This is a genomic window from Leclercia sp. LTM14, assembly GCF_023736175.1.
GTDB classification, from domain to species: domain Bacteria; phylum Pseudomonadota; class Gammaproteobacteria; order Enterobacterales; family Enterobacteriaceae; genus Enterobacter; species Enterobacter barmai.
In genome coordinates, this window is record NZ_JAIKTT010000001.1 from 687,271 (window position 1) to 743,661 (window position 56,391).

The window sequence follows — 56,391 nt, forward strand, 5'->3', positions numbered from 1 at the left end:
AGCACAGGCCAATGGCAACGATAAGAAAGATTGCGAATGCCCAGTGATGAGCGATGACTTCTGTGGATGTTGACATACTCATTGCTTACTCATCAAAAGTGATACCTGAGACACTGCTCTTACTGGCAGATGGGCATCACATCGATTCATGGGGAGGAACAAATAACCGTACACTAACTGTCGAAAATGAGACATAGACAGCAAAATGATGTGGTTTTTTACTCCTTTCTATAACCTTTTGTCAACTTTAACAAAAGTTTCTTCACATTAAATTACATCGATCGAACTTCATTAACATTTAATGCCCTTTACCCTCAAAAACTGCGAGGTGCGTTCCTGCGTCAGGGTGTTGAATCGTGTCCGTAATGAACTAATACAAAGATTACCCGCCTATTTTGACAGGATTTGCCGTCGATTCCTCCCCCCAAAGAGGAGTATTTTCTTGATCTGTGACACGCTTTTGTTAATTCAATCAAAAAAACGGCAACATCTTTGCTGCTTTTTTAACATGCCCATTGACATTAGAAAGAAGAAGTATAGCGGGTTTTCGGAGGAAGGCTTAATTACTATCAGATTGATAAAAAAGAAGAATAGTAAAAACTTAAGGCAAACTAACGCAGTCGCATGCAAAAAAAGAACCACTGTGCGATGGGGTCGCGCCAGTGGCTCTTTTAAGTATCAACGAATTGTTACCAGAATATGAGGGTTTCGTTTACTCGAAATCGCGCTCGATCACCAGGGAGTCATCCCCTCCTTCTGGTGTAACATTATTGTACTGCCAGGGGTTGTGGTAATTATCCATGGCGTTGAAGATGGTCTGCGCGAGTTCATTGTTGCTGGCCGGGTTGTGGCACAGCATGTACTCGGTATCCGGCAGCGCAGGCAATCCGTCTGCCTTACCTAGCACCCGTAAATCAGGGCTCATCATCTCAACAGGACGTGCCGTCACGCCAAGACCTGCTTTGACCGCGGCGCGGATGGCAGGCAGCGTTGAGGCGACGTAAGCCAGTCGCCATGGAACATTGGCGGCATTGAGCGTGGACAGCACAACGTCGCGGAACGGGCTAGGATCGTCCAGCAGCACCAGCGGCACCGGTTCGCCGCGCTGCAGCGTAAACTCGGCGGCACAGTACCAGTGGGTCGGAGAGGTGCGCAGCGTCAGACACTCAAACTGGCTGGTACGATGGGTCGTCACCACCAGATCGACCTCCTGTTCCTGCAGCATATCAACCATAAAAGCGTTGCGTTTAACCCTGACATCAAGAGCAAGTTTCGGATAAACCGAACTGATGCGGTTGAGCAGAAACGGCAGAATGGTATCGGCTGACTCATCGGAGGCGCCTAATGTTAAGACACCCTGCAGGTTGCTAAACATTAATGATGAACATGCTTCATCATTAAAACGCAGAATTTTTCTGGCGTAACCCAGCAGCTGAATACCATGCTCAGTCAACAGCTTGTTGCGCCCATGGCGGGCAAAGAGCTCTTTGCCGACCAGTTGTTCCAGTCTTTGCATTTGTTGACTGACTGCAGACTGGGTACGGCAAACTGCCGCCGCCGCCGCAGCAAAGGTGTTCAGATCGGCGACCGCCACAAAGGTTCTCAGCAGATCGAGGTCGAGGTTCATTATCGGACGATTTGCATTAATCATATCTTTTCACTTACAGGTTGCTCGTGCGGAGCTGCCCCGGGTTTAAGCTGTGTGCGTAAAAGTAATACAGTTCCCTCTGAACAAAATCCTCTGACGTCCCGGTCCGGCAGTGTGCCTGCAAAATGTAATTGAGCTGGGTATATCAGTGGTCAGAAACAACTTATCTGACGTTATTTTTATTCTCAAAAGCGTTCGAGATATATTGATGTTTGCCGGATGATGTAAATTCCATTAAAGAAGATGCATTTCCAACGTCAACTTTATCGCAGTACAGGTTAAGCAGCAATGGTGTCGCTTAACTTCTCAAGGCAGAGATAATTCTAACAATTACAATAAACTATTAAAGGTCCAGGCATCAAGGCCTGCGGTGGCCTGTTATCTGGCATCACTCAACCCGGGTTACATCTTACCCTAAAACCTTTTTATTTATAAGCCTTATTGCAGTTCTTGTGATTTAACCTTAATGATAACTAACTAAACTAATTTTATTAATATTAACGAAAGTTGCGATTTCGTCTTTATTCAGAAATAAATAATAATTGAAACAGGACTTAATGATTAATAATACTTAACATTAATTTCACATGAGCAACGTTAATATAAAAAGGCAGGAAAGCGAATACCAGGATGTTTCATTCAGCTTTTTCGAAACATCACCAGAGGAAACTGTAGCACTGCCAGCGTAAGTCGCTCAACACGCGGCTTTTTCACAGCGAAAAATCCACTTTAGGCCGCCTCAGGCAATACAAAAAACCATACAAAAGCTGAAATTCACCCGATAAAATGAATTGCGCTTAAAAAAATAGATAAAAATTTCATAGTCGACAGCCACCAATGTTCAAAATCTTCTTCTGCCAATGCTTCAAAATCGGGCAATCGAGGAGTACATTGTTTCGTGCTGACTTCCACGGCAGGACGTCGCAATAACAGTAAAAGGTCAAAGATTCATGTCACCCATCGAAAAATCCAGCAAGTTAGATAACGTTTGTTATGACATTCGTGGCCCGGTTCTTAAAGAGGCAAAGCGTCTCGAAGAAGAAGGTAATAAAGTACTTAAGCTCAATATCGGTAACCCGGCGCCATTTGGTTTTGATGCACCGGATGAAATTCTGGTTGATGTGATCCGCAACCTGCCGACGGCGCAAGGTTATTGCGACTCAAAAGGTCTCTATTCAGCGCGTAAAGCCATCATGCAGCATTATCAGGCGCGTGGCATGCGTGATGTGACCGTCGAAGATATCTATATCGGTAACGGTGTTTCCGAGCTGATCGTCCAGGCGATGCAGGCCCTGCTGAACAGCGGCGACGAAATGCTGGTGCCCGCCCCTGACTACCCGCTGTGGACCGCGGCTGTGTCGCTCTCAAGCGGTAAAGCGGTACACTACCTGTGCGATGAATCCTCCGACTGGTTCCCCGATCTGGATGATATTCGCGCCAAAATCACGCCGCGTACCCGCGGGATCGTCATTATCAACCCGAACAACCCGACCGGCGCCGTCTACTCTAAAGAGCTGCTGCTGGAGATCGTCGAGCTGGCCCGCCAGCATAACCTGATCATCTTCGCGGACGAGATCTACGACAAAATTCTGTACGACGCTTCGCAGCACCACTCCATCGCCGCGCTGGCGCCGGATCTGCTGACGGTCACCTTTAACGGTCTGTCTAAAACCTATCGTGTTGCCGGTTTCCGTCAGGGCTGGATGGTGCTGAACGGGCCGAAGAAACATGCTAAAGGCTATATCGAAGGTCTGGAGATGCTGGCCTCCATGCGTCTTTGCGCCAACGTCCCGGCGCAGCACGCGATCCAGACGGCGCTGGGCGGTTATCAGAGCATCAGCGAATTTATCGTGCCGGGCGGGCGTCTGTATGAGCAGCGCCAGCGCGCGTGGGAGCTGATTAACGATATTCCGGGCGTCTCCTGCGTCAAGCCAAACGGCGCGCTCTATATGTTCCCGAAAATCGACATCAAACGCTTTAACATCTTTGACGATCAGAAGATGGTGCTCGATTTCCTGCTGCAGGAAAAAGTGTTGCTGGTTCAGGGAACGGCGTTTAACTGGCCGTGGCCGGACCATGTGCGTATCGTGACGCTTCCGCGCGAGGATGAGCTGGAAATGGCCATCAGCCGGTTCGGGCGCTTCCTCTCCGGATACCATCAGTAAAACCATCATCGGGCTGCCACAGGCAGCCCGATTTGCATCTCTCCTCCCCTCCCCTCACAATGAAACCTGTCGCTGTGCAGAATTAAGGTAACTTATGAGTCAGAGTCATTTCTTCGCCCATCTTTCCCGCCTGAAACTGATCAACCGCTGGCCGCTGATGCGCAACGTGCGCACCGAGAATGTTTCCGAACACAGCCTGCAGGTTGCCATGGTCGCCCACGCGCTGGCCGCCATCAAAAATCGCAAGTTCAACGGTCAGGTGAATGCCGAACGGATCGCACTGCTGGCGATGTACCACGATGCTTCTGAAGTGCTCACAGGGGATCTGCCCACCCCGGTGAAATACTTCAATTCGCAGATCGCCCAGGAGTACAAGGCGATTGAAAAAATTGCCCAGCAAAAACTGGTCGACATGGTGCCGGAAGAGCTTCGGGATATCTTTGAGCCCTTGATAGACGAGCAGAGCTACAGCGAAGAAGAACATCGGATCGTTAAGCAGGCCGATGCGCTGTGCGCCTACCTGAAATGTCTTGAGGAGCTTTCAGCCGGCAACCACGAATTTTTGCTGGCGAAAACCCGGCTTGAAAAGACGCTCGAGGCGCGACGCAGTGAAGAGATGGACTACTTCATGGAGGTGTTTGTCCCGAGCTTCCAGCTGTCGCTGGATGAGATCAGCCAGGATTCCCCGCTGTAGATTACGCCCGGCGGCGCTTCGCTTGCGCGGGCCTACGATTGTGCAGGCCGGGTAAGGCGGAGCCGCCACCCGGCTTCAGTCTCAAAACGGGAACAGCACCGGGATCATCACCACGCACACCAGCATAACCAGAATGGTAAACGGCACGCCGAGCTTCACGAAGTCGCTGAAGGTATATTTGCCAGGTCCCAGCACCAGGGTGTTAACCGGTGACGAGACCGGGGTCATAAACGCAGCGGAAGCGGCCATCGCCACCATCATGGCGAAAGGATATGGCGATACTCCCATCGATTTCGCCATCGCCAGGGCGATAGGCGCCATCAGCACCGCCGTCGCGGTATTGGAGATAAACAGCCCGATAGTGGCGCACATGATGAACAGGCACATCAGCATCATATAAGGGCCGTAGCCGCCGCCCACCTCCATCAGCCCTTTCACCACCAGATCGACACCGCCGGTTTTTTGTAGAGCCAGCGCGAAGGGCATCATCCCGACAATCAAAATGATGCTCGGCCAGTGAATGGCTTTGTAAGCGCTTTCAGCGTCAATGCAGCGGAATTTGCCCATCAGCAAACAGGCGATAATCGCCGCCACCGGATTAGGGATTTCGTCGGTCAGCATCAGGGCCACCATCAGCACCAGACAAAAAATGGCGTGCGGTGCCTGACTGTGGGCGGGAGACGCATCGCTGACTTCCACAGGCAGGTTGAGCACCACAAAGTCCCGGCCTCTCTGACCCAACTGGGTGATCAGCTTCCAGTTACCTACCACCAGGAAAATATCTCCCAGCTGCAGAGGCTCATCCACCACCGAGCCGTTCATCGCTTCGCCGTCGCGCTTTAACCCCACGACGTTCAAACCGTAGCGGGTACGGAATCCTATTTCGCGAATGGTTTTGCCGAGCAGCTCCGACTCGGGGATCAACGACACTTCGGCCATGCCCACATCCAGCGCCTGATCGGAGAAGTACTCCCCGCGCAGGATCATCGGCTCCAGCAGCTGTTCGCTACAGAAATCGCGCAGATCGACCTCGGCGGATGACATATCAATCAGCAGCACGTCCCGGGCGCGAAATTCCGATACGCCGTTCACGTTGACGATAACCCGGCGAAAACGGCGCCAGCGCTCCACACCGATAACGTTGGCGCCGTAGCGTTCGCGGAGTTTCAAATCATCCAGACGTTGCCCAATCAGCGGTGAACCGGGGCGGATCGCCAGACGGCGCGCTCGCCCGGTGAGGCGGTACTCTTTAATCAGATCGCGAAACGTGCGGCGCTTCCAGCCGTCGCGGGCTTTGTCCTGCTTGTCGCTTTTCAGGGCAAAGCGGGTCAGCAGCATGTAGATAATGCCCATCACCAGAATCACCAGCCCCAGCGGCGTCACGCTGAAGAAGCTGAAACCTTCCAGACCTTCACGCAGCAGTTCACTGTTGACCACCAGGTTCGGCGGCGTCGCCACCAGCGTCATCATGCCGCTGATAAGCCCGGCAAAGCTGAGCGGCATCATCAGGCGCGAGGGGGAGATCTGCATGCGCATGGAGACGCTCAGTACCACCGGAATAAAGATAGCTACCACCCCGGTGGAGCTCATAAAGGCTCCGAGTCCGGCGACCGTGAGCATCAGGAACACCAGCATTTTGGTCTCGCTGTTGCCCGCCACGCTGACAAGCCAGGTCCCCATGCTGGTCGCCACGCCGGTACGCACCAGGCCGTCACCAATAATAAAGAGGGCCGCAATCAAAATAACGTTGGGATCGCTAAAGCCTGAAAAGGCTTCCGGAAGCGTTAAGGTGCCGCTCAGCACAAAGGCGACAATCACCAGCAGAGCCACGGCATCCATGCGCACTTTGCCGGTCGCAAAAAGAATAATCGCGATAAGGAGCAGGCTTAACACCCAGATAAGTTCACCGTTCACAACAGATCCTTGTCAGAAAAGAGTGATGCAGATAGTGCCATAAAAAAGCCCCAACAATGTGGGGCTAAATCATGTGATTACATTTTCCGCGAGACTGTTACATTCCCGTCGGGGGTGCGGCTGACGGCGAGAGCCTCCAGCGTGGTGAGCACAAAGTCAGCCTCCTCCAGACGCGGCGAACCGGCAGGGACGTTGACGGCAATGACGTGGCTGCCGGCATTGAGGCCCGCCAGCACGCCGGCAGCGGCATCCTCTACCACTACGCACTCTTCAGGCGGCAGTCCCAGCAGCTCTGCGCCCAGTAAAAAGGCATCGGGCTCCGGCTTGCCGCGCTTGACCCGCTCTGCGGTAATAAACACTTCCGGCAGCGGCAGACCTGCTGCTTTATGGCGCGCATGGGCCACAGGAACCGAACCGGAGGTGACGATAGCCCAGGGGATCGCCGCTTCATTCAGGTGTCTGAGCAGTTCCAGCGCCCCCGGCAGCGCCGTGATGCCGTCGGTATCAGTGGCTTCGACCTGCTCAAGCCAGGTGAACTCCGCCTGAATTTCCGCTTCACTTTTTCCCTGGAGGAAGTGCCGTAAAGAGGTTATGGCCTGTTTGCCATGGATAAAATTCAGTACGTCCTGATGGTCGATGCCATATCTGTCGGCCCAACGGCACCAGGAGCGTTCTACAACCGGTAGCGAATCAACCAACGTACCGTCCAGATCAAACAGAAAACCTTTACACTGCACATCTACCTCCGTCAGGCATTAATAATTTGTTGGATCTCATTGCTGCTCAGATGGTACTGACGCGGGCAGGCGTGCCACACGCTGAGCATGCGTTGATATTTCTCCCACATTGGGGTCTGGGCATTAAAGCCATGCGTACCGGCATCGAAATGGGTATAACGCCCTTCGACGTTGACCATAAAGCGGACATAGCTCAGGTAGCGAGATTCGGTGGCCGCATCAAACCCCAGGAAGGTGACACGACGTTCGTCGATGGTCTGGGCATCTTTCAGGTTCGTCCAGGAGACATGCAGGGCGTGGTACATCTCCATGATGTCGATGACGGTGCGGCAGGTCTCTTCTTTCAGTTCGCCAAACTCGCGATCCAGCTCGCGCATCTGTAAACCAAATCCACGTTCGACGATAGTCTGCAAGCGGCGATAGCGCTCTGCGTTGTCGGGATCAAGCATAGTCATCATTTTGTACTGATTAGACAAAATCAGACGTTGAGCGTGGGTCATTTCCATCTTTCGACTCCTGTTGCGCATGGCAGCTTTAAAAAAGACACGGTAACGGGGTGTTACTGTGCCTTCTTTTGATCATCGTTTCGATGATCAATCACAAGTCATCAAGGAATGTTTTATCAAGTTGCTTAAATGCACGCTTCAGGGTATCCGCCAGCGCCTGATAATCGGGTTTCCCCTCAACCGGCGCCAGCGCCTGGCCAGCATCCTGCAATTTGCTGCGTACTTCATAGAACCAGGAGAGCACCGACGGCGGCAAAGGTGTCACCGAGCGTTTGCCCAGCCACCACAGTCCCTGCATCGGCAGGCTCAGGGCAAACAGAGCGGTGGCGACGGCCGGGCCGAGTTGGCCACCCAGTGCAATCTGCCAGCATAAGGTGAAGACAGCGATGGGTGGCATAAAACGGATTGCGTAACGCGTCATGCGGATCACGCGGTTCTCAACAAACACGGGCGCCAGGCGCTTTTCCATAGGCCACGTCTTTGAATAGTGCTGTCCCCGGCGAAACAGGCTGAAAAAGCTCACGGAAGGATTCTCGGGTGTCGACATGGCTTACCTCAACTTCACATATAAAGATTAAAAAATTCGTGCAAAACCACAACTGGTCATGACAACGTTCAAAAACTTTTGTCAGCGCTACCCAGTATCGGGTATCCTGTGCCGGCCTGCAAAGGCCTTAGACGATGAACGTATACTCGTCAAATTATCGCACATTATGCCATTGCCGGAAAAATGCGCAAAATGGCATAAAATCATATGTATTCTTTTCGTCATGCCAGAATGTCCTTCCGGCATGATGTTAATCATAAATGTCAGCGATATCTTGCGCTACGATCCTTGACTCACTGACGTTTTTTTAGCCACGTATCAATAATAGGTACTTCCATGTCGAGTAAGTTAGTACTGGTTCTGAACTGCGGTAGTTCTTCCCTGAAATTCGCCATCATCGATGCGCTCAACGGTGAAGAGTACCTTTCTGGTCTGGCCGAATGTTTCCATCTTCCTGAAGCACGTCTGAAGTGGAAAATGGACGGCAGCAAACAGGAAGCGGCTTTAGGTGCAGGCGCCGCTCACAGCGAAGCGCTGAACTTTATCGTTAACACTATCCTGGCACAAAAACCGGAACTGTCCGCTCAGCTGACCGCAATCGGTCACCGTATCGTTCATGGTGGCGAGAAATACACCAAATCTGTGATCATCGATGACAGCGTTATCCAGGGCATTAAAGACTCTGCCTCTTTTGCACCGCTACATAACCCTGCTCACCTGATCGGTATCGCTGAAGCCCTGAAATCCTTCCCGCACCTGAAAGACAAGAACGTGGCCGTATTTGATACCGCGTTCCATCAGACCATGCCGGAAGAGTCTTACCTCTACGCTCTGCCGTACAAACTGTACAAAGAGCACGGCGTTCGCCGCTACGGCGCGCACGGCACCAGCCACTTCTATGTAACCCAGGAAGCGGCAAAAATGCTGAACAAGCCGGTAGAAGAAGTGAACATCATCACCTGCCACCTGGGTAACGGCGGTTCCGTTTCTGCTATCCGTAACGGCAAATGTGTAGATACTTCTATGGGTCTGACCCCGCTGGAAGGCCTGGTAATGGGTACTCGCTCCGGTGATATCGACCCGGCGATCATCTTCCACCTGCACGATACCCTGGGTATGAGCGTGGAAGATATCAACAAGATGCTGACCAAAGAGTCCGGCCTGCTGGGCCTGACCGAAGTTACCAGCGACTGCCGTTACGTTGAAGACAACTACGCAGAGAAAGAAGACGCTAAACGTGCAATGGACGTTTACTGCCACCGTCTGGCGAAGTACATCGGCTCTTACACTGCGCTGATGGACGGTCGTCTGGATGGCGTGGTCTTCACCGGCGGTATCGGTGAGAACGCTGCTATGGTGCGCGAGCTGTCCCTGGGCAAACTGGGCGTGCTGGGCTTTGACGTTGACCATGAACGTAACCTGGCCGCGCGCTTCGGTAAGTCTGGCTTCATCAACAAAGAAGGCACCCGTCTTGCAATGGTTATCCCAACCAATGAAGAACTGGTCATCGCGCAAGACGCGAGCCGTCTGACCGCCTGATTCCCCACCGCCAGCAATGCTGGCGGTGCTGTTTTGAAGCCCGCCTGTTTTCGGCGGTAACGAAAGAGGATAAATCGTGTCCCGTACTATTATGCTGATCCCGACCGGAACCAGCGTAGGCCTGACCAGCGTCAGCCTCGGTGTGATCCGTGCGATGGAACGCAAAGGCGTTCGTCTGAGCGTGTTTAAGCCAATCGCTCAACCCCGTGCTGGTGGCGATGCGCCAGACCAGACCACCACTATCGTGCGTGCAAACTCTAACCTGCCAGCCGCTGAACCGCTGAAGATGAGCCACGTTGAGTCTCTGCTCTCCAGCAACCAGAAAGACGTGCTGATGGAAGAGATCATCGCTAACTACCACGCTAACGCCCAGGATGCGGAAGTGGTGCTGGTAGAAGGCCTGGTTCCGACGCGCAAGCATCAGTTTGCCCAGTCCCTGAACTTTGAAATCGCCAAAACGCTGAACGCGGAAATCGTGTTTGTAATGTCCCAGGGTACCGATACCCCGGAACAGCTGAAAGAGCGTATTGAGCTGACCCGCAGCAGCTTCGGCGGCGCGAAAAACAGCAACATCACCGGCGTTATCGTTAACAAACTGAACGCCCCGGTTGATGAGCAAGGCCGTACCCGCCCTGACCTGTCCGAAATCTTCGACGACTCGTCTAAAGCGAAAATCGTGAAAATCGATCCGGCTAAACTGCAGGAATTCAGCCCGCTGCCGGTGCTGGGCGCGGTGCAGTGGAGCTTTGATCTGATCGCCACCCGTGCAATCGATATGGCGCGTCACCTGAACGCCACCATCGTGAACGAAGGCGATATCAACACCCGTCGCGTGAAGTCCGTGACCTTCTGTGCGCGTAGCATTCCGCACATGCTGGAGCACTTCCGTGCAGGTTCCCTGCTGGTGACCTCCGCTGACCGCCCTGACGTGCTGGTTGCAGCCTGTCTGGCCGCGATGAACGGCGTGGAGATCGGTGCGATCCTGCTGACCGGTGCCTATGAAATGGACCCACGCGTCAGCAAGCTGTGCGAACGCGCGTTCGCCACCGGCCTGCCGGTCTTCATGGTGAACACCAACACCTGGCAGACCTCCCTGAGCCTGCAGAGCTTCAACCTGGAAGTTCCGGCTGATGACCATCAGCGTATCGAGAAAGTGCAGGAATACGTGGCCGGTTGCATCAATCCTGAGTGGATTGAGTCCCTGACCGCCACCTCCGAGCGCAGCCGTCGTCTCTCTCCACCAGCCTTCCGTTACCAGCTGACCGAGCTGGCGCGTAAAGCGGGCAAACGCGTTGTTCTGCCAGAAGGCGACGAACCGCGTACCGTTAAAGCCGCAGCCATCTGTGCCGAGCGCGGTATCGCGACCTGCGTGCTGCTGGGTAACCCGGATGAGATCACCCGCGTAGCGGCCTCTCAGGGCGTTGAGCTGGGTTCTGGTATCGAAATCGTGGATCCTGAAGTGGTGCGCGAAAGCTATGTTGCCCGTCTGGTCGAGCTGCGTAAGAGCAAGGGCATGACCGAAGCCGTTGCCCGCGAACAGCTGGAAGACAACGTGGTTCTCGGTACCCTGATGCTGGAGCAGGACGAAGTTGACGGTCTGGTTTCCGGTGCCGTTCACACCACCGCGAACACCATCCGTCCGCCGCTGCAGCTGATCAAAACCGCGCCAGGCAGTTCTCTGGTCTCTTCCGTGTTCTTCATGCTGCTGCCGGAACAGGTTTACGTTTACGGTGACTGTGCGATCAACCCGGATCCAACCGCTGAACAGCTGGCAGAGATCGCGATCCAGTCCGCTGACTCCGCGATTGCGTTCGGTATCGAACCGCGCGTTGCGATGCTCTCTTACTCTACCGGTAACTCCGGTGCAGGTAGCGACGTTGAGAAAGTGCGTGAAGCAACCCGTCTGGCACAGGAAAAACGTCCGGATCTGGTTATCGATGGCCCGCTGCAGTACGACGCCGCAGTGATGGCTGACGTTGCCAAATCTAAAGCGCCGAACTCGCCGGTTGCGGGCCGTGCTACCGTGTTCATCTTCCCGGATCTGAACACCGGTAACACCACTTACAAAGCGGTACAGCGTTCAGCCGACCTGATCTCCATCGGGCCGATGCTGCAGGGTATGCGCAAGCCGGTGAACGACCTGTCCCGTGGTGCGCTGGTAGACGATATCGTCTACACCATCGCTCTGACCGCGATCCAGTCTTCACAGCAGTAAGTTGCCCCAAACGTAAAAAGGCGACCTCGCGGTCGCCTTTTTTATTATCACGCTATTACGCTTCTTCGTGCTTAGCCGGTTCGTTGCTGGCATTGCGGCTCATCCACAGCGCCAGGGCTTTTAACGAATCTGGCGTGAAGTCATCGCAGCGAGCGGTGATCTCCGCCGGGGTCATCCAGCAGACTTCACTCACCTCTTCTTCCTGCAGCGCAAACGGACCGTGGGAAACGCAGCTGAACAGGCCTCCCCAGACGCGGCAGTGGCTGTCTTCAAAGTAGAACTGACCATGCTCGGCAAAGGGCACGCCGGCAATCCCCAGCTCCTCTTCCGCTTCACGGCGGGCGGAATCAAGTAACACCTCATCGGCCTGGACCACGCCGCCGGCCGTTGCGTCGAGCATACCGGGCATGAAGTCTTTCGTTTCAGTACGGCGCTGCACCAGAATTTTGCCCATACCATCATGCACCACGATATAGGTCGCGCGGTGACGCAGGCGCTGCGCCCGCATCTGCTCGCGGCTCGCCTGAGCGATGACTTCATTGTCTTCGCTGACTATATCTACCCACTCAGTACTTGCCAAATGACTCTGCTCCACCATCGGGAAACCTTCTCTTTAAAGCGCTCTCACGGCGCGTTTACTGTTGAGGAGTAAGTTACGGATTAATCCTGGACTCTGCAATAACCTGGCTGTCATTCAGCGTCATAACGCACAAATGGTCCTCTTCCAGCATCCCATAGCTGGGAGAAAAACCGCCTTTCGGCAGGCTGACGGAGCCAGGGTTGAAATGAATAATGTCGCCCTTGTTTGCGGCTACCGGAATATGAGTATGGCCGTAAACCAGGACATCGCCAGCATTCAGCGCGGGCAGATTATCCGGGCCAAAAAGATGGCCGTGGGTAACAAACAGGCGGCAGCGTGGCAGCAGGATCTGCTGCCACGGGGCGGTAATGGGGAAGTGCAACAGCATCTGGTCAACTTCGCTGTCGCAGTTGCCCCGCACGGCGATAATCCGCGATGCATACGCATTAAGCCGCTCTGCCACCTCCGCAGGGGCATAGCCTTCGGGCAGCGGGTTGCGTGGGCCGTGATTCAGCACATCGCCGAGGATCACCAGCCATTGCGCCCCGCTCTGGTTAAACAGCGAAAGCACCTTTTCGGTCGCCGGTAGCGAACCGTGGATGTCCGATGCAAACATCAGCTTCATCAGTGACTCCTTATCGTGAAAAGCCACCCCATCATACCCGAATCAGCCGCCCTTATCAGCCAGCCCGCTTCGCCGAAAGCGCCACATAACGCTGCACGGAGGCGCGCTGCCACTGGAAGCTCGCGTAGTCCGCCAGCCGTTGCGGCACGTCGTCGCCGTTGAGCACCAGGCGGTTGAGCATCAGCGCCAGATCGGCGTCCGCGATGCACCATTCCCCGAATAAATTCTGATTACCGTGTGCCAGCAGCGAGGTGGCGGTATCGAACAGCTGACTGGCTGTCCGCCGGGCGGTATCGCTCAGGGCCGGTTTTTTCACCCCGGCAAAGACTACGTCGGTGGAGCGCTCTTCCCGGATGGGCATCAGATCGCTGCGCAGCCACGCCTGGATCTGCCGCGCGCGGGCGCGTTTTTGCAGATCGAGCGGATAGATCCGTTCCCACTCCGGCGGCGCAAAACGCTCTTCCAGATATTCGGTAATGGCTGAAGATTCGCTCAGTTCAAACCCGTCCACCTCCAGCACCGGCACGCGACGGGTCAGCGCATAGCCCCGCCACTGCGGCTGTCGGTTCTCACCCCGGCTGAGATCCACGGTCTTGAGGGCAAAGGGCAATCCCTTTTCGGCCAGCGCGACGTACACGCTCATGACATAAGGAGAGAAATAATCGGCATCTGACCACAGGGTAATCGCAGGTTGGCTCATAACGTCCTCATAAGGCTTTGGATGATGGGTTTATATCCAAAATATAACCTCCTGCCCCGGCTGTCACCTGACGAAAACTCACGATTTATCATCACCACCTATACTCAATCCTGTACAGAAAAAAGCGTTATGACAGGAGTTGCGATGATTGACCTTTATTACGCCCCTACTCCCAACGGGCATAAGATCACCCTTTTTCTGGAAGAGGCCCAGCTGGACTACCGCATCGTGCCGGTGGATATCAGCAAAGGCGAACAGTTTCGCCCCGAATTTCTCGCCATTTCGCCCAACAATAAAATTCCGGCCGTCATCGACCATGATCCGGAGGATGGCGGTGCGCCGCTGAGCCTGTTTGAGTCCGGTGAAATTTTGCTTTATCTGGCGGAAAAAACCGGCAAGCTGCTGAGCGGAGAATTACGCGAACGTCACGTGACGCTACAGTGGCTCTTCTGGCAGGTTGCTGGCCTGGGGCCGATGATCGGACAGAACTACCACTTTAACCACTATGCGCCGCAGCCCATTCCCTATGCCATCGAACGATTCCAGGTGGAAACGCAGCGGCTTTATAACGTGCTGAATAAGCGCCTGGAAAAATCGCCGTGGCTGGGAGGCGATCACTACAGCATTGCGGATATCGCCTGCTGGCCGTGGATCAACACCCATGAAAACCATCGCGTCGACCTGGCCTCATGGCCGGCGGTAAACAACTGGTTTGAGCGCATTCGTACCCGTCCGGCAACCGAGCGCGCGATGCAAAAAGTGCAGCAGATATAAACGGTTTCCTCATGTATTATGGTGGCGATAATGACACGGAGGAAGCCTGCAATGTCCCAGCAAGACGCGATTATTCGTATTAAAAATTTACGCCTGCGCACCTATATCGGTATCAAAGAAGAGGAGCGCGCTAACCGTCAGGATATCGTCGTTAATGTGGTGATCCACTACCCGGCCGACAAGGCCCGGGACAGTGAGGATATCAATGACGCTCTGAACTACCGCACCGTCACCAAAAGCATCATTCAACATGTCGAGAATAACCGCTTCTCTTTACTGGAAAAATTAACTCAGGATGTGCTGGATATCGCACGCGAACATCACTGGGTCACCTATGCTGAAGTCGAGATCGATAAACTTCACGCGCTGCGTTACGCCGACTCCGTCTCGATGACGTTAAGCTGGCAACGCTAAGCGCAACCCTGGAGGTTGTATGAAGATCCTGGTAACCGGCGGCACCGGCCTGATTGGCCGGCATCTTATCCCACGATTGCAGGTGTTGGGCCATGAGTTAACGGTTGTGACGCGCAGTCCTGAGAAGGCGCGTCAGCTACTTGGCTCCGGCATCGATATCTGGAAAGGGCTGACGGAACACCAGGATCTTAACGGCTTTGATGCCGTCATCAATCTGGCGGGCGAACCCATCGCCGACAAACGCTGGACGGAAGAGCAAAAACAGCGTCTGTGCAACAGTCGCTGGAACATCACCCAGCGACTGGTGGATATGGTTAAAGCCAGCGACACGCCGCCGTCGGTGTTTATCTCCGGTTCGGCAGCGGGGTATTACGGTGATTTAGGCGAGGTGGTGGTAACCGAAGAGGAGCCACCGCACAATGAATTTACCCATAAACTGTGCGCCCGCTGGGAGCAGATTGCCTGCGGCGCGCAGAGCGATCGGACCCGCGTTTGCCTGCTGCGCACCGGCGTGGTGCTGGCCCCGAAAGGCGGTATTCTGGCGAAGATGCTGCCGGTGTTTAAGCTCGGCCTTGGCGGCCCTGTCGGCACGGGTCGTCAGTACCTGGCGTGGATCCACATCGACGATATGGTCAACGGCATTCTCTGGCTGCTGGATAACGATCTGCGCGGCCCGTTCAATATGGTCTCCCCCTACCCGGTGCGTAACGAGCAGTTTTCCCACGCGCTGGGCCATGCGGTTCATCGCCCGGCGGTGGTGCGTGCCCCGGCAACGGCTATCCGCCTGCTGATGGGCGAATCGTCAGTGCTGGTTCTCGGCGGCCAACGCGCGCTGCCGAAGCGGCTGGAAGCCTCCGGATTCGCCTTCAGGTGGTACGATTTAGAAGAGGCCCTGGGAGATGTGGTAGGTTAAAAATAAAGCATAGATACCCTTGTTATGTGATGATAACAAGGGTGGTCGATTTTATTTAATTAAATCTAATTCAGTCCAAAGCATTTTATATAGTTCTTTAAATCTATCTTCTGGAACCATTAAACAATTTCTTTCTTTATAAAAATTCCAAATATTATTGATATCTTCAGCCCAACTAACTGTCTCTTTTGGCCCAATTAAAACATAATCAAACCAAGTCGAAAAGACTGATGCAGAACCCATAAGATCATTAATAAATTTCCTATGAATGCTAATATCATCATATTTTGCATCATAACAACAAAAATACATTCTCTTTAAACGGGTGTTTCTGGTATATTTTATCTCTTCTTGAATCAGGTCTGTAGTTGCTGTAAAGCGATGCTGTCCATCATTTTTAAATGTGAGCGAATAGGTAACATCAACAACCTGACTATCCCTTAAAAAGTGTTTACTCTCTGCTAATTGTGCATGAAGTGAAAACTTCATTTTTTTCACTATTCTTTTAAGCAAAATTATTGACACTTCATGTATATATGGAACAGTAGAATTATACATTGCAAAAGAGTTATTATTATATACCGTCAGGTGACGATTTTTGAATAAATATTCATCAACGGAGTTATCATTTATAATATATGAATGCCATAAATTATCTTTAGTAGAATCAAAACGGGAAAAATAGAAAAAATCGGCAGCTGCTTTGTTCTCTGAATTCTTACGAATCATGCTTTCATTTTTAATTGCCACCTTCTCAACTAAATCAATTAATTCTTGCATTCGATCCGTTCTACCCTTTTTTCGGTCAATGGTAAGCCAATAACCAGCATCATTATTGAATATATTAATTACACCAGCAATTGCACCAAAACCGCTATAAGTATCAAAACCTACACCTTTAAATTTATATTTTAGTGAATTGGTGCCTCTCATATCTATTTTAAGATTATAATCTATTCCTAGTTCATAATCAGATTCTAAGATTAATTCTTCTGGTTGATAATCGTTACAGTCGAAATCCTTGGAGATCTCATTACCCAGTAAGGTAATAGGGATATTAGAATATGTAAAATCTTTACTTACAATATTGTTTACATAATGATGAAAATATATATCTTCATTATACTCCAGAGCATCATACCGACTTAATAGCTCATTTAATTCATGATAGCGAAGACTATCTGCAGATACGGCTCCAATAATACCTTCATCAAATATGGCAGTTACTTCTGTGCCAATAAATTTCTTTTTTTTAGCATCTTTTATTTCTTTTATAGAAATATTAAAAAACTCATTTCCTTCATTAAAAATGATGATTTCATAAAAGGAGATTCAATTTTTTTTGTATAAATTGAAACCTGCGAACACATTTTAAAGACTGCTTGTAAACCTATGCCAAAAAATCCAGATGGGCTTGCCCATCCAGGCATTGTTCTCAACAATTCCTTTCGACTCGTAATACTCTCAGAACCGACCTTAAGAAATTTTTTTATGTCCTCCAGACACATTCCTGTGCCGGTGTCTTTAACGGAAAAAACAACACTATCTTGATTTCGATGTTGCGTCTTATAATATTTAATATCAATTTTATTCTTTTCTAATTCTTTTATAAAAAGAGATCTTTTCTCGCTTTCATCAATATTTAGAAATGATTCACTTTCATACAGTTCCTCCCAAGCACTGTAGTAAATAGCATCTACAGAATTTTGTATTAGTTCTCTAATAAAAGGAAGTCGTTCGCTATAAATCTGAGATCCAGTTATATAGCTATAGACTCTTTTTTGATCTAACGATAAAGTAGGTACTTTCCCATCAATTGTAATATAATCCTTAATAGTGCAAGATAATACACCTAACGTCGGAAGTGCTCTATAATCACTTGCTGGAACAATATCATTCCATACTCTCTTTTGGTAATCAAATTCACTCTCAATATAATCAAACCAAGCTTGCTGAGCGTGATAACCACCATACATCTCACACTCTGCTTTTATTTCTATAACATTTGAGTCAATATATAAATGTTTTATTGAAGCATGTTTATGCTGATGTTCTGTAGACGTTTTAGGAACATCACCTATATTAGCGAGAAGAGTTGCGCAAAATCTACCATCATCAATATCTAAGAGATCACCAATTCTTAAAAGTGCTGCAATATATCTAGGATGAGCATAATCTTTTGCATCCATCCCATCATTATACTTTGCAATTTCAAGTATTGATTCTTTTTTCTTCCCATGGCATTGTACTATTTCAGCCACAAAGTTAAATAATCGCTGTGGTATTAATGAAGTTCTGGGCGAATTTACTCTTATTCTATCAGGATCGATAACATGTTCTCCTGAACGCTTCGCATGAATTTTTCTAAAGTAGTCGGCAATTATGAAAGTTAATGCATTAGATATTAATAATGCTTGAGTTATATCATTTTTATTTTTCTTATCTAATACAATCTTGGCATAAATAGCCAAATCAGAATCAGATTGACAGAGGTCTTGTAAGTAGATATTAAAATTGTTGTCTTTAAGAAGATCTTTTTTTTCATCATTTGTTATTATCATACCTGCATCATGCCAGTAACAGGACTCTAATAACAACCAACAATCTGTAGCTGAAAGCTTATCTATATTTGGGGCAATTACCTTCTCGATTTGTGTAATTATTGTGGATGAGTGTGATGAGTCATGTAAGCTGTAATGAGGAAAATCGCGCGAAACAGAATTTAACGCTCTAGATAGTAACTTTTTATCAAACTCCCACTGAGCCCATAGTAAAGCATAATTAGGATTATCATCTGACAATTTTTTTAATCTTTGTTCAATATTCATTCTATATTCCTAATGATTTTAAATAGTATTATTATTTTTTGGAACATGTATATAAACTCAGCCAAACCATCTTCAACCGTATAAAAATAACAAGCAGGGATATTTAAGACCTCAGCCAACTTACACGCCAGCGCAAAATCAGGGGTGTGTATCCCTCTTTCATACTGATTCATACGAGTACTGGCCGTCGCTTCATCAATGCCCGCGAGAATCCCAAGTTTTTGCTGTGATAGACCGGCTTTCAATCGCGCCGCTTTAAGTCGATGGGGAAGCATGATGACTCTTAAGATCTGGAAGTAGAGTCATGATTCTGGTATTCCGCTATTGAAATTGCACTAAGTATTACTTAGTATTTATGCCTGTAATTTGAACAAAATCATATATAAAGGAAAATGTATGAGTAGAGATCAGGACATGCATCCAGCCGATATAATTGCCATGCTACACAAGCGTAAGCTGTCACTTTCAGCACTTTCACGCCAGGCAGGTTTAAGCTCCTCAACTCTAGCGAATGCTCTATCGAAACCATGGCCAAAGGGAGAAAAGATCATTGCCGAGGCGCTAGAAAGGGATGCGGCAACAATCTGGCCTAGCCGGTATTATGATGAGCTAGGTAACTATATAGACCGAACCAGACTGATGAGAGCTAAACGTTAGTCCTCACCTACCTGAATCCAGTCTGTTCGCCAGTTCCATTCCGGTGTTATGGTTATAAGCCAAATTCATCGGAATGGCGTAACAATGGCAACAATCACCACTCCCAGGCTGACGCTCTCCCCTTTTGAGCCCTCTGACTGGCCCTTTTTCCGCGCGCTGCGAGAAGCGCCCGAGATCATGCGTTATATGGCCGCTATCGCCCCGGAAACCGAGACCCGACGCCAGTTTGCCGCCCGACTTACCACCCCGCACACCTTTGTGATCCGCGCGCACGATGACGCTACCCCGCTGGGGGATATTGGGCTGCAAATCAGCTCCCGCTACCGCGAAGAGGCGGATATTGGTTATACCGTGATTCCGGCCGCACAGGGCCGGGGGATTGCCAGCGAAGCGCTGCGCGCCGTGTGTGAATACGCGTTTATCCAGGTGGGCGTAAAGGCGGTGAACGCTTATGTGCTGGGGGAGAATGGCGGTTCGGTGCGGGTATTAGAGAAAGCGGGATTTGTACGTACCCAGGTGCTGGAGCAGGCGTATGAGATCAATGGCGTACGGTATGACGACTGGGTGTACCGGCTGGAGAGTGGTGCGGCCTGAGTGCCGGGCGGCACTGCGTTTGCCCGGCCTACCAAAACCGTAGGCCCGGTAAGCGTAGCGCCACCGGGCAACAAACTACTTCAACGACCCTTTCAGGAACTGCTGCAAGCGTGGGCTCTTCGGATTACCTAACACCTCATCCGGATGCCCCTGCTCTTCGATCTTGCCCTGATGCAGGAAAATAACATGATTGGAGACGTTACGGGCGAAGCCCATCTCGTGCGTCACCACCACCATGGTTTTCCCCTCTTCGGCGAGCTGCTGCATAATGCGCAGCACTTCACCCACAAGCTCGGGATCGAGCGCAGAGGTCGGTTCGTCAAACAGCAGCACTTCCGGCTCCATCGCCAGCGCACGGGCGATAGAGACACGCTGCTGCTGACCGCCGGAGAGATGCACCGGGTATTTCATCTGCTGGCGCTCGTCGATACCCACTTTCGCCAGGTATTTCTCCGCGCGGGCACGGGCTTCCTGCTTGCTTAACCCCAGCACCTGCACCGGGGCTTCCATCACGTTCTCCAGCACCGTCATGTGGCTCCAGAGGTTGAAGTGCTGGAATACCATCGTCAGACGGGTACGCAGCAGACGCAGCTGGTGCTTGTCCGCCACCTTCAGCTGGCCGTCTTTGTCCTGCACCAGATTGATGTTCTCACCGCTCACCACAATAGAGCCGGCACTCGGTTTTTCGAGGAAGTTAATGCAGCGCAGGAAGGTACTTTTACCCGAGCCTGAGGAGCCGATAATACTGATCACATCGCCCGCATTTGCCTGCAGCGACACCCCTTTCAGCACTTCATGTTCGCCGTAGCGTTTGTGCAAATCGATAACGTTTAATTTGTTCTCAGCCATCTTAATTCTCAGTGCGTCGAAGAAGGTTTTATGTGCTGCAACCAGCGTTTTTCCGCTTTGCGGAACAGGCTAATCAGAACGTAAGAAATAATTAAATAGAGCACTGCCGCGATCCCGAAGGCGGTAAACGGCTGATAGGTCGCCGAGTTAATGTCGCGGGCAATCTTCAGCAGATCCGGCACGGTGGCGGTAAAGGCCAGCGCGGTGGAGTGCAGCATCAGAATCACTTCGTTGCTGTAGGCAGGCAGCGCAATACGCAGCGCCGACGGCAGAATAATGCAGCGGTAGAGCTTCACGGAAGAGAAGCCATACGCCCTTGCGGCTTCAATTTCACCGTAGGGCACAGAGCGGATCGCACCGGCGAAAATCTCGGTGGTGTAGGCGCAGGTATTGAGCGTTAACGCCAGCACGGTACAGTTCAGCCCGCTGCGGAAGAACGCGTTCAGCATCTCAGTGCCTTTCACGATCTCCAGCGTGTACATCCCGGAGTAGAACACCAGCAGCTGCACGTACAGCGGCGTACCGCGGAACACATAGGTAAACAGCCAGATGGGGAAGCGAATGTATTTATTGTTCGACACGCGGCCAATGGCGAGGAAGATCGCCAGAATCCCGCCCATCACCACAGAAGAAATCAGCAGCCAGAGGGTGATCGCCACGCCGGTAAAGCGGTATCCGTCGGTCCACAGCAGGGATTTCCAGTATTCCTGAATAATTTCGATCACAGGTCAGCCCTCTTCACACCCACGGAATAGCGACGTTCGAGCAGCAGCAGCACGCCGTTGGAGACGGTGGTAAACACCAGGTAAATCACCCCGCAGACAATCGCGAAGTAGAACGGCTCCCAGGTGCTTTTGCCTGCCAGCTGCGTGGCTTTCACCACGTCTTCCAGTCCCAGTAATGAGACCAGCGCCGTCGCTTTGAGGATAACCTGCCAGTTGTTGCCGATGCCCGGCAGCGCAAAGCGCATCATGGCCGGAAACATAATGCGGCGAAACGTCTGTGAGGAGGTAAAACCAAAGGCCGTGGCCGCTTCGATATGCCCTTTCGGCACGGAGAGATAGGCCCCGCGGAAGGTTTCGGTGAAATAGGCCCCGTAGATAAAGCCCAGGGTGATGATACCGGCCACCATCGGATCGATATCAATCTGCGCCATACCAATGGCATCGGTGATGCCATTGAGGGCGATCTGCAGTCCATAGAAAATGAGCAGCATCAGCACCAGGTCAGGAACACCGCGGATAAGGGTGGTATAACCCTCAAACAGCAGCGCCAACGCCCGATTCGCTGAAAGCTTCGCGCCCGCGCCGGCAAGGCCTATTAACACTGCCAGCACCACCGAACTGAGAGCCAGTTCAAGGGTGACCAATGCGCCTTGTAAAATTACGCCAGAAAATCCGTACAGCATACCGCCTGCCCTGTCGTGAGTGGTGTAGCCGTGTCTTTTCCCCTCCCGGAGCGGGAGGGGCCGCACGTTATTGAGTGGAGTAATTAACCACCGTAGACATCAAAGTCGAAGTATTTCTTCGCCAGTTTTTCGTAAGTACCGTCTGCGCGCATTTCAGCAAAGGCTTTGTTCAGCGCTTCACGCAGCTCGTTATCTTCTTTGCGCAGCCCCATGCCGGTGCCTACGCCGAAGAGTTTCTCGTCCTTAATGGACGGACCGCCGAACTTGTAATCTTTACCAACCGGCTGTTTCAGGAAGCCTTCGCTGGCAGCGACTTCATCCTGGAAGGCGGCGTCGATACGGCCCGCAGTCAGGTCAGCATAGATATTTTCCTGGCCCTGATAAGAGACGATTTCGATTCCTTTCGGCGCCCAGTGCTCGTTACCAAAGGTCTCCTGGGTGGTGCCCTGCAGCACGCCCACACGTTTACCTTTCAGTGACTCCAGTGTCGGCTGGATATCAGAAGATTTCGCTACCACCAGACGAGAGTCCGCTGCATAGAGCTTGTCGGTGAAGGCAATCTCCTGCTGGCGTTTTTCGGTGATAGAGAGAGAAGACATAATGGCGTCGATTTTTTTCGCTTTCAGCGAAGGGATCAGCGCATCCAGTGGGTTTTCAACGAAGGTACACTCTGTTTTGATACGTTTGCACAGCTCTTTTGCCAAATCGATATCAAATCCTACCAGTTCACCCTGCGCATTCTTCGATTCGAAGGGGGCATAAGTCGGGTCAGTACCAATTCGAACTTTTTGCGGAATTGCTGCGAATGCCGCAGTAGCGCTGGAAAAGGCCAGAGCCAGAGAAAGTGACAAAACCAGTTTTTTCATATCTATCCTCAACAGACTGTCTTCTTACGGGATTTTAACGCCGACGGGGTGCCTTTAATGTGCCACTAATCGCCGCGGCAAGGCAAAAGATTATGCGCGGCAGGCGCGAAAAAGTGCATCGCGAGTGCTTAACTATTCACTTTGTGACCAACGCGGCGCAGGACTTGCACCATCATGGTTCGCAAAGGCCATTGTCGCACCATAACGGGGTTCCATTATGGTGCGCACCCGTCAGTTTCGGTTAATCGCCGTAAACGTTGAAGTCGAAGTATTTCTTCGCCAGTTTGTCGTAGGTTCCGTCTTTACGCAGTTCAGTAAAGGCTTTATCAAACGCCGCTTTCAGCTCAGCATCGTCCTTACGCAGACCGATCCCGGTGCCGTCACCGAAGTATTTTTTGTCTTTGACGGAAGGACCCGCAAAGGCAAACTCTTTACCCGCAGGCTGTTTCAGGAAGCCTTCGCTGGCGGCAACTTCATCCTGGAATGCGGCATCCAGACGCCCTGCGGCCAGGTCAGAATAGATCAGATCCTGGTTCTGGTATGCCACCACGTCCACGCCCTTCTCACGCCAGTTGGCATTGGCGAAACCTTCCTGGGTTGAGCCCTGCAGCACGCCAACGTGCTTGCCTTTCAGCGAGTCAATGGTCGGCTGGATAGGGGATCCTTTGGCGGCAATCAGACGTGAGTCCGCAGCGTAGAGCTTCTCAGAGAAGGCGATCTCCTGCTGACGCTTCTCGGTGATTGAGAGCGAGGAGATGATCGCGTCAATCTTCTTGGCTTTCAGGGAGGGGATCAGCGCGTCGAAGTCGCTGCCCACCCAGGTGCATTTCACGGACATGCGTTTGCACATCTCATTTCCCAGGTCGATATCAAACCCGACGAAATCCCCCTTCGCATCTTTCGATGAGAATGGCGCATAGGTAGCGTCTGTACCGATACGTACGTTCTGAGGGAGCGCCGCAAAGCTGCTTGCCGCTGCACTTAATCCCACCAGCAAAGACAGAGCCAAAACCGTCTTCTTCATACATTACCCTCAAGTGTCGTGATTTTCTTATGTAATAGATTGTGTTGTGTGTTGTTGCAGGCGATCTCTTGCAGGTCTTATGCCACATTGCGTTCATAGCAAAATTACGGCGTTAAATATGTTAACGAAAGGTTGCAGGATTGCCTTAATGGTGAAAGATAGCAGGTCTGCCAAACGAACCGCAGTGGCGGGAAGGGAAAAAAGGAATTAAATGTTGAGGATATGATCGCTGTTGCAGAATTGCCCTGAAACAGGGCACGTTGCGCCGATCTGCCCCCGGACAGGACATCTTTTCCGTCAGGCGCCCTGCCAGCGGGTAAAGAGATCGTCCGGAAGGTCAATGTCGAACTGGTCGATAACCCGGTTCACGGTTTGATTGATCACGTCATCAAGCGATTGCGGGCGGTGATAAAACGCCGGCACCGGGGGCATAATCACCGCGCCCAGTTCCGCCGCCTGGGTCATCAGACGCAGGTGGCCCAGATGAAGCGGGGTTTCGCGTACGCACAGCACCAGCGGACGGCGCTCTTTCAGCACCACGTCGGCCGCGCGGGTCACCAGCGTATCGGTATAGCTGTTGACGATACCCGAGAGGGTTTTGATGGAACAGGGCAGGATCACCATGCCCGCGGTTTTAAACGATCCGGAGGAGATGCTGGCGGCGATATCGCGCGCATCGTGTATCACGTCGGCTAACGCCTGAACGTCACGCAGGGAATAATCGGTTTCCAGAGAGAGGGTCTGACGCGCGGCCTGGCTCATCACCAGATGGGTTTCAACCTCGGCGACGTCGCGCAATACCTGCAGCAAACGGACACCGTAAATCGCGCCGCTGGCCCCTGAGATCCCTACTATTAATCGTTTCATGATGTTCGCCCTTGCTGTTACAGGGCTGACTGTGCAGGATTTTGGCGGGAGTTGCAAGCGAGGGCGGACGCCCTCGCCTGTTATAGCGATTAACCTTCGTTGTGCATCTCTAAGCTTTCGAGATCGTTCGCCAGCTGCACGGCTTTCGCATCGTCGTTGCGCAGCGAATCGAGGTAATCCAGGTATTTCTGATCGACGTCTTTGGTCACGTAGATACCGTTAAACACCGAGCACTCAAACTGCTGAATGTCTGGATTCTCGGCACGCACCGCGTCAATCAGATCGTTCAGATCCTGGAAAATCAGGCCGTCGGCACCGATGATCTGGCGGATCTCGTCCACTTCACGACCGTGGGCAATGAGCTCGTTGGCGGTCGGCATGTCGATACCGTAGACGTTCGGGAAGCGAATTTCCGGTGCCGCAGAGGCCAGATAGACCTTCTTCGCACCCGCTTCACGGGCCATCTCGATAATCTGCTCAGAGGTGGTGCCACGCACGATAGAGTCATCCACCAGCAGCACGTTCTTGTCGCGGAATTCAGCGCGGTTGGCGTTCAGCTTGCGGCGCACCGATTTACGGCGCAGCTGCTGGCCCGGCATGATAAAGGTGCGGCCAACGTAGCGGTTCTTCACGAAGCCCTGACGGTACGGTTTACCCAGAATACGCGCCATCTCCAGTGCGATATCGCAGGAGGTTTCCGGAATTGGGATCACAACGTCGATATCCAGGTCTTCCCACTCGCGGGCAATCTTCTCGCCGAGCTTGGTGCCCATGTTGACGCGGGCGCTGTAGACGGAGATTTTGTCGATGAAGGAGTCCGGACGGGCAAAGTAGACGTATTCGAACAGGCACGGATTGCTGACCGGGTTCTCTGCACACTGACGGGTAAACAGCTGGCCTTTTTCGGTGATGTACACCGCTTCGCCAGGTGCGACGTCACGCAGGAACTCAAAGCCCAGGGTATCCAGCGCCACGCTTTCAGACGCCACCATATACTCGGTGCGGCCGTCGCCAATATCGCGCTTGCCCAGCACCAGCGGGCGAATGCCGTTCGGGTCGCGGAAGGCGACCATACCGTGGCCGATAATCATCGCTACGCAGGCATAGGCACCGCGAATCAGACGGTTAGTGGCAGCCACGGCAGCAAAAATGTTGTCTGCTTCCAGCGGATAGTGACGGAAGTTGTCCAGCTCGCTGGCAAAGATGTTGAGCAGGATTTCAGAATCAGAGGTGGTGTTAATGTGACGACGCTTCTCTTCAAACAGCTTCTTACGCAACTCGTGAGCGTTGGTCAGGTTGCCGTTGTGGGCAAGCGTGATGCCATACGGCGAGTTAACGTAGAACGGCTGGGCTTCAGAGGCGCTGGAACTGCCAGCAGTCGGGTAACGAACGTGACCAATACCCATGTTGCCCTGAAGACGCTGCATATGGCGGGCTTCAAACACATCGTTTACCAGGCCATTGGCCTTACGTAAACGGAAGCAGTTGTGTGCATCAATGGTGATGATACCCGCAGCATCCTGCCCACGGTGCTGAAGCACCGATAATGCGTCATAAATAGACTGGTTTACCGGCATGAAACCGGCGATACCGACAATACCGCACATTCGTCATTTCCTCGTTAAGCCACATCTCAGGGTTTATGCCCTGGGCAAAAAACTCGACGAGCTTTGCAGATAGTCAAAGAACCATCTGATGATGAAGCTGAACTGCGGGATAAGCTGCGATTTCTGCCAGTCTTCACTCTTTGAGAACCCGGTAAAGGTATCAAGGAAGAAGAGTATGGCGGCGACAATCAGCGCGCCTCGCAACGCTCCGAAGCAGATCCCCAACACCTTGTCCGTTCCTGACAACCCGGTTTTCTCAACCAGCTGGCCAATCACGTAGTTAACAATGGCGCCGACAATCAGCGTCGCGATAAACAGCACCGCGATGGCAATCCCATTTCGAACCAGTTCATCTTCAAAGCCCGTGAACCAGACAGACAGGTAAGTGTAGTAATGACTGGCAACAAAGAAGGCACAGCCCCAGGTTACCAGCGATAACGCTTCACGAACAAAGCCACGGATCAGGCTAACCAGACAGGAAAAACCTATCACCGCAATGATGGCGTAATCAATCCAGACCATATGTGTCCCACGATCAAACGCCCTGTCATCCAGTTCGGGGCGAATTCTAACAGAAAAAGAAAACGTTTGCGTAGGGATTTCCTTCCCGCGCGTAAATAAAAAAAGCGCTGAAAAAATATTCAGCGCCGTGGGCAGTTTGCGCCTCTGCGGACGTCTGCCTCCCCCTCACCCCGGCCCTCTCCCTCAAGGGAGAGGGGGGAATTCATCCCCTCGCCCCTCCGGGGAGAGGGTCAGGGTGAGGGGAAAATACTTACATCAATTCACGCTGTAGTTCATCACTACGCCGCTCAGACCCGAGAGCTGATTAAGCTCCCCAAGCGACCCTTTCAGCTTGTCTCTCGACGCATCCGGGCCCACGAGAATACGGGTGATTTTACCCTGTACCGGCGTGGAAGGTGAAGTGTAAACGCGATACCCCGCGCCACGAAGCTTAGCCACTACCTCGTTGACCTTATCGGCATTTTTGAGTGCCCCAAGCTGCACAACATAGGCTTTGCCGGTTGGAGCAGGCTTCTCTTCAGCGGCCGGTTTGGCCGGTGGGGTTTCTGTGGCCGCCGCCAGCTGCTGGCTGGTGTTATCGCGCTGCGGTTTCGGCTGCGGCTTCTCAGCCGGTTTCGGTTTTTGCACCGGTTTCGGCGCGTACTGCTCTACCGGTGCCGCAACAGGGTCCAGCTCGTTATTATTCCCGGTAGCCAGACGCGACGGATCTAAGGATGGGGCCGCGGCATCGCCCGCCCGCACCTCTTCGGCGGCACCTTCAGGTGGCTGCGCTGGCAGAGCCTGCGTCGCCGCCGGCAGCATATCCGGCTCATCCCGGTCGCCGGGTTTCGGTACCAGCGGGATCGCCGCGAACTCATCCTGGTAATGTTTTTTCTGTCCATCAAGCAGCCCGGGGAGAATAATCACCCCCAGCGCCACCAGCACAATGGTGCCTGCTAAACGGTTCTGAAACTTACTTGCCACCGGTTCTCCCCGCATCCATTACGTCCATGACATGTGCCACCGTGTGGAATGAACCACACACCAGCACGGTATCTTCTGGGCTGGCGTCTGCCATTGCCGCACGCCATGCCAGCTCCACGCTTGCAAAGCTTTTGCCCCCGCCGAGATGTTCCATCAGCTGTTCGGCAGTCGCCCCGCGTGGGCCTTCCAGAGGTGCACAATACCAGCTATCGACAACACTCTCCATGCAGGCCAGCGTGCCGCCAATATCTTTATCATGAAGCATACCGATAACCGCCAGCACGCGCCCGGTTTTTGGCAATGATTTGAGACGTCCCGCGAGATACGCCGCGGCATGAGGATTATGCGCCACATCCAGAATCAGACGTGGTGATTCGCTGACTATCTGGAAGCGCCCGGCCAGAATCGCATTCTGAATACCGTCACGCATCGCCTGCTCGCTCACCGCCAGACCGCTGGCGCGCAGCGCGGCCAGCGCCGTCGCGGCATTCGGCTGCGGTACCTGGGGCAGCGGCAGGTTCTCCAGCGCGCCCACGGCATCTTCAAAGCGCCAGTTGCTTTCCGTCACGCTGTAGCGCCAGTCCACGTCGCGACGCTTAAGCAGCGCCCCTTTCTCCTGCGCCACATCGGCGATGGTGTGCGGCATATCGGGTTCGCCGACGATCGCCGGTTTGCCTGGGCGGAAGATACCGGCTTTTTCACGGCCAATGCTTTCGCGATCGGGCCCCAGCCAGTCGGTATGATCCAGCGCGATGCTGGTGACCACCGCCACATCCGGGTCGACGATATTGGTGGCATCCAGACGCCCGCCCAGGCCGACTTCGAGGATCACCACGTCGAGCTGCGCCTGCTTAAACAGCCACAGCGCGGACAGCGTGCCATATTCAAAATAGGTCAGGGAAATCTCGCCGCGCGCGGCTTCGATTTCGGCAAAAGCGGCGGTGTGCGCCGATTCCGCCAGCTCCGTGTTCTGCACCCGCACGCGTTCGGTATAGCGCACCAGATGCGGCGAGCTGTAGACCCCCACTTTGTACCCTGCCGCCATCAGCATGGCTTCCAGGGTGCGGCAGGTGGTGCCTTTGCCGTTGGTGCCCGCCACGGTGAAAACAAAGGGAGCCGGTTTCAGAACATCAAGGCGCGCCGCTACCTGGCTTACGCGCTCAAGTCCCATGTCGATGGTTTTACTGTGCAGGTTTTCCAGATAAGAAAGCCACGCGGCCAGGGGCGACGTGGCTTGGGGAAGAGTGATATTTTCCATGATGCGCGCTTTTCAGTTACGGTTAGAAAGCAAAAGGGCAGCGCCACTGGCCCTGCCCTTTTCAGTTATCAGGCCTCGGGTTCCTGATCCGGTACGACCACGCCTTCGCGCGGCTCATCCGGGCTCGGCGACGGCAGATTCATCAGCTTCGCCAGAACGCTGGCCAGTTTCAGGCGCATTTCCGGACGGCGGACGATCATGTCGATAGCGCCTTTCTCGATAAGGAACTCACTGCGCTGGAAGCCCGGCGGCAGCTTTTCACGTACCGTTTGTTCGATTACGCGCGGGCCGGCAAAGCCGATCAGCGCTTTCGGTTCAGCGATGTTCAGATCGCCCAGCATCGCGAAACTTGCCGATACGCCGCCCATGGTCGGGTCGGTCAGTACGGAGATGTAGGGCAGACCGCGCTCCTGCATTTTCGCCAGCGCTGCGGAGGTTTTGCCATCTGCATCAGCGACATCAGCGCTTCCTGCATACGTGCACCACCGGACGCGGAGAAGCAGATCAGCGGACAGTTGTCTTCCAGCGCCTGCTCAACGGCACGCACGAAGCGCGCGCCCACTACGGAACCCATTGAGCCGCCCATAAAGGAGAACTCAAACGCCGCTGCGACAACCGGCATCTCGTGCAGAGTGCCTTTCATCACGACCAGAGCGTCTTTCTCGCCGGTCTCTTTCTGTGCAGAGGCCAGACGGTCTTTGTATTTTTTGGAGTCACGGAACTTCAGCACATCTTTCGGCTCAAGCTCGCTGCCCAGTTCAACCAGAGAACCTTCATCCAGCAGGCTATGCAGGCGATTACGCGCCGACATACGCATGTGGTGATCGCACTTCGGACAAACTTCCAGATTACGCTCCAGCTCGGCGCGGTACAGAACCTGGCCACAGCTGTCACATTTGGTCCACACCCCTTCAGGAATACTCGCTTTGCGGGTTGGGGTGATATTGCTTTTAATTCGTTCAATCCAGCTCATTGATAACCTTTCTGCCTGAACCAGGTTTGCTGCAAGGGGCGCATAATGCCATTTTTGCCCCCGACAGACCATGAATGTTGCACATTAAAACATAACAGCCCGAAACTTTGGATAAAAAAGTGGTCGAACCGCAGTCGTGCTTTTATTTTGCTTGTTTTGCCGCCGCGCGTCGGTGACGAATCACTTCGATGACGCCTGGCAGAATCGAAACCACAATAATCCCTACGATCAGCAGCTTAAGGTTTTCCTGGATCATAGGAATGGTGCCGAAGAAATAGCCCGCGTAGGTAAAGCTCAGCACCCATAACAGCGCACCGGTGACGTTATAGAGCGCAAACTGACGGTACGACATGTGGCCCATACCCGCAACAAAGGGGGCAAAGGTTCTGACGATGGGCACAAAACGGGCGAGAATAATCGTTTTGCCGCCGTGTTTCTCATAAAACGCATGGGTTTTATCGAGATAGCTGCGACGGAAAATCTTCGAATCCGGGTTACTGAACAACCGATCGCCAAAAAGCCGACCTATAGTGTAGTTCACCGCATCGCCAAGGATCGCGGCGATAAGCATCAGCACGACCATCAGATGAACGTTGAGATCGTTGGTTTCCAGCGATGCCAGCGCCCCCGCCACGAACAGCAGCGAATCGCCCGGTAAGAACGGCGTCACCACCAGACCGGTTTCACAAAACAGGATCAGGAACAGAATGGCATACACCCAGACGCCATAATCAGCGACCAGCTCTGCCAGGTGAACATCAATATGCAGAATGAAATCAATCAGAAAGCGAATAAAATCCATATTGTCTAAACCTTAATTGCCACGGCTATCAGTCCGCTAAAAACAGCGGGCCCATTGGCGGTTTCGGAAGGTCAAATCGATCCGGGTAATCCACCGAGACCAGATACAGCCCTTCCGCTTTCGCCGTTGCTGCCGCCAGCGTTCTGTCCTTCGCTGCCAGCAACTCTGCAATCCAGCTCTCCGGCTGGTGTCCGGCGCCTACTTCCATCAGGCTGCCTGTAATATTCCTGACCATATGATGAACAAAAGCGTTCGCTTTGATATCCACCACCACATACGCGCCATGACGGCTGACGTTAATGTGCATCACGTTGCGCCAAGGGGTACGCGACTGGCACTGGACGGCACGAAAAGAGGTGAAGTCGTTCTCGCCAATCAGCGCCTGCGCCGCACGGTGCATGCGATCGGCATCCAGCGGTTCGTAAAAATGGGTGACGCCCTGGCCCAACACTGCCGGACGAAGACGCTGGTTATAGATGATGTAGCGGTAACGGCGCGCGGTGGCGCTGAAACGCGCATGAAAATCATCCGGCACATTTTTGACCCACCGTACCGCGATGTCACCAGGCAAATTCGCATTTACCCCTAACGTCCAGGCCGCGTCTTTACGCACCGCGGTGGTTTCAAAGTGAACCACCTGCCCCGTACCGTGCACACCGGCGTCGGTCCGCCCCGCACACAGGACATTGATGGGTTCATTCGCGACCTGAGAGAGCGCCTTCTCCAGCTTCTCCTGGACGCTGCGCACCTCGTTCTGACGCTGCCAGCCATAGTATTTACTGCCATCGTACTCAATCCCGAGAGCAATTCTATGGACCGGCTTTTGTTCCACTTCAGACATCAGTACAGATACTCCTGCACCAGTTTCTCAGCGATTTTCACCGCCATCAGCGCGCCGCCGAAACGCACGTTATCGGCTACCGACCAGAACTGAACCTGCTCCGGCATGCCGTAATCGTTGCGCACGCAGCCAACTGAGAGGCGGGCATTGCCCGTGGCGTCGCCCACCTGGGTCGGGAACTCGCGCTCTTCGGAGAGCTCAATATCTTCGCCACGGCCAAAGGCGTCACGCGCCTCTTCCGCCGCCAGCGGGCGCATGGCTTCAAAGCTCACCATCTGGGCATGGCCGTAGAACACCGGCGACTGCACGCAGTTGGCGGAGATCATCAGCCCTTCGTCCTGCAGGATCTTACGCACTTCATCGACGATACGGCGCTCTTCGCGCACGCTGCCTTCGCGATCCGGCAGCAGGGGCAGCATGTTGAAGGCCAGCTGACGGCCAAAGAAGTCATCTTCGTCCACCGGGATACCGTTCAGCAGCTTCGCGCTCTGTCCGGCAAGGGCATCCACCGCTTTTTTACCGTGGGCGGAGACCGACAGCAGGCTGGTGACGGTGATGCGGGATAAACCGCCTTCGTCGATCAGCGGCTTCAGAGCGGTTAACAGCTGGCTGGTCAGGCTGTCCGGTACGGCGATGATGTTACGGTTGCGGTAGTCAGCCAGCACGAACGGATTGACGTCCGGCACGACCAGCGGTACGTCCGGCTCAAGGGCAAACAGGCCGCTTAAATCGATGACCAGACAGCCGGCGTTGGTGGCGTCTTCAATATAGGCCGCGGAGGCTTCAGCCCCGGCCGCGAAAAAGGCCAGCTGCGCCTGGGTCCAGTCGAACTCAGCCGCGTCCTGAACGCGTACCGATTTGCCCTCATAACGCAGATGCTCGCCTGCGCTCTCGTTACGCGCCAGGGCATAGATGTCGCCCACCGGGAACTGACGCTCAGCAAGGGTTTCGAGCAGGGCTTCGCCCACGGCGCCCGTTGCGCCCAGTATGGCAATGTTCCAGCCTTCAGACATGGTGGTTTACTCCAGAAATAAAAAAGCGTCCCCGGCGGAGTATCCGCCAGGGAGCATTAAGAAGACATTAACGAACCGGGTGGTGAACGGCGTTGAAACCCAGCTTATGCAGCAGCGATGCCGCAGCAGGGTCATCACACATCACATACAGGGAAGACCATTCGCGGCGCTCAACGTAATGCTTACGCAGCTTGTCAAATTCACCCGGCGTACCCGCTACTTTTCGCAGCAGCGCGTCATCGCGGCGCACATCATACACTAAATGCACCAGCCTTTTCAGCGTTCCCTGATCCAGCGTGCCGTGCAGGGTGATGCGACCAAAATCCGGGGTTGGCAGCAGCGTGTCCAGCGCTACCTGCTGGGATTTGCCAATAAAGGTGCTGTACGCCTCGAACACCTGGGTAGTACCGCGGGCTTTGCCTTCGAGGGTGTAGCCCGCAATGTGCGCGGTGCCGATATCCACTTTATCCAGCAGGGCCACGTTGAGATCCGGCTCCGGCTCCCACACGTCCAGCACCACGCTGAGATCCTGCCCGGCTTCCAGGCGCTGCAGCAACGCCGCGTTGTCCACCACCGGACCACGGCAGGCATTAATCAGAATGGTGCCCGGCTTCAGGCGGCTAATCAGCGCGTCATCTGCCAGATGGTGCGATTTATACGGCCCGTCCTTAAACAGCGGCGTATGGAAGGTGAGCACGTCACACTCGGCCACCAGCTCATCCAGGCTGCGGAAATCCCCTTCATCACCACGGTCAGCGCGGGGCGGATCGCACAGCAGCGTGCGAATACCTAACGCCTCAAGGCGTTTTTGCAGTCGGCTGCCCACGTTACCCACGCCGACAATGCCTACGGTCCGGCTGGTGAGGGTAAAGCCGTCGCGCTCGGCCAGCATCAGCAGGGATGAGAAAACATACTCCACGACGGCAATAGCGTTACAGCCCGGCGCGGCGGAAAAGCCAATCCCGGCCTGCTTCAGCCACGCGTCATCCACATGATCGGTTCCTGCGGTTGCCGTGCCGACAAACTTCACACCTTTGCCAGACAGCAGCGCCTCATTCACTTTGGTCACCGAGCGCACCATCAGGGCGTCGGCATCATCCAGCTCGGCGAGCGGAATGGGGCGTCCGGGAACGGCCTTAACCTCACCCAGGCGGCTAAAGAGCTCGCGGGCGTAAGGCATATTTTCATCAACGAGGATTTTCACGTCTGAGTACCTGTTTGAGAGGAAGTTATCCGGTCAAGTGTGCCATAATCTGGCCGCCAGGCATATACGTAAACCTGGTTAACGATGAGTAACGAATTTAAGGATTTTTTGCCGATGCAGCCCATTTCAGGTACGCCGCCACAACCTCCGGGTGATGGCCCGCGTCCATCCCACGTCGCGGGTGAACAGCCCCTCTCCACACAGCAACGCACTGTACTGGAACGTCTGATCACCCGGCTGATTGCCCTGACGTCGCAGCAGAATGCGGAAGTGTGGGCCGGAGTCAAACACGATCTGGGAATGAAGAGTGATGCGCCCATGCTGTCGCGCCACTTCCCTGCTGCAGAGCAAAACCTCAACCAGCGCCTGAATACTGCCCAGCAAAATCACACCACCCGCCAGATGGTCTCCCAGCTGACGGAGCTGCTGAATCTGGGTAATAACCGTCAGGCGGCCAGCGATTTTATTCGCCAGCAGTATGGCCAGACGGCCCTGAACCAGCTGACGCCCGAGCAGCTCAAAACGGTACTGACGCTGCTGCAAAATAACCAGCTTGCGATCCCGCAGCCGCAGCAGCGCCCGGCAACGGAACGCCCGTTGCTGCCGGCGGAGCACAACACGCTGAAGCAGATGGTGACCAAACTTGCCGCCGCCACGGGCGAGCCAACCAAACTGATCTGGCAGTCGATGCTGGAGCTGTCGGGAGTAAAGGCGGGAGAGTTGATACCGGCCAGGCAGTTTACCCATCTTGCCACCTGGCTGCAGGCGCGCCAGACGCTGAGCACCCAGAGCGCACCAACCCTGCACACCCTGCAGGCCGCGCTGAAACAGCCGCTTGAACCCCAGGAGTGGGACAACATTCAGGATTATGCCCGGCAGACCTGGCAGGCGACGCCGCAGACGGTGCTGACCACCGCCCAGGTTCAGGATCTGCTCAATGAGATCTTCACCCGCCGCAGCGAGCGGGAGAGTGGCACGCTGGAAGTACGTAATATCCAGCCGATCTACAACCCACTGTTTGCCCCGGTGGTCGAGACCTTCAAATCCCTGTCAGCCCGACCTGGCCTGATGCTGGTCGCCCTGCTGGTAGCAATGGCGCTAATCTGGCTGGTGATTTAAAACAAAAAAGGGAGCCATCAGGCTCCCTTTTGACATCCGGCGCAGTCATTACGCTTTCAGCTTACGCATTACCAGCGTGGCGTTGGTGCCGCCGAAACCGAAGCTGTTAGACATCACGGTATTCAGTTCACGCTCGGTTGTCGCGGTAACGATGTTCAGGCCAGCAGCCTGCTCATCCAGCTCTTCAACGTTGATGCTTGGGGCGATGAAGCCGTGTTCCAGCATCAGCAGGGAGTAGATAGCTTCCTGCACGCCAGCCGCACCCAGAGAGTGACCGGTCATGGCTTTGGTTGCAGAGATAGCCGGGCTGTTGTCGCCGAACACTTCGCGGATTGCACCCAGCTCTTTCACGTCGCCTACCGGAGTAGAAGTACCGTGGGAGTTCAGGTAGTCAATTGGCGTATCCAGGCCGTGCATGGCCATTTTCATGCAACGCACAGCGCCTTCACCTGATGGTGCAACCATGTCTGCGCCATCGGACGTTGCGCCGTAGCCTACGATCTCAGCGTAGATGTGCGCGCCACGGGCCAGAGCGTGCTCCAGCTCTTCAACCACAACCATACCGCCGCCGCCAGCGATTACGAAACCGTCACGGTTTGCGTCGTAGGTACGGGAGGCTTTTTCCGGACATTCGTTGTATTTGGTGGACAGTGCGCCCATCGCGTCGAACTCACAGGCCATTTCCCAGCCCAGCTCTTCACCGCCGCCAGCAAATACGATGTCCTGTTTACCCAGTTGGATCTGCTCAACCGCGTTACCGATACAGTGTGCAGATGTCGCACAGGCGGAGCTGATGGAGTAGTTTACGCCGTGGATTTTGAACGGGGTCGCCAGGCACGCGGAAACCGCTGAACCCATGGCTTTGGTCACAACGTATGGACCGACCGCTTTCAGGCCGCGTGGGCTACGCATGGCGTCAGCACCGAATACCTGGGCTTTAGACGAGCCGCCGGAACCGGCAATCAGACCCACACGTGGGTTGTTCTGGTAAACGTCTTCACTCAGGCCAGCGTCAGCAATCGCTTCCTGCATGGAGAGATAGGCGTAGATGGAGGCATCGTTCATGAAACGGACCACTTTGCGATCGATCATGCCCGTGGTGTCCAGTTTTACATTACCCCAAACGTGGCTACGCATGCCGGAATCTTTAAACTCTTCAGAGAAGGTGATCCCGGAGCGTCCTTCACGCAGAGATGCCAGGACTTCCTGCTGGTTATTACCGATGCTGGAAACGATGCCCAAGCCAGTAATCACTGCACGTTTCATTCAATACCTCTGTAAGTCGCACTATTTTAAGTTTCGAGTCGCACAATAGCGTACACTTGTACGCCGAACAAGTCCGATCAGCCAATTTCTGCGGAAATTTGCACCATCAGACGCACATCGTTAAGATCGCGGCACAGCCTGTCAGACGAGTAACTTACGTGAAACAAAACGCCATACAACCTGCCAACCTCGAATTCAACGCTGAGGGTACACCTGTTTCCCGAGATTTTGATGATGTCTACTTCTCTAATGATAACGGACTGGAAGAGACACGTTATGTTTTCCTCGATGGAAACCAGCTGAATTCCCGTTTTCCGCTGCATCCCCGCGATCTGTTTGTGGTGGCCGAGAGCGGATTTGGCACCGGGCTGAACTTTCTCACCCTCTGGCAAGCCTTCGATCGCTTCCGTGCAGCTCACCCTGACGCTACGCTGCAAAGGTTACATTTCATCAGTTTCGAGAAATTTCCGCTGGCCGCCGACGATCTGCGTCTGGCGCACCAGCACTGGCCGGAACTGGCGCCCTGGGCGGAACAGCTCCAGGCCCAGTGGCCGCTGCCCGTCGCGGGCTGCCATCGTCTGCTGCTGGACGGCGGGCGCGTCACGCTTGATATCTGGCTCGGTGATATCAATGAGCTCACCGACCGGCTGGATGACTCCCTGAATCAGCAGGTCGATGCCTGGTTCCTCGACGGCTTTGCCCCGTCCAAAAATCCGGATATGTGGAACGCGCAGCTGTTTGCTGCCATGGCTCGTCTGGTCCGGCCGGGCGGGACGCTCGCCACCTTTACCTGCGCCGGCTTTGTCCGTCGCGGCCTGCAGGAGGCGGGCTTCAGGGTGCAAAAAACCAAAGGCTTTGGCCGCAAGCGCGAAATGCTCATCGGGGTGATGGAGCAGGATCTCCCCTCCCCTGCCCGCACGCCGTGGTTTGCCCGTACGGCCAGCGACGGGCGCGAAACCGCCGTCGTGGGCGGTGGCATCGCCAGCGCCCTGCTGTCGCTGGCGCTGTTACGCCGTGGCTGGCAGGTGACGCTCTACTGCGCCGACGATGCCCCGGCGGCGGGTGCCTCCGGCAATCGCCAGGGGGCGCTCTATCCATTGTTGAGCGCACATGATGCCGCGCTGAGCCAGTTTTTCCCGGCGGCGTTCACCTTCGCCCGCCGTCTGTACGATGCCCTGCCGGTAGACTTTGATCATGCCTGGTGCGGCGTCACCCAGCTGGGCTGGGATGAGAAGAGCCAGAAAAAAATAGACCAGATGCTGGCCCTGGGCCTGCCGGAGCAGATCGCGGTGGCGGTGGATGCCGGACAGGTGCAAAAAAGCATCGGCGTGCCCACCGGCTGCGGCGGGATCCAGTATCCGCTCGGCGGCTGGCTGTGTCCGGCCCAGCTCACCGCGGCGGTGATTACCCTGGCGCAGACCCTCGGCCTGCAGGTGCACTATGGCCGTCGGGTGAAATCACTGGAGCAGGCCGACACCCGGTGGATGCTGGAGTTTGCCGAGGGTGAGCGGGCGCAGCATGGCAGCGTGGTGCTGGCGAACGGACACGGCATCAGCCAGTTCAGCCAGACCGCCCAGCTGCCGGTTTACCCGGTGGGCGGCCAGGTGAGCCATATTCCGGCGGCTGAACAGCTGAGCCAGCTGCGTCAGGTGCTCTGCTACGACGGGTATCTGACCCCGCAAAACCCGGCTAACGGTCAGCACTGCATCGGCGCAAGCTATCATCGCGGGCAGACCGAACCGCAGTACAGCGAAGAGGATCAGCAGAATAATCGCCAGCGTCTGATCGACTGTTTGCCGCAGGCGGCCTGGACGCGTGAAGTGGATGTCAGCGCCGGTGAGGCGCGAAACGGTATTCGCTGTGCCACCCGCGATCACCTGCCGATGACCGGTGCGGTGCCGGATTATGACGCCACCCTGGCGGCGTATCAGGATCTCGCTAATAACAAAGAGCAGGCGGTCAGCGCCCCGGAGTTTCGTAATCTGTTCGTGCTTGGCGGGCTGGGTTCACGCGGGCTCTGCACGGCCCCGCTGACGGCGGAAGTGCTTGCTGCGCAGATGAGCAACGAGCCGATCCCGCTGGACAGCCACACGCTGGCGGCGCTCAATCCGAACCGGTTATGGGTAAGGAAGTTGTTGAAGGGGAAAATGGTCAAATAGGTGCGGGCTGGGCCCCTCACCCTGACCCTCTCCCCATAGGGGAGAGGGAATAATTCGTGCGGAATATCACCTATGCGTTTACGCTGGCTTTCTGAAACAACGTATCCCACATCCCCAGCACCAGAGACTGGTCGCGCGGAGAGAGTTCGCCCGCCAGAATGGCTTTTTCCAGGCTACGTGACACTTCAGCGTGCACCGCGTCCGGAGAGTGGTCGTCACCGGCTTCCAGTTCGGCGACGGCGAGCGTCAGGTGACCACGCAGATAACCGCTGGCAAACAGTTCATCGTCACTGGCGTGCTCCACCATGTCATCAATTAATGCCAGAATGCGTGATTCAAATTCTGCGATCATCTTCTTTCCTCAGTTAAGATCTTCCGGCCACGGGAAGCATTCCGCCGTGATCTCCGGCGTGTGGTAATAATTCTGTAAAGCCTTGATCAAGCGTGCCGGACGTTCCGGAATGCCTTTCTCAAGATACTCCATCACCTGCGCGTGAACGCGGCGCTGGAAGACAATACGGTCTGGCTCGAAGTCGCCTTCGAGGTTGTCACAGCTGACGTTAAACGGGAATCCTGCCGCCACGCACAGCAGCCACTCCAGCGCCTGGGGTTTGACCTCTACATCTTCAAACTGCCCCTGGGTCGCGGCGTCGCGGCCGTCCGGGCAGTACCAGTAGCCAAAGTCCACCAGCTCGCGACGCGCTTTTCCTGCGATACACCAGTGCGATATTTCATGCAAACCGCTGGCATAAAAGCCGTGAGCGAACACAATCCGGTTGTACGGCACTTCCGCATCTGCAGGAAGATAGATCGGTTCGTCGTCGCCTTTAATCAGACGGGTATTAAAATCTTCCGCGAAGCAGCCGTTGAAAACCTCAATCAGCTGTTCGTATTTATGCGTACTGTTCATTAGTTCATCCCCAACCAGTGGAGGATCTCCTGTCCGTGGCTGTCATAAAGAAGTTTGGCACTCATTACGGCCGAGACAATGACAATCATCGGACGAATGAGCTGTTGCCCTTTGCTTAACACCAGGCGCGAACCTGCCCGCGCGCCCAGAAATTGTCCGGCCATCATCACAAATCCGGTCGCCCAGATCACCTTGCCGCCGATGATAAACAGCAGCAGGCCACCGAGGTTCGAGGTGGCGTTCAGCACTTTGGCATGGGCGGTGGATTTGGCGAGGTTAAAACCGGCCAGGGTCACGAACGCCAGGGCGTAAAACGACCCGGCGCCCGGGCCGAAGAAACCGTCATAAAAGCCGACACAGCCACCGGCAATCAGCGCAAACGGCAATCCGTGCAGGCGGCGCTGCCGATCCTCTTCGCCAAGCTTTGGCATCAGTAAAAAGTAGAGGCCAATACAGATAACGAGGATGGGTAAGATCTGGCGCAGTATATCGGACTGCACATGCTGCACCAGCAGCGCACCGCTGGTTGAGCCGATAAAGGTCATCAGGATATTGAGCTTCTGGTCGGCGAGGCTCACTACCTTGCGGCGGATAAAATAGATCGAGGCGGATAACGATCCGCCGCACGCCTGCAGCTTGTTGGTCGCCAGCGCCTGCGCCGGGCTCATCCCCGCCGCCAGCAGGGCCGGAACGGTTAACAGCCCGCCGCCGCCCGCCAGTGCATCAATAAAACCGGCCAGCATAGCGATAAAAAACAGCGCCACCAGCAGCAGCGGCGATACCATAAACAACTCAGCAAATTGGTCCATTAAAGTACATGCTCATCCAGTAGCGCCTGGCAGGAAGGCGGCAAAGGAGGTGGTGTCTTCTTCTCAGGCTTAGAGGTTCCAGGCTTGGCCGGTTCAAACCAGCTTTGCAGTTCGTAACCACAGCCATCGCCAGGCGGTGGCAGCGGCTGATCTTCGCATTCCAGGCTGTTCGCCGGGCAGCGCAGACGCACGTGCATATGCGCACGGTGCTGGAACCACGGCCGCACTTTACGCAGCCAGTCTCGGTCGGTTCCGGCATCTTCGCAAAGCTGCTGCTTGATGGCCGGGTTAACGAAGATGCGCGTGACGTCGTTATCTTTTGCCGCCAGCTTGATCATGGCGGAAACATCCTGCGACCAGAGCGACGGCACCACACGCTTGCCGTCGCTGGCGACCAGATCGAGCGCCTGGGGCTTCAGCAACTGGGCCGAGGTCCAGCGGGTTTTCGGCAGCTGCAGGAAGATATCCACGTCCAGCCCGGTTTGATGGCTGGCATGGCCGCCGTTAAAGCGTCCGCCTGCCGGCATCCCCATATCGCCAATCAGCACCGTGCCCAGCCCCAGGTTATGCACCTGGTTGCTGAGGCGCTGAATAAACAGCACCAGATCCGGGTGACCAAAGTAGCGGCGCTGATCGGTGCGCATCACCTGATACGTGGAGGACTGCTGCGGCAGCGCTTCTGCGCCTACGATACAGCCATTAGAGAACCCGCCGATGGACTGGGCGCTGCCCGCCACCGGGTGGGTGATTTTTTGCCACGGCGTTGCCGCCAGAGCGGTCCCGCTGGCAAGCAGCGCCAGCAGAGCAATTGCGGTTTTTTTCATGGTTACCAGCGTGGAATGGTGGTCGTCACATCCGCATTCTGCGCGCGCTGGCGCAGGAAGTGATCCATCAGCACGATCGCCAGCATCGCTTCGGCGATGGGCACTGCGCGGATCCCGACGCACGGATCGTGACGTCCTTTGGTGATCATCTCAACTTCTTCGCCAGAGCGGTTAATGGTGTGGCCCGGCACGGTAATGCTGGAGGTTGGTTTCAGCGCAATGTTAGCCACAATCTGCTGCCCGCTGCTGATGCCGCCCAGAATGCCGCCCGCGTGATTGCTCTGGAAGCCCTCTTTAGTAATTTCGTCGCGGTTCTGGCTGCCGCGAAGCGCCACCACGTCAAAACCGTCGCCAATCTCTACCCCTTTCACCGCGTTGATGCTCATCATCGCATGGGCAATGTCGGCGTCGAGGCGGTCAAAGACCGGCTCACCCCAGCCCGGCGGAACGCCGTCGGCCACGACCGTGACTTTGGCACCAATGGAGTCACCCTCTTTTTTCAGGGCGCGCATCAGTTCGTCCAGCGCTTCCAGCTTCGAGGCATCGGCGCAGAAGAACGGGTTCTGTTCAACCTGATCCCAGTCTTCGATCGCCAGCGGAATGTCGCCCATCTGGGTCAGGCAGCCGCGAATGACAATACCAAACTTCTGCGCCAGGTATTTTTTAGCAATGGCGCCTGCCGCCACGCGCATGGCGGTTTCACGGGCGGAGGAGCGTCCGCCGCCGCGATAGTCACGAAAACCGTATTTCTGTTCGTAGGTATAGTCAGCGTGGCCCGGGCGGAACACATCCTTGATGGCGCCGTAGTCCTGGGAGCGCTGATCGGTATTCTCAATCAGCAGGCCGATGCTGGTGCCGGTAGTGCGTCCTTCAAAGACGCCTGACAGGATTTTGACTTGATCCGGCTCGCGGCGCTGGGTGGTATAGCGCGAGGTGCCCGGGCGGCGCCTGTCGAGATCGTGCTGTAAATCAGCTTCGGTCAGTTCGATGCCAGGCGGTACGCCATCAACGATGCAACCCAGCGCCAGCCCGTGCGACTCGCCAAACGTGGTCACACGAAATAATTGTCCAATACTGTTTCCTGCCATCACGGCTCCGTTTTCGTTGTTCTGTGTTTGAGCTTTCTGTGTTTGCGCAATGTGAAACGGGCCGAAGCCCGTTGGATTAATCTTTGTAGATGCTGAAGTGCTCGCGCGCGACGAGAAGCTGCGCTTTGGTCAGCATGAAGACGCCGTCGCCACCGTTGTCGAACTCGAGCCAGGTGAACGGCACATCCGGATATTGCTCCATCAGATGTACCATGCTGTTACCGACTTCACAAATCAGAATACCGTCATCGGTCAGATAATCCGGCGCGCAGGCCAGTATACGGCGGGTCAGCTTCAGGCCGTCGGAGCCGGAAGCCAGTCCCAGCTCAGGTTCATGGCGGTATTCGTTTGGCAGATCGGACATATCTTCTGCATCGACGTACGGTGGATTGGTCACAATCAGGTCGTACTGCACTTTCGGCAGGTCACGGAAAAGATCGGAACGGATCGGCGTGACGTGATGGATCAGACCGTGTTCTTCAATGTTGTGTTCCGCTACCGCCAGCGCGTCAGGGGAGATATCCACGGCGTCCACTTCCGCATCCGGGAAGGAATAAGCGCAGGCAATGGCGATGCAGCCGCTGCCGGTGCACATATCGAGGATATGCTCAGGCTGATGGTCAATCAGGCCGGCGAAATGGTTATTGATCAGTTCACCAATCGGCGAGCGCGGCACCAGCACGCGTTCATCGACAAAGAATTCATGGCCGCAGAACCAGGCTTTGTTGGTGAGGTACGCCACCGGGATACGCTCGTTAACGCGACGGATCACGCGCTCAACGATACGGTGTTTCTCGCTGGAGGTGAGGCGCGCAGAACGCATATCTTCCGGGATATCCAGCGGCAGATAGAGTGACGGCAGCACCAGCTGTACCGCCTCATCCCACGGGTTGTCGGTACCGTGACCGTACCAGATATTGGCCGCGCTGAAACGGCTGACCGCCCAACGCAACATGTCCTGAATGGTTTGCAGCTCATTCACCGCTTCATCGACAAAAATTTTATCCACTATGTTCTCCAGGGCATGCTCGCTAAATTTTCGGCGGCTAGTGTGCCATGAAGACGGCGATAAATCAGCACTGTCGCTAACGGCTTGCGGGTAAAAAATGCGTTTTGCCGTACGGCGAGTCAGGTACACTGTCGGAAATAAGAGATGAGACGGACATATGAAAAAGAAAACATCCTTGAGCCAGGAGGATCAAACGCTGTTTCGTCAGCTGATGACAGGCACGCGTAAAATCAAGCAGGACACCATCGTCCACCGCCCGCTGCGTAAAAAAGTGAGTGAAGTTCCCGTAAAACGGTTGCTGCAGGAGCAGGCCGACGCCAGCCACTATTTTTCCGACGAGTTTCAGCCGCTGCTGAATACGGAAGGCGCCGTGAAATACGTGCGGTCGGACGTCAGCCACTTCGAGCTGAAAAAATTGCGTCGTGGGGATTATTCGCCGGAGCTGTTTCTCGATCTACACGGGTTAACCCAGATGCAGGCGAAACAGGAGCTGGGCGCGCTGATTGCCGCCTGCCGCCGCGAACATGTCTTTTGTGCCTGCGTGATGCACGGCCACGGCAAACATATTCTTAAGCAGCAAACCCCGCTGTGGCTGGCTCAGCATCCACACGTGATGGCTTTTCATCAGGCACCCAAAGAGTACGGCGGAGATGCCGCATTGCTGGTGTTGATTGAAGTAGAAGAGTGGCAACCGCCTGAGCTGCCCTGAGAGGCAGGCGGGTGGCAATTGCTACCCGCCTGGATCTGTTACGTCAGATAGCTTTCGCCATCTTCAGATTGCAGGGGCTCATCTGCCAGTTGAAGACGCCAGCACCCGTTTCATTGAGGGTGACATTGGCAATGGCAGAGGTGCTGAACATCGGCGGCGTTTCGCCCGGGCAGAGTTCAGATACCAGATAGCCGACTAACGGCAGATGGGAAATCACCAGCGCAGAAGCGACACCTTCATTGCACAGCGCCTGAAGATAGGCACTGACAAGACCCACATCGCCACACGGGGTAAGCTCTGGCAGAACGTCGACACTGTCTGGCAGGTTCATACACTCCCCTACCACGTCCAGCGTCTGTTCAGCGCGTAAGAACGGACTGACGAGGACACGTTCAATATCCACTTTTTGCCCTTTCAGCCAGGTTGCCATTTGACGGGACTCGTCACAGCCGCAAGGCGTCAGAGGACGTACAGAGTCACTGGCAGCATCAAGTGCCGCGTCACCGTGACGCATGATAAAAACTTGCATATTGCACCGCTTTTGTTGACCAGGATCACCGGTGTTACTTCCCCGCGTGAACACATAACGAGGTAGAAAACCCGATGGCCGGGCATTGTGCCTGATCCATCCGTTGAATGAAACGCTGTTTTTTACCTCAACGGCGTAAGTATAGTCAATGTCAGTTTACAAATTAGACAGGACCAGACCCTTCAACGGCGGATTTACTCTTGTTTGACCTTAATTTACAAGGTCAGTTTCCTTTGCTGGCCAAAATCGCAGCCCCTGATCCGCCATCTGCAATAATGCGTCACACGGCGTAAACCGCGGCCCATATTGCACAGCCAGTCGTTGTAAAATCGCAACAACTTCACCCGCACCTAAGCTATCCATATAGCGGAACGGGCCACCCAGGAAAGGTGGGAAACCAATGCCAAAGACGGCGCCAATATCGCCGTCGCGGGCATTTTTAATGACCTTCTCATCAAAGCAGCGCGCCGCTTCGTTGAGCATCATCATGACGCAACGTTCTGCGCACTGTGTCGCAGAAAGTTTGCCCTCGCCGGCAGGCTGAATAAGCCCATAAATTGCCGGGTCTACCTGTTTCTTGCTTTTACGCCCTTTTGGATCGTAAAGATAGAAACCGCGTCCATTTTTTCTGCCTTTGCGATCGTCATTCAAAATTGCAGAAACAATGTTTGCAGGTGCGCTAAACCGTTCACCGTAAGCGCTTTCCAGCACAGGTATAATTTTAGTGCCGGTATCGATTCCCACCTCATCCAAAAGTTGGATTGGGCCGACCGGGAAACCAAACTTCACCAGCGCATTATCGATATGTTCAACCTTTTCGCCTTCGGTCAGCAGGCGCATGGCCTCATTGATATAAGGCGCCAGAATGCGGTTGACGTAGAACCCGGCTTTATCGGCCACCACCACCGGCGTTTTGCCCTGCATTTTTGCCAGCTTCACCACGGTGGCAATGGTCTGCGGGCTGGTTCCGGCGTGCGGGATGACCTCCACCAGCGGCATTTTTTCTACCGGACTGAAGAAATGCAGCCCGATCACCTGTTCAGGGCGTGCGGCCCCGGCCGCAATATCGCCAATAGGCAACGACGAGGTGTTGGAGGCAAAAATGGTGTGCGGGGCACAGTTCGCCTCTACCTCGGCCACCATTTGCTGTTTCAGGGCCAGATCTTCGAATACCGCCTCAATGACCAGATCGCGATGACGGAAACCGCTGTAGTCAGTGGTGCCGGAGATCAGCGCCAGCTGGCGATCGCGCTCGCTGGCTTTGATATGGCGGCGTTTGACCTTTTTATCAAGCAACTGCCAGCTGTACTGAAGGGCGTGGTTGATCCCCTTCGGGTTGATGTCCTTGATCCGCACCGGTAATTTGCCTTTGCTGGCGCTGACGAAAGCGATACCGCCCCCCATCAGCCCGCCGCCCAGCACACCGACAGACTCCAGCGGCGCTGGCTCCGCCTCGCTGCCGGGATCTTTTTTCACTTCGGTACTGGCAAAAAAGATGCTGCGCAGCGCCTGAGACTGTGGGGTCATCGCCAGTTCGCCAAAGGCTTTCGCTTCTGCGGCATAGCCGCTGCTGCTGCCCTGGGTCAGGCCGGTATGGATCACCTCGAGAATGCGTTTTGTCGCCGGGTAGTTCCCCTGGGTTTTTTGCTCGGTTTTTTTGCCCACCATGTTGAACAGCAGCGCACGGCCCAGCGGCCCTGCCAGCACGCGCTCGCGCACCGGTAAGCGACGGGTGTCCGGTTTGCCTTTCAGGGCCAGCGCAACGGCGGCCTCCAGCAGAATGGAATGCGGAACCACCTCATCCACCAGCCCGACCTTCAGGGCCTGGCGCGGGCGCAGCTGTTTACCGGCGAGGATCATCTCCAGCGCCGTGCTGACGCCCACCAGACGCGGCAGACGCTGGGTGCCGCCCGAGCCCGGCAGTAAGCCAAGCTGCACTTCCGGCAGGCCCAGTACCGTTTTGGCGTCGTCGGTACAGATGCGTGCGTGACAAGCCAGCGCCAGCTCCAGACCGCCGCCGAGGCAGGCGCCGTGGATCGCCGCAATCACCGGGATCGGCAGGGCATGAATTTCGGCCATGATCTGCTGGCCCTGACGGGCCAGATCTTCCGCCACCTGCGCGCTTTCGGCGCGGGCAATCATGTTGATATCGGCCCCGGCAATAAAGTTGTCCGGCTTGGCCGAGATAAACACCAGCCCGCGCAGGTTTTTGTTTTCACGCACCTGCTTGAGGATGGCGCGAACCTGGCCGCCAAACTCCGCTTTCAGGGTATTCATCTTCTCGCCTGGCGCATCGATGGTGACCACCGCCACGTTGTCCAGACGCACGTGCAGGGTAAACGCCGTTGTCATCTCCATTATTCAGCCTCCAGAACCATTGCGGCACCCAGACCACCCGCGGCGCAGGCGGTGACCAGGCCAAAACCGCCGCCACGACGGCGCAGCTCATGCAGCGTCTGGGTGATCATCCTCGCCCCGGTCGCCGCAAAGGGGTGGCCGTACGCAATGGAGCCCCCCAGCACGTTAAATTTGCTCTCATCCACTTCGCCAGTGGCATGGGCGCGGCCCAGCACGTCCCGGGCAAAGCGTTCGCTGGCCAGCAGTTGCACGTTGGCAAGGGTTTGCGCGGCAAAGGCTTCGTGCATGTCGATGAGCGTGAGATCGCCCATGGTAAGCCCGGCACGCTCAAGCGCCAGTGGCGTGGACCAGGCCGGCCCCAGCAGCATATCCTGCCAGACATCAATGGCGGTAAAGGCGTAGCTGCGCAGATAGCCGAGCGGCTTCAGGCCCAGCTCTCTGGCGCGCGATTCGGTCATCAGGATCACCGCCGCCGCGCCGTCGGTTAACGGAGTGCTGTTCGCTGCGGTGACGGTGCCGTGTTTGCGGTCGAACGCCGGGCGCAGTTTTGCGTAATCCGCAAGCGTAGAGGTGCCGCGAATATTGTTATCCTGGCTGAGCGGCTCGCGGAATGGCGGGGTGTAGGCCGTCATGACCTCGTCCGCCAGCTTGCCTTCCGCCCAGGCCTGAGCGGCGCGCTGGTGCGAGCGGTGCGCCAGGGCATCCTGCTGTTCACGGGTGATGCCGTAGGTTTTCGCCATCTGCTCGGCGGTATCGCCCATGCGCAAGCCGGTGGAGTATTCCGCCACCGCGGGCGGCACAGGGAGTAAATCGCGCAGACGCAGGCGCGAAAACAGCGACAGGCGCTGCCCGGTGGTGCGGGCTTTATTGACGTCCACCAACACGCGGGCGAGCTTTTTGCTGACGCCAATCGGTAAAACGGACGAGGAGTCGGCGCCGCCAGCAATCCCGGCGCGAATGGTGCCGGTTATCAGGCTCTCCGCGACGTTTGCCACCGCCTGAAAGCTGGTGGCACAGGCGCGACTCACGCTGTAGGCATCGGTATGCACGTTCATCCCGGTGCCCAGCACGATTTCACGGGCGATATTGGGCGCTTCCGGCATTTGCACTACCTGGCCAAAGACCAGCTGTTCAATGACTTCGGGAGGAATTTCACTGCGAGCCAGTAACTCTCCTACGACCATTTTCCCCAGATCGACGGCAGGAATGCCATGAAACGCCGTCGCCTGACGGGCAAACGGCGTACGTAATCCACTGACAATGGCAATGCGATCGCCCTGACGGGTGATTAGCGGTAATGCCTGACTCATAACGCTCCCCTGTGAATAACAATGCGCAAAGTGGTCTGACCTGATAACAGTCTTAACCAAATTTTTACATTAGCCAATCAGGGAGAAGAAAAATTGCGAGCGAACACACAGAGAGCAAACGAAACGCCTCCGGGAAGGAGGCGTTGAAAGGAATTAGCGCAGACCGAGTTGAAAAATCAGGGATTCTGCTTCGCAGCTGAACACGAAGTCGATGTCCAGGCGAACCCCGCCTTCCACGTCGGTGAAGGTGGAATTAATTTCGCACGGTTCGGACTCCACGCCGCGGGCTTTTTCGGTCAGGGCAGCCAGTGTCTCTTCGGCGTCGGCACGACTGGCGAACTCACGGCTGTAAGAGGCGGTGCAATCCGTGTTGTCCACGATGGTGCCCACATCCATACAGCAGCAAACCGGGGTTTCATCAGCACTGCATTTACTCATAGTAGATTTCCTCTGAATTCGCGCACGGCGCGAGAATAGACACGATGCTGATATTTTACGCCCCGGGCGGGGGTGGCTCCAGTTGTTAATGGCCGAAAACCGGGTAAGTGAGCAATATCACAAGTAAAAATGATCTAAAACAAAAATCACCCATTCATAGGAAGCGAACTGGTCACAATTTTGCCACCCAGATCCCGTTTCGAAAAACATATCAGTAAATATTCACAAACACTCTTGCAACATTCTATCTGGTCAGACCTATACTCTCGCCACTGGTCTGATTTCTAAGTGTTACCACAGACCCTACACTTCGCGCTCCTGTTACGGTATGTAACAAATATTGCATAAAAATAACTCAATGAGGTTATGGTCATGAGCCAGAAAACCCTGTTCAAAAAAACTGCGCTGGCAGTCGCAGTGGCAATCGTCTCCACCTCCGCCTGGTCAGCGGGATTCCAGCTTAACGAGTTCTCTTCCTCAGGCCTGGGCCGTGCCTATTCCGGGGAAGGCGCCATTGCTGATGACGCCGGGAACGCGAGCCGTAACCCTGCCCTGATCATGATGTTTGATCGTCCTACCTTCTCCGCAGGTGCCATTTTTGTTGACCCTGATGTAGATATCTCCGGACGCTCTCCAACGGGCGCAAGCCTGAATGCGAGTAATATCGCGCCAACAGCCTGGGTTCCAAACCTGCACTTCGTCGCGCCAATCAATGACCAATTTGGCTGGGGCGCGTCCGTTACCTCTAACTACGGACTGGCGACCGAGTTTAATAACAACTACGCGGCAGGAGCGTACGGTGGTACAACCGACCTGGAAACCCTCAACCTGAACCTGAGCGGTGCTTATCGCCTGGATAATCACTGGAGTTTCGGTGTTGGGTTTGATGCTGTGTATGCAAAAGCGAAAATTGAGCGCTACGCGGGTGACCTGGGTCGCATCGTCGCAGGGTCCGGCGCATTACCTCCGGCTCTGGCACGTCAGGTCGCCGGGATCCCGGGAGACACCCAGATTGCCTACCTGAAGGGTGATGAGTGGGGCTTTGGCTGGAATGCCGGTATTCTGTATGAAATCGACAAGAACAACCGGTATGGCTTTACCTACCGCTCTGAAGTAAAAATCGATTTCGATGGCGACTATAAGAGCAGCCTGCCTTCGGCCTACAACCAAATCCTGGGCAACTTTGGTCTGCCAATGGGAACGGATGGCCGCACCACTGGCGGTTCTCTGACCCTGAATTTACCTGAGATGTGGGAACTGTCCGGCTACAACAGAGTCGCACCGCAATGGGCTATCCACTATAGCCTGACCTACACAAGCTGGAGCCAGTTCCAGGAGCTGAAAGCGACTAACAGCGGCGGTGATACGCTTTTCTATAAAGATGAAAGCTTTAAAGACGCGTACCGCATCGCGCTGGGTACCACCTACTATATGGATGATAACTGGACGTTCCGTACCGGTATTGCCTTCGATGACAGCCCGGTTCCGGCAGACAAACGTTCTATCTCCATTCCGGATCAGGATCGCTTCTGGCTGAGCGCCGGTGCAACCTACGCATTCAACAAAGATGCCTCAATCGATGCGGGTGTCTCTTATATGCACGGTCAGAAAGTGTCGTTCCAGGAAGGTCCGTATGAGTTCTCTTCTGAAGGTAAAGCCTGGCTGTATGGCATGAACTTCAACTACGCGTTCTAATCACATCACGATTAAAAAAGGTGAGCCCTGGGGCTCACCTTTTCTTTTTTATTCCGCATCAATCTCGGAGAGTTCGTTTTCGATCGCTTTCGCGTTCGGATTCTCTTCCGGTTTCAGCTTGCCGCCGTTAGCAATGAAGTCGTGGTTCTGGAAGTAGGCCTCACGCACCATGAGATACGGATCGGAGGACTGACGCAGCAGACCGTCGGAATCCAGCAATTGCGCGCGCGTCTCTACCCCTTCCAGCGTCCATTTACCCACCGACAGCGGCCAGGTCAGCCATGACAGCACCGGATAGAGCGTATCGACCATGTCGCCGCCATCGTCACGCAGGGTGAAGCTACCGTAGAACGGCAGATGCACGTACGGGCCGTAACCCACATTGTAGTGACCCAGAGTACTACCGAAACGGTGCGGCTGCTCGCGCTGCAGCTTCGGATTCGCCATCCCGGCAACGTCAATAAAGCCGCCCATCCCTAACAGGGTGTTGAGGAAGAATCGGGTGAAGTGGACCATCCCCTGATAAGGATCGCCCTGCAGGAAGTAGTTCGCCATGACCGCAGGCTCTTCGAGGTTGCTGGTGAAGTTGCTCAGGCCGTTACGGGCAGGCTGTGGAACATAATCCCGCCATGCCACCGCAACCGGGCGCACCACATACGGATCCAGCACGTTATAGTTGAAGTTGTACATGGTGCGGTTAAATCCTTCCAGAGGATCGGAGCGCCCCTGCTGCTCGCCGGAGCTGGCGCAGCCCATCAGCAACGTGGTGCTCAGCGCAACCACCGACAGCCCAAGTTTCATATCTTTCTCCCTGTTAAGTATGGCTATCAGCAAAGCCATCCGTCATGGCGCTTTCGCGCTCTGTCTGTAAACGTGCAAGTGATTGTATCAGCACGACTACTGATGTCTACGACCACAAATCGGGGCAATAAACACGCTCTGGTATGATCTCAGAATAGCCTGGCTTTGGGTTTTCGTTTGGCTGGCAATTTTATACGGCCTTTGCCATTGATGTATCGCCTTTATTGCCATTGCGGGAATTTAAGAGCATCCCCACGGGCGGCGGAGGAAAAAGCGCTACGCTTAAGGGGTATTAGCCACCTCTGGAGCATTAAAATGGACGAATTAAAAGACGAGAAAATAGACGGTCATACCGAAGAACTGGAAGTTGAAAGCGAGGAGAAACGCCGGGGAAAGAAGATTGAGGTCGATGAGGACCGGCTACCCTCACGCGCGATGGCAATACATGAACATATTCGCCAGGACGGTGAGAAAGAGCTGGAGCGCGATGCCATGGCGCTGTTCTGGTCGGCCATCGCCGCCGGACTATCGATGAGCGCCTCGTTGCTGGCGAAAGGGATTTTCCACGTTGAGCTCGAAGGCATACCCGGCGGCATCATACTGGAGAACCTCGGTTATACCTTTGGCTTTATTATCGTGATCATGGCCCGCCAGCAGCTGTTTACCGAGAACACCGTCACCGCCGTACTCCCGGTGATGCAAAGCCCAACCTGGGGCAATTTTGGCCTGCTGATGCGCCTGTGGAGCGTGGTGCTGCTCGGCAACATTATCGGTACCGGTGTCGCCGCCTGGGCGTTTGAGTATATGCCGATATTCGACGAGCCCACCCGGGACGCCTTTGTGAAAATTGGTATGGGCGTGATGGAAAATAGCCCGTCGGAGATGTTCGCCAACGCCATTATCTCCGGCTGGATCGTTGCCACTATGGTCTGGATGTTCCCGGCAGCCGGTTCGGCAAAGATTGTGGTTATCATCCTGATGACCTGGCTTATCGCCCTCGCCGATACCACCCACATTGTGGTGGGGACGGTGGAAATTTTATATCTGGTGTTTAACGGCACCATCCACTGGACCGAGTTCTTCTGGCCCTTCGCGCTCCCTACCCTGGCAGGCAACATCTGCGGCGGGACCTTTATTTTTGCCCTGCTCAGCCATGCGCAGATTCGCAACGATATGTCGAACAAGCGCAAAGCTGAACTGAAAGCCCGGCAGGAAGAAGAGGAAGAACGCAAAAAAGCGGCGTGAATGGCGACACTTTAAGCAGTCAGGCGGTCACGCGCTTAACGCATTGTCTAAATGACGTTATACTCGTGCCGCTTCGTCCCCTTAGTTAAATGGATATAACGAGCCCCTCCTAAGGGCTAGTTGCAGGTTCGATTCCTGCAGGGGACACTTTCCTGCTTTCAACCTTCTCTCCAGCCAATAGCACCCATACACACAACGTCACCTGCCGCTGTGCTGTACTCTCGCGCCGTTAGAACGAATTCCCACCTGAGAGAAACAACGGAGTAATGGAATGAAAAGATTTCTGATCGCTTTGGCGCTAATCGCCCCCTGCTCTGCCTTTGCCGGGGTGGTGTTCCATCCGGTGGAGCGCGCAGCCGTGGTCGCAAATTCCAACCACCCTGTCGCAGCGGCAACCGTTACCGCGCAGGCAAGAAACCACCGGGCAGCCAGAGTGGATGCCGTAAGCTGCAACGACGGGCGCTGCGTCCAGCACGGTAATGTTATTCGCTAAACGTTATGGAGCCCCACAAGCCGGGGCTCCAGTCTGTTATTTCATTGAGTCATTCAGAAGAGACAGCACCACCTGCGGTGTCTGATTGGCTTTGGTCATTAACGAGGCAAAAGTTTCCTGAAGCATCTGCGCCCGGGCCATGCTGGACACTTCTGCGGCGTAGTCCGCATCTTCAATCCGTGAGCGGGACGCACTGACCGCAACCGACATCGTCGCCTGCAGATTTTGCGTCGACTCCAGACGGTTCGCCACCGCCCCCAGCGTGCTGCGTCGTTCATCGACCTGCTTAATGGCATTGTCGAGCGCCGCCAGAGGATTCGCAGGGTTTTTCAGGCGAATTTCGTCACCGATTTCAGAGATATTCAGGGTCGTATAGTTGGTTGCGGCATCCGTGGAGGCACTGAAAGAAGCCTGGTAGTAGATCTGCAGATCTCCCAGACCATTCAGCGTTTTAAGCAGGTAGCGGGCAGGCGTCTCATCAGTCAAAACCAGCGTGGCTTTTTTGGTCTCGATGCCGTTCACCACATCCATGTAGTAATTACCGTCCGCATCCAGGCGCAGCACATCGTTCGAGATATTGCCGTCGCCATCGGTGTAACGCACGTTGACCTTCGCAGGATCCATCGTGACCAGGGACGACCCGCTGACCCGGGTCACATCAGAGAAATTATTCAGGCTGGTGGCATTGTTCGCCGTCACTACAAGCGAATGGGCACTACCGTCGGTCGTTGTCGTTACCGAGGCATTGTAATAGCTAAAATTACCGCTGCCATCGTCCACTTCCAGAATGTACTGGCTGCCTGACTTCAGCAGTCGGGAGTTAGCGGCTGAGAGCGGGTTATTACCCGCATCCTTAAAGCTCAGCGCTGCGGTCGTGGCATCAATATTGGGTGTGGTCGTCACGACAGCCGGAAGCGTGGCGAAATCTGTATCCAGTTTTGCCGTGGTGCTGGTCATTTGCGCGGTGACGGCACCCGTCGAACCGTAGGTTAGCGTGGCAGGATAATAATAATCATCCTGCTCAATATAATACTGGCCGTTTGATTCTCTAATTGATGGCGCGGGGCTATTACTCAAAACACCCCCATTGGTGTCGAGATAGCTCACCGAAGGAATTGACCGGCTATTTAGCTGGGTGACGCTGCTGTAGAGTGGCGTTCCATTGGTAGCGCTGATATTTACAGTTCCGGTTCCGCTGGCGGTATTCCAGCTTGCGGCCGTGGTAGCCTGATAATAGGCCGGCTTGCCGTCGACCCCCGTATCCTGAATGTAATACCGGCCGTCAGTGGCGTTGCGCACCAGTTGAGGCGAATTGAATATGCCTGACGGAGACCAGGTTACGCTGACATTACCGCTGTTCAGGTCGATATTACTGGCGCTTCCCGCCACCTGATTGATATCTGAAACCTTGCCGCTGATACCGCGAATAACGAAATCCTTCAGGCCGATATTTTCAACACTGAAGTTTTTCGATAAATCGAGGGAGATTTTTTCATTATCCCGGGTGCCGACCTGAAAACCGACCGTTCCCGCGCTACCATTCAGCAGATTAATACCGTTAAAGTCGACGGAGCCGTTCAGACGGTCGATCTCCTTAAGGTTTAAGTTGATTTCAGCCTGAATGGTATCGGCATCCGCCAGGGTATTGGATTCACTGAGCCCTTTAACCGTAAGCTCGCGGATGCGCTGTAGGCGGTTGTTGATTTCATCCATCGCGCCTTCGGCCGTCTGGATCATCGACAAGCCGTCGCCAGCATTACGCTGCGCCTGTTGCAGCGCATTTTGCTGGCTGGTCATGCGGTTAGCAATGGCCTGGTTGGCCGCATTGTCTTTGGCACTGTTGATGCGCATGCCGGAAGAGAGATTGCGGATCGACTGCTCCAGAGCAGAGGTATTTTTTTGAGATTGACCCCGAAGCGTCAAGGCCATCAGGTTAGTTTTTAGGCTCAGCATTCCGATATACCGATACAGGTTTCGCTGGAGAGGTTATCGACCGGATTCAGGATTAGTTGATGATTTATTTGAGCCTTAACCAAATTTAGTAGGGGTTAAGTACATGTCATTGCAGCTATGTTAATTCGATTCAGGGCTACGAGAATGTCCTGCAGCGGCAAATAACCCTGCCATCAATACTGTTTAAAGGGGATAAAGATGTCTAAAGCACTGCTCATCATCGATATGCAGAATTTTGTCACACAAAGAATTCAACAGGGCGTGGATTACTTTCCGCAAAACAGTATTGAAAACATGACCGCTGTGATTGAGAAATTCAGAAAATCAGGCACCCCGGTCATACACGTTCGCCACCAGACGCCTGAAGAGGGCTCGCCGCTCCATCACAGCTCATCCTCCAGCTTACCTCTAGAGTCTTTTAAAGAACTCAACAACGAACCGGTCTTTATCAAACACACCTCCTCCGCGTTCAGCTCAACGGGTTTGTTTGATTATCTGCAGGATGCCCGTATTTCAGAGCTGGTGGTTATCGGTGCCGTAGCCGGATTCTGCGTTAACTCCACGGTCAGAACGGGCGCTGACCTCGGGTTAAAAATCACTGTGTTAAAAGATGCGGTGATCAGTTTCGAACTTGAACAGTATCAGCTCAGTGCAAAAGCCATTCTGGATGTCACGCTGGGGCTGCTTGCTGCCGGTTTTGCTCAGGTTATCCCTGCCACGGAATTAAAGGTATAATCTGCCCATCATTTGACAGATTTCAGAAACGAAGATGACCAAACTCACACTCCAGGAACAGATGCTGAAGGCTGGCTTAGTCAGCAGTAAAAAGATGGCAAAGGTCCAGCGCACCGCCAAAAAATCCCGCGTTCAGGCGCGTGAAGCACGAGAAGCGGTGGAAGTGAATAAACAGGCGCAGATTGAGCGCGATAAAGAGCTCAGCGAGCAGCAAAAGCAGGCGACGCTAGCTAAAGAGTACAAGGCGCAGATCAAGCAGTTAATTGAGATGAACCGGATCGTGGTAGCGAAAGGCGATATTAGCTTCAACTTCACCGACGGCAATTTGATTAAAAAAGTGCTGGTGGATAAGACCACGCAAAAACAGCTGATCAATGGCCGTCTGGCTATTGCGCGTCTGGTTGCCGGGGCGGGTCGCGAAAGCGAATATGCCATTATCCCTGCGGTTGTCGCCGATAAAATTACGCAGCGTGATGCGAGCTATATCGTGTTCAGCGGCGAGCTGACGCAGGAAGCGAAGGACGAAGACGATCCGTACGCTGATTTCGTCGTGCCGGATGATTTGATGTGGTAATCCTCAAAGACCCCCTCTCCCGGAGGGGGTCTTTATCCCCTCTTAACGCTCGTGGAACGCCTCCGCCCTCGCCCGCAGGATCGGTTTTAGCAGATACGCCATCACCGTTTTCTTACCGGT

At 54.6% G+C, this 56,391-nt stretch carries 57 protein-coding genes, 1 tRNA gene and 1 pseudogene (2 of these 59 cut by a window edge); 18 read left to right on the forward strand and 41 right to left on the reverse strand.

The annotated features are described in order from the left end of the window. Together nuoA and lrhA are read right to left on the reverse strand one after the other, a co-directional pair. Positions 1 to 82, reverse strand: the start of a protein-coding gene (nuoA, locus tag K5I40_RS03220) for an NADH-quinone oxidoreductase subunit NuoA (protein WP_032612789.1). 359 nt of this gene lie to the left of the window's left edge; the window shows 82 of its 441 coding nt (coding positions 1–82); its start codon is at positions 80 to 82; its stop codon lies off the left edge, out of view. A 630-nt stretch (positions 83 to 712) separates the two neighbouring features. Further along, positions 713 to 1,651: a transcriptional regulator LrhA gene (gene lrhA / locus K5I40_RS03225; protein WP_039030973.1), complete on the reverse strand. Its 939-nt coding sequence runs from the start codon at positions 1,649 to 1,651 to the stop codon at positions 713 to 715. 947 nt (positions 1,652 to 2,598) lie between these two features. Between lrhA and alaA the strand changes: the two genes are divergently transcribed. Together alaA and yfbR are read left to right on the forward strand one after the other, a co-directional pair. Then, entirely contained in the window at positions 2,599 to 3,813 is a 1,215-nt protein-coding gene (gene alaA, locus K5I40_RS03230; RefSeq protein ID WP_138369858.1) for an alanine transaminase AlaA, read from the forward strand. A gap of 94 nt (positions 3,814 to 3,907) precedes the next feature. Beyond that, positions 3,908 to 4,507 carry a 5'-deoxynucleotidase gene (gene yfbR / locus K5I40_RS03235; protein ID WP_039030971.1) on the forward strand — a complete coding sequence of 200 codons (600 nt, stop codon included), beginning with the start codon at positions 3,908 to 3,910 and terminating at the stop codon, positions 4,505 to 4,507. Positions 4,508 to 4,588: 81 nt separating this feature from the next. Here the strand turns inward: yfbR and K5I40_RS03240 are convergent, their stop codons facing one another. The 4 genes from K5I40_RS03240 to yfbV all read right to left on the reverse strand — a co-directional run bounded on the left by K5I40_RS03240 (position 4,589) and on the right by yfbV (position 8,211). Next, a complete protein-coding gene (locus K5I40_RS03240; RefSeq protein WP_138369857.1) occupies positions 4,589 to 6,421 on the reverse strand; it encodes an SLC13 family permease in 1,833 nt (610 codons plus the stop codon). 77 nt (positions 6,422 to 6,498) lie between these two features. After that, a complete protein-coding gene (locus K5I40_RS03245; RefSeq protein WP_223073709.1) occupies positions 6,499 to 7,158 on the reverse strand; it encodes a sugar phosphatase in 660 nt (219 codons plus the stop codon). 11 nt (positions 7,159 to 7,169) lie between these two features. Then, on the reverse strand, positions 7,170 to 7,664 hold the full coding sequence (locus tag K5I40_RS03250; RefSeq protein WP_106996032.1) for a YfbU family protein: 495 nt from the start codon (positions 7,662 to 7,664) through the stop codon (positions 7,170 to 7,172). Between the two features lie 91 nt (positions 7,665 to 7,755). Next, positions 7,756 to 8,211: a terminus macrodomain insulation protein YfbV gene (gene yfbV, locus K5I40_RS03255; protein WP_039030967.1), complete on the reverse strand. Its 456-nt coding sequence runs from the start codon at positions 8,209 to 8,211 to the stop codon at positions 7,756 to 7,758. A 336-nt stretch (positions 8,212 to 8,547) separates the two neighbouring features. On the opposite strand from yfbV, the gene ackA reads away from it, so the two are divergent. Beyond that, the gene (gene ackA, locus K5I40_RS03260; RefSeq protein ID WP_039030966.1) at positions 8,548 to 9,750 is read left to right on the forward strand and encodes an acetate kinase; all 1,203 of its coding nucleotides are present in this window, start codon (positions 8,548 to 8,550) and stop codon (positions 9,748 to 9,750) included. 76 nt (positions 9,751 to 9,826) lie between these two features. Beyond that, on the forward strand, positions 9,827 to 11,965 hold the full coding sequence (gene pta, locus K5I40_RS03265) for a phosphate acetyltransferase (protein WP_039030965.1): 2,139 nt from the start codon (positions 9,827 to 9,829) through the stop codon (positions 11,963 to 11,965). Positions 11,966 to 12,020: 55 nt separating this feature from the next. Here the strand turns inward: pta and yfcD are convergent, their stop codons facing one another. Genes yfcD through yfcF form a run of 3 tightly spaced genes read right to left on the reverse strand, consistent with a single transcriptional unit; the run spans position 12,021 to position 13,870 of the window. After that, complete coding sequence (yfcD, locus tag K5I40_RS03270; protein ID WP_039030964.1) at positions 12,021 to 12,563, reverse strand: NUDIX hydrolase YfcD; 543 nt, start codon at positions 12,561 to 12,563, stop codon at positions 12,021 to 12,023. A 55-nt stretch (positions 12,564 to 12,618) separates the two neighbouring features. Then, positions 12,619 to 13,170 carry a phosphodiesterase gene (gene yfcE, locus K5I40_RS03275; RefSeq protein ID WP_138369855.1) on the reverse strand — a complete coding sequence of 184 codons (552 nt, stop codon included), beginning with the start codon at positions 13,168 to 13,170 and terminating at the stop codon, positions 12,619 to 12,621. Between the two features lie 55 nt (positions 13,171 to 13,225). After that, positions 13,226 to 13,870: a glutathione transferase gene (gene yfcF, locus K5I40_RS03280; protein ID WP_039030962.1), complete on the reverse strand. Its 645-nt coding sequence runs from the start codon at positions 13,868 to 13,870 to the stop codon at positions 13,226 to 13,228. Positions 13,871 to 14,014: 144 nt separating this feature from the next. On the opposite strand from yfcF, the gene yfcG reads away from it, so the two are divergent. Genes yfcG through K5I40_RS03295 form a run of 3 tightly spaced genes read left to right on the forward strand, consistent with a single transcriptional unit; the run spans position 14,015 to position 15,971 of the window. Beyond that, positions 14,015 to 14,644 (forward strand): GSH-dependent disulfide bond oxidoreductase, encoded by a 630-nt coding sequence (gene yfcG / locus K5I40_RS03285; protein WP_039030961.1) that lies wholly within the window; start codon positions 14,015 to 14,017, stop codon positions 14,642 to 14,644. 51 nt (positions 14,645 to 14,695) lie between these two features. Next, positions 14,696 to 15,058: a dihydroneopterin triphosphate 2'-epimerase gene (folX, locus tag K5I40_RS03290; RefSeq protein WP_039030960.1), complete on the forward strand. Its 363-nt coding sequence runs from the start codon at positions 14,696 to 14,698 to the stop codon at positions 15,056 to 15,058. A gap of 19 nt (positions 15,059 to 15,077) precedes the next feature. Further along, positions 15,078 to 15,971 (forward strand): TIGR01777 family oxidoreductase, encoded by an 894-nt coding sequence (locus tag K5I40_RS03295; RefSeq protein ID WP_138369853.1) that lies wholly within the window; start codon positions 15,078 to 15,080, stop codon positions 15,969 to 15,971. 51 nt (positions 15,972 to 16,022) lie between these two features. Here K5I40_RS03295 and K5I40_RS03300 read toward each other — a convergent pair whose 3' ends face one another. The 3 genes from K5I40_RS03300 to K5I40_RS03310 all read right to left on the reverse strand — a co-directional run bounded on the left by K5I40_RS03300 (position 16,023) and on the right by K5I40_RS03310 (position 19,074). Next, positions 16,023 to 16,904: a hypothetical protein gene (locus tag K5I40_RS03300; protein WP_251929489.1), complete on the reverse strand. Its 882-nt coding sequence runs from the start codon at positions 16,902 to 16,904 to the stop codon at positions 16,023 to 16,025. 338 nt (positions 16,905 to 17,242) lie between these two features. Next, positions 17,243 to 18,799, reverse strand: a complete 1,557-nt coding sequence (locus K5I40_RS03305) for an ATP-binding protein (RefSeq protein ID WP_251929487.1) — start codon at positions 18,797 to 18,799, stop codon at positions 17,243 to 17,245. Next, a complete protein-coding gene (locus tag K5I40_RS03310; protein ID WP_251930997.1) occupies positions 18,796 to 19,074 on the reverse strand; it encodes a helix-turn-helix domain-containing protein in 279 nt (92 codons plus the stop codon). Before K5I40_RS03310 ends, K5I40_RS03305 begins: the two co-directional genes overlap by 4 nt. 121 nt (positions 19,075 to 19,195) lie before the next feature. On the opposite strand from K5I40_RS03310, the gene K5I40_RS03315 reads away from it, so the two are divergent. Next, complete coding sequence (locus K5I40_RS03315; protein WP_223073706.1) at positions 19,196 to 19,456, forward strand: helix-turn-helix transcriptional regulator; 261 nt, start codon at positions 19,196 to 19,198, stop codon at positions 19,454 to 19,456. An 84-nt stretch (positions 19,457 to 19,540) separates the two neighbouring features. Then, complete coding sequence (locus K5I40_RS03320) at positions 19,541 to 20,050, forward strand: GNAT family N-acetyltransferase (RefSeq protein WP_223073705.1); 510 nt, start codon at positions 19,541 to 19,543, stop codon at positions 20,048 to 20,050. A gap of 75 nt (positions 20,051 to 20,125) precedes the next feature. Here the strand turns inward: K5I40_RS03320 and hisP are convergent, their stop codons facing one another. The 15 genes and pseudogenes from hisP to pdxB form a co-directional block, all read right to left on the reverse strand. Next, positions 20,126 to 20,899 carry a histidine ABC transporter ATP-binding protein HisP gene (gene hisP, locus K5I40_RS03325; RefSeq protein ID WP_039030957.1) on the reverse strand — a complete coding sequence of 258 codons (774 nt, stop codon included), beginning with the start codon at positions 20,897 to 20,899 and terminating at the stop codon, positions 20,126 to 20,128. 8 nt (positions 20,900 to 20,907) lie between these two features. Beyond that, complete coding sequence (locus K5I40_RS03330) at positions 20,908 to 21,624, reverse strand: ABC transporter permease (RefSeq protein ID WP_039030956.1); 717 nt, start codon at positions 21,622 to 21,624, stop codon at positions 20,908 to 20,910. Next, positions 21,621 to 22,307 (reverse strand): histidine ABC transporter permease HisQ, encoded by a 687-nt coding sequence (locus K5I40_RS03335; protein WP_223073704.1) that lies wholly within the window; start codon positions 22,305 to 22,307, stop codon positions 21,621 to 21,623. The genes K5I40_RS03330 and K5I40_RS03335 overlap by 4 nt, the downstream gene beginning before the upstream one ends. 83 nt (positions 22,308 to 22,390) lie before the next feature. Continuing rightward, the gene (hisJ, locus tag K5I40_RS03340) at positions 22,391 to 23,173 is read right to left on the reverse strand and encodes a histidine ABC transporter substrate-binding protein HisJ (RefSeq protein WP_032612831.1); all 783 of its coding nucleotides are present in this window, start codon (positions 23,171 to 23,173) and stop codon (positions 22,391 to 22,393) included. Between the two features lie 241 nt (positions 23,174 to 23,414). Continuing rightward, positions 23,415 to 24,197, reverse strand: a complete 783-nt coding sequence (gene argT / locus K5I40_RS03345; RefSeq protein ID WP_039030953.1) for a lysine/arginine/ornithine ABC transporter substrate-binding protein ArgT — start codon at positions 24,195 to 24,197, stop codon at positions 23,415 to 23,417. Positions 24,198 to 24,494: 297 nt separating this feature from the next. Continuing rightward, on the reverse strand, positions 24,495 to 25,064 hold the full coding sequence (locus tag K5I40_RS03350) for a UbiX family flavin prenyltransferase (RefSeq protein WP_039030952.1): 570 nt from the start codon (positions 25,062 to 25,064) through the stop codon (positions 24,495 to 24,497). A gap of 89 nt (positions 25,065 to 25,153) precedes the next feature. Then, entirely contained in the window at positions 25,154 to 26,671 is a 1,518-nt protein-coding gene (purF, locus tag K5I40_RS03355) for an amidophosphoribosyltransferase (RefSeq protein ID WP_039030951.1), read from the reverse strand. A gap of 33 nt (positions 26,672 to 26,704) precedes the next feature. Next, positions 26,705 to 27,193: a colicin V production protein gene (cvpA, locus tag K5I40_RS03360; protein WP_223073703.1), complete on the reverse strand. Its 489-nt coding sequence runs from the start codon at positions 27,191 to 27,193 to the stop codon at positions 26,705 to 26,707. Between the two features lie 255 nt (positions 27,194 to 27,448). After that, positions 27,449 to 28,156: a cell division protein DedD gene (gene dedD, locus K5I40_RS03365; RefSeq protein WP_138369850.1), complete on the reverse strand. Its 708-nt coding sequence runs from the start codon at positions 28,154 to 28,156 to the stop codon at positions 27,449 to 27,451. Further along, positions 28,146 to 29,414, reverse strand: a complete 1,269-nt coding sequence (gene folC, locus K5I40_RS03370) for a bifunctional tetrahydrofolate synthase/dihydrofolate synthase (protein WP_223073702.1) — start codon at positions 29,412 to 29,414, stop codon at positions 28,146 to 28,148. Before folC ends, dedD begins: the two co-directional genes overlap by 11 nt. A gap of 68 nt (positions 29,415 to 29,482) precedes the next feature. Beyond that, positions 29,483 to 30,387 (reverse strand): annotated as a pseudogene (accD, locus tag K5I40_RS03375) (acetyl-CoA carboxylase, carboxyltransferase subunit beta). A gap of 142 nt (positions 30,388 to 30,529) precedes the next feature. Continuing rightward, positions 30,530 to 31,189, reverse strand: coding sequence for a DedA family protein (locus tag K5I40_RS03380; protein WP_039030947.1), 660 nt, complete (start codon positions 31,187 to 31,189; stop codon positions 30,530 to 30,532). Positions 31,190 to 31,217: 28 nt separating this feature from the next. Further along, positions 31,218 to 32,030 carry a tRNA pseudouridine(38-40) synthase TruA gene (gene truA, locus K5I40_RS03385; RefSeq protein ID WP_138369848.1) on the reverse strand — a complete coding sequence of 271 codons (813 nt, stop codon included), beginning with the start codon at positions 32,028 to 32,030 and terminating at the stop codon, positions 31,218 to 31,220. Further along, a complete protein-coding gene (locus tag K5I40_RS03390) occupies positions 32,030 to 33,043 on the reverse strand; it encodes an aspartate-semialdehyde dehydrogenase (RefSeq protein ID WP_138369847.1) in 1,014 nt (337 codons plus the stop codon). The genes truA and K5I40_RS03390 overlap by 1 nt, the downstream gene beginning before the upstream one ends. Positions 33,044 to 33,110: 67 nt before the next feature. Beyond that, positions 33,111 to 34,247, reverse strand: a complete 1,137-nt coding sequence (gene pdxB, locus K5I40_RS03395; RefSeq protein ID WP_039030944.1) for a 4-phosphoerythronate dehydrogenase PdxB — start codon at positions 34,245 to 34,247, stop codon at positions 33,111 to 33,113. A gap of 114 nt (positions 34,248 to 34,361) precedes the next feature. Between pdxB and flk the strand changes: the two genes are divergently transcribed. Continuing rightward, on the forward strand, positions 34,362 to 35,366 hold the full coding sequence (gene flk / locus K5I40_RS03400) for a flagella biosynthesis regulator Flk (protein WP_223073701.1): 1,005 nt from the start codon (positions 34,362 to 34,364) through the stop codon (positions 35,364 to 35,366). A 48-nt stretch (positions 35,367 to 35,414) separates the two neighbouring features. Here the strand turns inward: flk and fabB are convergent, their stop codons facing one another. Then, positions 35,415 to 36,632, reverse strand: coding sequence for a beta-ketoacyl-ACP synthase I (gene fabB / locus K5I40_RS03405; protein ID WP_039030943.1), 1,218 nt, complete (start codon positions 36,630 to 36,632; stop codon positions 35,415 to 35,417). 158 nt (positions 36,633 to 36,790) lie between these two features. Here fabB and mnmC point away from each other — a divergent pair, with 158 nt between their 5' ends. Further along, complete coding sequence (gene mnmC, locus K5I40_RS03410) at positions 36,791 to 38,791, forward strand: bifunctional tRNA (5-methylaminomethyl-2-thiouridine)(34)-methyltransferase MnmD/FAD-dependent 5-carboxymethylaminomethyl-2-thiouridine(34) oxidoreductase MnmC (protein WP_223073700.1); 2,001 nt, start codon at positions 36,791 to 36,793, stop codon at positions 38,789 to 38,791. Positions 38,792 to 38,861: 70 nt separating this feature from the next. Here mnmC and K5I40_RS03415 read toward each other — a convergent pair whose 3' ends face one another. From K5I40_RS03415 to prmB, 6 genes are all read right to left on the reverse strand, one after another. Next, positions 38,862 to 39,143, reverse strand: coding sequence for a YfcL family protein (locus K5I40_RS03415; RefSeq protein ID WP_039030941.1), 282 nt, complete (start codon positions 39,141 to 39,143; stop codon positions 38,862 to 38,864). Positions 39,144 to 39,152: 9 nt separating this feature from the next. Further along, positions 39,153 to 39,701 carry an elongation factor P hydroxylase gene (locus K5I40_RS03420; protein WP_039030940.1) on the reverse strand — a complete coding sequence of 183 codons (549 nt, stop codon included), beginning with the start codon at positions 39,699 to 39,701 and terminating at the stop codon, positions 39,153 to 39,155. Further along, positions 39,701 to 40,510 carry a sulfite exporter TauE/SafE family protein gene (locus tag K5I40_RS03425; RefSeq protein ID WP_039030939.1) on the reverse strand — a complete coding sequence of 270 codons (810 nt, stop codon included), beginning with the start codon at positions 40,508 to 40,510 and terminating at the stop codon, positions 39,701 to 39,703. The genes K5I40_RS03420 and K5I40_RS03425 overlap by 1 nt, the downstream gene beginning before the upstream one ends. Further along, positions 40,510 to 41,334 (reverse strand): penicillin-insensitive murein endopeptidase, encoded by an 825-nt coding sequence (gene mepA, locus K5I40_RS03430; RefSeq protein ID WP_138369843.1) that lies wholly within the window; start codon positions 41,332 to 41,334, stop codon positions 40,510 to 40,512. Before mepA ends, K5I40_RS03425 begins: the two co-directional genes overlap by 1 nt. A gap of 2 nt (positions 41,335 to 41,336) precedes the next feature. Next, positions 41,337 to 42,422, reverse strand: a complete 1,086-nt coding sequence (aroC, locus tag K5I40_RS03435; RefSeq protein WP_039030937.1) for a chorismate synthase — start codon at positions 42,420 to 42,422, stop codon at positions 41,337 to 41,339. 76 nt (positions 42,423 to 42,498) lie between these two features. Next, a complete protein-coding gene (gene prmB / locus K5I40_RS03440) occupies positions 42,499 to 43,431 on the reverse strand; it encodes a 50S ribosomal protein L3 N(5)-glutamine methyltransferase (protein ID WP_039030936.1) in 933 nt (310 codons plus the stop codon). Positions 43,432 to 43,588: 157 nt separating this feature from the next. On the opposite strand from prmB, the gene smrB reads away from it, so the two are divergent. Then, positions 43,589 to 44,140: an endonuclease SmrB gene (smrB, locus tag K5I40_RS03445; RefSeq protein ID WP_039030935.1), complete on the forward strand. Its 552-nt coding sequence runs from the start codon at positions 43,589 to 43,591 to the stop codon at positions 44,138 to 44,140. Between the two features lie 43 nt (positions 44,141 to 44,183). On the opposite strand, the gene sixA is transcribed toward smrB, so the two are convergent. The 4 genes from sixA to K5I40_RS03465 all read right to left on the reverse strand — a co-directional run bounded on the left by sixA (position 44,184) and on the right by K5I40_RS03465 (position 48,775). Continuing rightward, complete coding sequence (gene sixA, locus K5I40_RS03450; protein WP_039030934.1) at positions 44,184 to 44,669, reverse strand: phosphohistidine phosphatase SixA; 486 nt, start codon at positions 44,667 to 44,669, stop codon at positions 44,184 to 44,186. A 210-nt stretch (positions 44,670 to 44,879) separates the two neighbouring features. Next, positions 44,880 to 47,027: a fatty acid oxidation complex subunit alpha FadJ gene (fadJ, locus tag K5I40_RS03455; RefSeq protein WP_223073699.1), complete on the reverse strand. Its 2,148-nt coding sequence runs from the start codon at positions 47,025 to 47,027 to the stop codon at positions 44,880 to 44,882. After that, positions 47,027 to 48,337, reverse strand: a complete 1,311-nt coding sequence (gene fadI, locus K5I40_RS03460) for an acetyl-CoA C-acyltransferase FadI (RefSeq protein ID WP_039030932.1) — start codon at positions 48,335 to 48,337, stop codon at positions 47,027 to 47,029. The genes fadJ and fadI overlap by 1 nt, the downstream gene beginning before the upstream one ends. A 153-nt stretch (positions 48,338 to 48,490) precedes the next feature. Beyond that, entirely contained in the window at positions 48,491 to 48,775 is a 285-nt protein-coding gene (locus K5I40_RS03465; RefSeq protein WP_139563310.1) for a YfcZ/YiiS family protein, read from the reverse strand. Between the two features lie 372 nt (positions 48,776 to 49,147). Between K5I40_RS03465 and fadL the strand changes: the two genes are divergently transcribed. Further along, entirely contained in the window at positions 49,148 to 50,470 is a 1,323-nt protein-coding gene (fadL, locus tag K5I40_RS03470; RefSeq protein ID WP_223073698.1) for a long-chain fatty acid transporter FadL, read from the forward strand. 48 nt (positions 50,471 to 50,518) lie between these two features. Here fadL and mlaA read toward each other — a convergent pair whose 3' ends face one another. Continuing rightward, the gene (gene mlaA, locus K5I40_RS03475) at positions 50,519 to 51,271 is read right to left on the reverse strand and encodes a phospholipid-binding lipoprotein MlaA (protein WP_039030929.1); all 753 of its coding nucleotides are present in this window, start codon (positions 51,269 to 51,271) and stop codon (positions 50,519 to 50,521) included. A 315-nt stretch (positions 51,272 to 51,586) separates the two neighbouring features. On the opposite strand from mlaA, the gene K5I40_RS03480 reads away from it, so the two are divergent. The 3 genes from K5I40_RS03480 (at position 51,587) to K5I40_RS03490 (ending at position 53,009) form a co-directional block, all read left to right on the forward strand. Continuing rightward, positions 51,587 to 52,516, forward strand: a complete 930-nt coding sequence (locus K5I40_RS03480) for a formate/nitrite transporter family protein (protein ID WP_223073697.1) — start codon at positions 51,587 to 51,589, stop codon at positions 52,514 to 52,516. 75 nt (positions 52,517 to 52,591) lie between these two features. Then, positions 52,592 to 52,663 (forward strand) — tRNA-Arg (locus K5I40_RS03485). Between the two features lie 124 nt (positions 52,664 to 52,787). Continuing rightward, complete coding sequence (locus tag K5I40_RS03490; RefSeq protein WP_223073696.1) at positions 52,788 to 53,009, forward strand: hypothetical protein; 222 nt, start codon at positions 52,788 to 52,790, stop codon at positions 53,007 to 53,009. 36 nt (positions 53,010 to 53,045) lie between these two features. Here K5I40_RS03490 and K5I40_RS03495 read toward each other — a convergent pair whose 3' ends face one another. After that, the gene (locus K5I40_RS03495) at positions 53,046 to 54,962 is read right to left on the reverse strand and encodes a flagellin (RefSeq protein WP_251929486.1); all 1,917 of its coding nucleotides are present in this window, start codon (positions 54,960 to 54,962) and stop codon (positions 53,046 to 53,048) included. Positions 54,963 to 55,160: 198 nt separating this feature from the next. On the opposite strand from K5I40_RS03495, the gene K5I40_RS03500 reads away from it, so the two are divergent. Together K5I40_RS03500 and K5I40_RS03505 are read left to right on the forward strand one after the other, a co-directional pair. Continuing rightward, positions 55,161 to 55,697 carry a cysteine hydrolase family protein gene (locus K5I40_RS03500; protein ID WP_223073694.1) on the forward strand — a complete coding sequence of 179 codons (537 nt, stop codon included), beginning with the start codon at positions 55,161 to 55,163 and terminating at the stop codon, positions 55,695 to 55,697. 34 nt (positions 55,698 to 55,731) lie between these two features. Continuing rightward, entirely contained in the window at positions 55,732 to 56,271 is a 540-nt protein-coding gene (locus K5I40_RS03505) for a DUF2058 domain-containing protein (RefSeq protein ID WP_223073693.1), read from the forward strand. Between the two features lie 42 nt (positions 56,272 to 56,313). Here the strand turns inward: K5I40_RS03505 and K5I40_RS03510 are convergent, their stop codons facing one another. Beyond that, positions 56,314 to 56,391 carry the 3' end of an HlyD family type I secretion periplasmic adaptor subunit gene (locus K5I40_RS03510; RefSeq protein WP_138369819.1) on the reverse strand. It continues 1,287 nt past the right edge of the window, so 78 of the gene's 1,365 nt are visible here — the last part of the coding sequence; its start codon lies off the right edge, out of view — the gene reads right to left on this strand; the stop codon is at positions 56,314 to 56,316.

Coding starts and splice junctions, on each gene's coding strand:
- lrhA (WP_039030973.1), bottom strand. CDS start 1,651: ATGATTAATGCAAATCGTCCGATAATGAACCTCGACCTCGATCTGCTG.
- alaA (WP_138369858.1), top strand. CDS start 2,599: ATGTCACCCATCGAAAAATCCAGCAAGTTAGATAACGTTTGTTATGAC.
- yfbR (WP_039030971.1), top strand. CDS start 3,908: ATGAGTCAGAGTCATTTCTTCGCCCATCTTTCCCGCCTGAAACTGATC.
- K5I40_RS03250 (WP_106996032.1), bottom strand. CDS start 7,664: ATGGAAATGACCCACGCTCAACGTCTGATTTTGTCTAATCAGTACAAA.
- yfbV (WP_039030967.1), bottom strand. CDS start 8,211: ATGTCGACACCCGAGAATCCTTCCGTGAGCTTTTTCAGCCTGTTTCGC.
- ackA (WP_039030966.1), top strand. CDS start 8,548: ATGTCGAGTAAGTTAGTACTGGTTCTGAACTGCGGTAGTTCTTCCCTG.
- yfcD (WP_039030964.1), bottom strand. CDS start 12,563: ATGGTGGAGCAGAGTCATTTGGCAAGTACTGAGTGGGTAGATATAGTC.
- yfcE (WP_138369855.1), bottom strand. CDS start 13,170: ATGAAGCTGATGTTTGCATCGGACATCCACGGTTCGCTACCGGCGACC.
- yfcF (WP_039030962.1), bottom strand. CDS start 13,870: ATGAGCCAACCTGCGATTACCCTGTGGTCAGATGCCGATTATTTCTCT.
- yfcG (WP_039030961.1), top strand. CDS start 14,015: ATGATTGACCTTTATTACGCCCCTACTCCCAACGGGCATAAGATCACC.
- folX (WP_039030960.1), top strand. CDS start 14,696: ATGTCCCAGCAAGACGCGATTATTCGTATTAAAAATTTACGCCTGCGC.
- K5I40_RS03295 (WP_138369853.1), top strand. CDS start 15,078: ATGAAGATCCTGGTAACCGGCGGCACCGGCCTGATTGGCCGGCATCTT.
- K5I40_RS03300 (WP_251929489.1), bottom strand. CDS start 16,904: ATGAGAGGCACCAATTCACTAAAATATAAATTTAAAGGTGTAGGTTTT.
- K5I40_RS03305 (WP_251929487.1), bottom strand. CDS start 18,799: ATGAATATTGAACAAAGATTAAAAAAATTGTCAGATGATAATCCTAAT.
- K5I40_RS03310 (WP_251930997.1), bottom strand. CDS start 19,074: ATGCTTCCCCATCGACTTAAAGCGGCGCGATTGAAAGCCGGTCTATCA.
- K5I40_RS03315 (WP_223073706.1), top strand. CDS start 19,196: ATGAGTAGAGATCAGGACATGCATCCAGCCGATATAATTGCCATGCTA.
- K5I40_RS03320 (WP_223073705.1), top strand. CDS start 19,541: ATGGCAACAATCACCACTCCCAGGCTGACGCTCTCCCCTTTTGAGCCC.
- hisP (WP_039030957.1), bottom strand. CDS start 20,899: ATGGCTGAGAACAAATTAAACGTTATCGATTTGCACAAACGCTACGGC.
- K5I40_RS03335 (WP_223073704.1), bottom strand. CDS start 22,307: ATGCTGTACGGATTTTCTGGCGTAATTTTACAAGGCGCATTGGTCACC.
- hisJ (WP_032612831.1), bottom strand. CDS start 23,173: ATGAAAAAACTGGTTTTGTCACTTTCTCTGGCTCTGGCCTTTTCCAGC.
- argT (WP_039030953.1), bottom strand. CDS start 24,197: ATGAAGAAGACGGTTTTGGCTCTGTCTTTGCTGGTGGGATTAAGTGCA.
- K5I40_RS03350 (WP_039030952.1), bottom strand. CDS start 25,064: ATGAAACGATTAATAGTAGGGATCTCAGGGGCCAGCGGCGCGATTTAC.
- purF (WP_039030951.1), bottom strand. CDS start 26,671: ATGTGCGGTATTGTCGGTATCGCCGGTTTCATGCCGGTAAACCAGTCT.
- cvpA (WP_223073703.1), bottom strand. CDS start 27,193: ATGGTCTGGATTGATTACGCCATCATTGCGGTGATAGGTTTTTCCTGT.
- folC (WP_223073702.1), bottom strand. CDS start 29,414: ATGGAAAATATCACTCTTCCCCAAGCCACGTCGCCCCTGGCCGCGTGG.
- K5I40_RS03380 (WP_039030947.1), bottom strand. CDS start 31,189: ATGGATTTTATTCGCTTTCTGATTGATTTCATTCTGCATATTGATGTT.
- truA (WP_138369848.1), bottom strand. CDS start 32,030: ATGTCTGAAGTGGAACAAAAGCCGGTCCATAGAATTGCTCTCGGGATT.
- K5I40_RS03390 (WP_138369847.1), bottom strand. CDS start 33,043: ATGTCTGAAGGCTGGAACATTGCCATACTGGGCGCAACGGGCGCCGTG.
- flk (WP_223073701.1), top strand. CDS start 34,362: ATGCAGCCCATTTCAGGTACGCCGCCACAACCTCCGGGTGATGGCCCG.
- fabB (WP_039030943.1), bottom strand. CDS start 36,632: ATGAAACGTGCAGTGATTACTGGCTTGGGCATCGTTTCCAGCATCGGT.
- K5I40_RS03415 (WP_039030941.1), bottom strand. CDS start 39,143: ATGATCGCAGAATTTGAATCACGCATTCTGGCATTAATTGATGACATG.
- K5I40_RS03420 (WP_039030940.1), bottom strand. CDS start 39,701: ATGAACAGTACGCATAAATACGAACAGCTGATTGAGGTTTTCAACGGC.
- K5I40_RS03425 (WP_039030939.1), bottom strand. CDS start 40,510: ATGGACCAATTTGCTGAGTTGTTTATGGTATCGCCGCTGCTGCTGGTG.
- mepA (WP_138369843.1), bottom strand. CDS start 41,334: ATGAAAAAAACCGCAATTGCTCTGCTGGCGCTGCTTGCCAGCGGGACC.
- aroC (WP_039030937.1), bottom strand. CDS start 42,422: ATGGCAGGAAACAGTATTGGACAATTATTTCGTGTGACCACGTTTGGC.
- smrB (WP_039030935.1), top strand. CDS start 43,589: ATGAAAAAGAAAACATCCTTGAGCCAGGAGGATCAAACGCTGTTTCGT.
- sixA (WP_039030934.1), bottom strand. CDS start 44,669: ATGCAAGTTTTTATCATGCGTCACGGTGACGCGGCACTTGATGCTGCC.
- fadJ (WP_223073699.1), bottom strand. CDS start 47,027: ATGGAGATGACAACGGCGTTTACCCTGCACGTGCGTCTGGACAACGTG.
- fadI (WP_039030932.1), bottom strand. CDS start 48,337: ATGAGTCAGGCATTACCGCTAATCACCCGTCAGGGCGATCGCATTGCC.
- K5I40_RS03465 (WP_139563310.1), bottom strand. CDS start 48,775: ATGAGTAAATGCAGTGCTGATGAAACCCCGGTTTGCTGCTGTATGGAT.
- fadL (WP_223073698.1), top strand. CDS start 49,148: ATGAGCCAGAAAACCCTGTTCAAAAAAACTGCGCTGGCAGTCGCAGTG.
- mlaA (WP_039030929.1), bottom strand. CDS start 51,271: ATGAAACTTGGGCTGTCGGTGGTTGCGCTGAGCACCACGTTGCTGATG.
- K5I40_RS03480 (WP_223073697.1), top strand. CDS start 51,587: ATGGACGAATTAAAAGACGAGAAAATAGACGGTCATACCGAAGAACTG.
- K5I40_RS03490 (WP_223073696.1), top strand. CDS start 52,788: ATGAAAAGATTTCTGATCGCTTTGGCGCTAATCGCCCCCTGCTCTGCC.
- K5I40_RS03495 (WP_251929486.1), bottom strand. CDS start 54,962: ATGCTGAGCCTAAAAACTAACCTGATGGCCTTGACGCTTCGGGGTCAA.
- K5I40_RS03500 (WP_223073694.1), top strand. CDS start 55,161: ATGTCTAAAGCACTGCTCATCATCGATATGCAGAATTTTGTCACACAA.
- K5I40_RS03505 (WP_223073693.1), top strand. CDS start 55,732: ATGACCAAACTCACACTCCAGGAACAGATGCTGAAGGCTGGCTTAGTC.